General features: G+C 70.6%; 53 protein-coding genes (2 of these 53 cut by a window edge). 30 read left to right on the plus strand and 23 right to left on the minus strand.

All coding sequences use genetic code 11. The features are described from left to right. From BFN33_RS24715 to BFN33_RS24735, 5 genes are all read right to left on the minus strand, one after another. Positions 1-57, minus strand: partial view of a PP2C family protein-serine/threonine phosphatase gene (locus BFN33_RS24715; RefSeq protein WP_069762343.1) — the 5' portion only. It extends 1,188 nt beyond the left edge of the window; only the first 57 of its 1,245 coding nucleotides appear in the window; its start codon is at positions 55-57; the stop codon falls past the left edge of the window. 58 nt (positions 58-115) lie between these two features. Further along, positions 116-2,548, minus strand: coding sequence for a SpoIIE family protein phosphatase (locus BFN33_RS24720; RefSeq protein ID WP_069762344.1), 2,433 nt, complete (start codon positions 2,546-2,548; stop codon positions 116-118). A 99-nt stretch (positions 2,549-2,647) separates the two neighbouring features. Further along, positions 2,648-3,868, minus strand: coding sequence for an ornithine--oxo-acid transaminase (gene rocD / locus BFN33_RS24725; protein WP_069762345.1), 1,221 nt, complete (start codon positions 3,866-3,868; stop codon positions 2,648-2,650). Next, positions 3,865-4,677, minus strand: a complete 813-nt coding sequence (gene ddaH / locus BFN33_RS24730; protein ID WP_069762346.1) for a dimethylargininase — start codon at positions 4,675-4,677, stop codon at positions 3,865-3,867. The genes rocD and ddaH overlap by 4 nt, the downstream gene beginning before the upstream one ends. Before the next feature lie 151 nt (positions 4,678-4,828). After that, positions 4,829-5,317 carry an Lrp/AsnC family transcriptional regulator gene (locus BFN33_RS24735; protein ID WP_069762347.1) on the minus strand — a complete coding sequence of 163 codons (489 nt, stop codon included), beginning with the start codon at positions 5,315-5,317 and terminating at the stop codon, positions 4,829-4,831. 78 nt (positions 5,318-5,395) lie between these two features. Between BFN33_RS24735 and BFN33_RS24740 the strand changes: the two genes are divergently transcribed. Genes BFN33_RS24740 through BFN33_RS24755 form a run of 4 tightly spaced genes read left to right on the plus strand, consistent with a single transcriptional unit; the run spans position 5,396 to position 9,436 of the window. Continuing rightward, positions 5,396-6,145, plus strand: a complete 750-nt coding sequence (locus BFN33_RS24740; protein WP_069762348.1) for a LytTR family DNA-binding domain-containing protein — start codon at positions 5,396-5,398, stop codon at positions 6,143-6,145. Positions 6,146-6,148: 3 nt separating this feature from the next. Further along, the gene (locus BFN33_RS24745; RefSeq protein ID WP_057610623.1) at positions 6,149-6,508 is read left to right on the plus strand and encodes a hypothetical protein; all 360 of its coding nucleotides are present in this window, start codon (positions 6,149-6,151) and stop codon (positions 6,506-6,508) included. Beyond that, the gene (locus BFN33_RS24750; RefSeq protein ID WP_069762349.1) at positions 6,505-8,217 is read left to right on the plus strand and encodes a cation acetate symporter; all 1,713 of its coding nucleotides are present in this window, start codon (positions 6,505-6,507) and stop codon (positions 8,215-8,217) included. Before BFN33_RS24745 ends, BFN33_RS24750 begins: the two co-directional genes overlap by 4 nt. A gap of 13 nt (positions 8,218-8,230) precedes the next feature. Then, positions 8,231-9,436 carry a sensor histidine kinase gene (locus tag BFN33_RS24755; protein ID WP_069762605.1) on the plus strand — a complete coding sequence of 402 codons (1,206 nt, stop codon included), beginning with the start codon at positions 8,231-8,233 and terminating at the stop codon, positions 9,434-9,436. 2 nt (positions 9,437-9,438) lie between these two features. Here BFN33_RS24755 and BFN33_RS52065 read toward each other — a convergent pair whose 3' ends face one another. From BFN33_RS52065 to BFN33_RS24785, 7 genes are all read right to left on the minus strand, one after another. Next, on the minus strand, positions 9,439-9,615 hold the full coding sequence (locus tag BFN33_RS52065; RefSeq protein WP_031053721.1) for a hypothetical protein: 177 nt from the start codon (positions 9,613-9,615) through the stop codon (positions 9,439-9,441). Between the two features lie 13 nt (positions 9,616-9,628). Next, on the minus strand, positions 9,629-11,473 hold the full coding sequence (locus tag BFN33_RS24760; protein ID WP_069762350.1) for a serine/threonine-protein kinase: 1,845 nt from the start codon (positions 11,471-11,473) through the stop codon (positions 9,629-9,631). Between the two features lie 46 nt (positions 11,474-11,519). Then, positions 11,520-12,935 carry a PASTA domain-containing protein gene (locus BFN33_RS24765; protein WP_107488001.1) on the minus strand — a complete coding sequence of 472 codons (1,416 nt, stop codon included), beginning with the start codon at positions 12,933-12,935 and terminating at the stop codon, positions 11,520-11,522. A gap of 86 nt (positions 12,936-13,021) precedes the next feature. Next, positions 13,022-13,972: a cytochrome c oxidase assembly protein gene (locus BFN33_RS24770; RefSeq protein ID WP_069762352.1), complete on the minus strand. Its 951-nt coding sequence runs from the start codon at positions 13,970-13,972 to the stop codon at positions 13,022-13,024. Between the two features lie 103 nt (positions 13,973-14,075). After that, on the minus strand, positions 14,076-15,101 hold the full coding sequence (locus BFN33_RS24775; RefSeq protein WP_062047006.1) for a 6-phosphofructokinase: 1,026 nt from the start codon (positions 15,099-15,101) through the stop codon (positions 14,076-14,078). Between the two features lie 197 nt (positions 15,102-15,298). Continuing rightward, positions 15,299-16,027 carry a type 1 glutamine amidotransferase gene (locus BFN33_RS24780; RefSeq protein ID WP_057610630.1) on the minus strand — a complete coding sequence of 243 codons (729 nt, stop codon included), beginning with the start codon at positions 16,025-16,027 and terminating at the stop codon, positions 15,299-15,301. A 16-nt stretch (positions 16,028-16,043) separates the two neighbouring features. Beyond that, the gene (locus BFN33_RS24785; protein ID WP_069762353.1) at positions 16,044-17,282 is read right to left on the minus strand and encodes a MurT ligase domain-containing protein; all 1,239 of its coding nucleotides are present in this window, start codon (positions 17,280-17,282) and stop codon (positions 16,044-16,046) included. Between the two features lie 112 nt (positions 17,283-17,394). On the opposite strand from BFN33_RS24785, the gene def reads away from it, so the two are divergent. After that, positions 17,395-17,940 carry a peptide deformylase gene (gene def, locus BFN33_RS24790; RefSeq protein ID WP_069762354.1) on the plus strand — a complete coding sequence of 182 codons (546 nt, stop codon included), beginning with the start codon at positions 17,395-17,397 and terminating at the stop codon, positions 17,938-17,940. Positions 17,941-18,005: 65 nt separating this feature from the next. Here def and BFN33_RS24795 read toward each other — a convergent pair whose 3' ends face one another. Next, positions 18,006-18,650, minus strand: coding sequence for a TetR family transcriptional regulator (locus tag BFN33_RS24795; protein WP_069762355.1), 645 nt, complete (start codon positions 18,648-18,650; stop codon positions 18,006-18,008). A gap of 172 nt (positions 18,651-18,822) precedes the next feature. Here BFN33_RS24795 and BFN33_RS24800 point away from each other — a divergent pair, with 172 nt between their 5' ends. Then, positions 18,823-20,049, plus strand: coding sequence for an acyl-CoA dehydrogenase family protein (locus BFN33_RS24800; protein WP_069762356.1), 1,227 nt, complete (start codon positions 18,823-18,825; stop codon positions 20,047-20,049). A 77-nt stretch (positions 20,050-20,126) separates the two neighbouring features. Here BFN33_RS24800 and BFN33_RS24805 read toward each other — a convergent pair whose 3' ends face one another. From BFN33_RS24805 to BFN33_RS24825, 5 genes are all read right to left on the minus strand, one after another. Beyond that, positions 20,127-20,363, minus strand: a complete 237-nt coding sequence (locus tag BFN33_RS24805; protein WP_069762357.1) for a DUF6213 family protein — start codon at positions 20,361-20,363, stop codon at positions 20,127-20,129. A gap of 25 nt (positions 20,364-20,388) precedes the next feature. Then, complete coding sequence (locus BFN33_RS24810) at positions 20,389-21,774, minus strand: NADP-dependent succinic semialdehyde dehydrogenase (protein WP_069762358.1); 1,386 nt, start codon at positions 21,772-21,774, stop codon at positions 20,389-20,391. 71 nt (positions 21,775-21,845) lie between these two features. Then, the gene (locus BFN33_RS24815) at positions 21,846-22,307 is read right to left on the minus strand and encodes an NUDIX domain-containing protein (protein ID WP_069762359.1); all 462 of its coding nucleotides are present in this window, start codon (positions 22,305-22,307) and stop codon (positions 21,846-21,848) included. Continuing rightward, positions 22,304-23,842, minus strand: a complete 1,539-nt coding sequence (locus BFN33_RS24820) for an ATP-dependent DNA ligase (RefSeq protein WP_069762360.1) — start codon at positions 23,840-23,842, stop codon at positions 22,304-22,306. The genes BFN33_RS24815 and BFN33_RS24820 overlap by 4 nt, the downstream gene beginning before the upstream one ends. Positions 23,843-23,882: 40 nt before the next feature. Beyond that, the gene (locus tag BFN33_RS24825; protein WP_069762361.1) at positions 23,883-24,818 is read right to left on the minus strand and encodes an NAD(P)/FAD-dependent oxidoreductase; all 936 of its coding nucleotides are present in this window, start codon (positions 24,816-24,818) and stop codon (positions 23,883-23,885) included. A 64-nt stretch (positions 24,819-24,882) separates the two neighbouring features. Between BFN33_RS24825 and BFN33_RS24830 the strand changes: the two genes are divergently transcribed. The 8 genes from BFN33_RS24830 to BFN33_RS24865 all read left to right on the plus strand — a co-directional run bounded on the left by BFN33_RS24830 (position 24,883) and on the right by BFN33_RS24865 (position 32,857). Continuing rightward, positions 24,883-25,455, plus strand: a complete 573-nt coding sequence (locus BFN33_RS24830) for a helix-turn-helix domain-containing protein (RefSeq protein ID WP_069762362.1) — start codon at positions 24,883-24,885, stop codon at positions 25,453-25,455. Positions 25,456-25,547: 92 nt separating this feature from the next. Next, the gene (locus BFN33_RS24835; protein ID WP_079141004.1) at positions 25,548-27,206 is read left to right on the plus strand and encodes a phospholipid carrier-dependent glycosyltransferase; all 1,659 of its coding nucleotides are present in this window, start codon (positions 25,548-25,550) and stop codon (positions 27,204-27,206) included. A gap of 61 nt (positions 27,207-27,267) precedes the next feature. Further along, complete coding sequence (locus tag BFN33_RS24840; protein WP_069762363.1) at positions 27,268-28,104, plus strand: prephenate dehydratase; 837 nt, start codon at positions 27,268-27,270, stop codon at positions 28,102-28,104. Between the two features lie 163 nt (positions 28,105-28,267). After that, complete coding sequence (locus tag BFN33_RS24845; protein WP_069762364.1) at positions 28,268-29,236, plus strand: NADPH:quinone oxidoreductase family protein; 969 nt, start codon at positions 28,268-28,270, stop codon at positions 29,234-29,236. Further along, positions 29,233-30,414: an acyl-CoA dehydrogenase family protein gene (locus tag BFN33_RS24850; protein WP_069762365.1), complete on the plus strand. Its 1,182-nt coding sequence runs from the start codon at positions 29,233-29,235 to the stop codon at positions 30,412-30,414. Before BFN33_RS24845 ends, BFN33_RS24850 begins: the two co-directional genes overlap by 4 nt. Next, positions 30,411-31,493 carry an acyl-CoA dehydrogenase family protein gene (locus tag BFN33_RS24855; RefSeq protein ID WP_069762366.1) on the plus strand — a complete coding sequence of 361 codons (1,083 nt, stop codon included), beginning with the start codon at positions 30,411-30,413 and terminating at the stop codon, positions 31,491-31,493. The genes BFN33_RS24850 and BFN33_RS24855 overlap by 4 nt, the downstream gene beginning before the upstream one ends. A 180-nt stretch (positions 31,494-31,673) precedes the next feature. After that, positions 31,674-32,531, plus strand: coding sequence for a phosphatidylinositol-specific phospholipase C/glycerophosphodiester phosphodiesterase family protein (locus BFN33_RS24860; protein ID WP_069762367.1), 858 nt, complete (start codon positions 31,674-31,676; stop codon positions 32,529-32,531). A gap of 131 nt (positions 32,532-32,662) precedes the next feature. Then, positions 32,663-32,857, plus strand: a complete 195-nt coding sequence (locus tag BFN33_RS24865; RefSeq protein WP_069762368.1) for a hypothetical protein — start codon at positions 32,663-32,665, stop codon at positions 32,855-32,857. Between the two features lie 2 nt (positions 32,858-32,859). Here BFN33_RS24865 and BFN33_RS24870 read toward each other — a convergent pair whose 3' ends face one another. The 3 genes from BFN33_RS24870 to BFN33_RS24880 all read right to left on the minus strand — a co-directional run bounded on the left by BFN33_RS24870 (position 32,860) and on the right by BFN33_RS24880 (position 35,804). Beyond that, a complete protein-coding gene (locus BFN33_RS24870) occupies positions 32,860-34,098 on the minus strand; it encodes a phosphodiester glycosidase family protein (protein WP_069762369.1) in 1,239 nt (412 codons plus the stop codon). A 76-nt stretch (positions 34,099-34,174) separates the two neighbouring features. Continuing rightward, positions 34,175-34,558: a DUF779 domain-containing protein gene (locus BFN33_RS24875; RefSeq protein WP_176742463.1), complete on the minus strand. Its 384-nt coding sequence runs from the start codon at positions 34,556-34,558 to the stop codon at positions 34,175-34,177. A 79-nt stretch (positions 34,559-34,637) separates the two neighbouring features. Next, positions 34,638-35,804, minus strand: a complete 1,167-nt coding sequence (locus BFN33_RS24880; RefSeq protein WP_069762370.1) for an NUDIX domain-containing protein — start codon at positions 35,802-35,804, stop codon at positions 34,638-34,640. Between the two features lie 177 nt (positions 35,805-35,981). Here BFN33_RS24880 and BFN33_RS24885 point away from each other — a divergent pair, with 177 nt between their 5' ends. The 5 genes from BFN33_RS24885 to BFN33_RS24905 all read left to right on the plus strand — a co-directional run bounded on the left by BFN33_RS24885 (position 35,982) and on the right by BFN33_RS24905 (position 43,287). Beyond that, positions 35,982-37,631, plus strand: coding sequence for a cellulase family glycosylhydrolase (locus tag BFN33_RS24885; protein WP_069762371.1), 1,650 nt, complete (start codon positions 35,982-35,984; stop codon positions 37,629-37,631). A gap of 157 nt (positions 37,632-37,788) precedes the next feature. Next, a complete protein-coding gene (locus tag BFN33_RS24890; RefSeq protein WP_069762372.1) occupies positions 37,789-39,840 on the plus strand; it encodes a discoidin domain-containing protein in 2,052 nt (683 codons plus the stop codon). A 23-nt stretch (positions 39,841-39,863) separates the two neighbouring features. Then, a complete protein-coding gene (locus tag BFN33_RS24895) occupies positions 39,864-40,454 on the plus strand; it encodes a TetR/AcrR family transcriptional regulator (RefSeq protein ID WP_069762373.1) in 591 nt (196 codons plus the stop codon). Positions 40,455-40,508: 54 nt separating this feature from the next. Further along, positions 40,509-40,856 (plus strand): VOC family protein, encoded by a 348-nt coding sequence (locus tag BFN33_RS24900; protein WP_069762608.1) that lies wholly within the window; start codon positions 40,509-40,511, stop codon positions 40,854-40,856. 55 nt (positions 40,857-40,911) lie between these two features. Beyond that, entirely contained in the window at positions 40,912-43,287 is a 2,376-nt protein-coding gene (locus BFN33_RS24905) for an excinuclease ABC subunit UvrA (protein WP_069762374.1), read from the plus strand. A gap of 66 nt (positions 43,288-43,353) precedes the next feature. Here BFN33_RS24905 and BFN33_RS24910 read toward each other — a convergent pair whose 3' ends face one another. Continuing rightward, positions 43,354-44,082, minus strand: a complete 729-nt coding sequence (locus BFN33_RS24910; RefSeq protein ID WP_069762375.1) for a TetR/AcrR family transcriptional regulator — start codon at positions 44,080-44,082, stop codon at positions 43,354-43,356. A gap of 88 nt (positions 44,083-44,170) precedes the next feature. Here BFN33_RS24910 and BFN33_RS24915 point away from each other — a divergent pair, with 88 nt between their 5' ends. The 5 genes from BFN33_RS24915 (at position 44,171) to BFN33_RS24935 (ending at position 49,275) form a co-directional block, all read left to right on the plus strand. Continuing rightward, complete coding sequence (locus tag BFN33_RS24915) at positions 44,171-45,031, plus strand: SDR family oxidoreductase (protein WP_069762376.1); 861 nt, start codon at positions 44,171-44,173, stop codon at positions 45,029-45,031. A gap of 259 nt (positions 45,032-45,290) precedes the next feature. Further along, complete coding sequence (locus BFN33_RS24920) at positions 45,291-46,376, plus strand: S-(hydroxymethyl)mycothiol dehydrogenase (RefSeq protein WP_069762377.1); 1,086 nt, start codon at positions 45,291-45,293, stop codon at positions 46,374-46,376. Between the two features lie 163 nt (positions 46,377-46,539). After that, a complete protein-coding gene (locus BFN33_RS24925; protein WP_059207582.1) occupies positions 46,540-46,902 on the plus strand; it encodes a bifunctional 3-phenylpropionate/cinnamic acid dioxygenase ferredoxin subunit in 363 nt (120 codons plus the stop codon). Next, the gene (locus BFN33_RS24930) at positions 46,899-48,059 is read left to right on the plus strand and encodes an NAD(P)/FAD-dependent oxidoreductase (RefSeq protein WP_176742464.1); all 1,161 of its coding nucleotides are present in this window, start codon (positions 46,899-46,901) and stop codon (positions 48,057-48,059) included. The genes BFN33_RS24925 and BFN33_RS24930 overlap by 4 nt, the downstream gene beginning before the upstream one ends. A gap of 88 nt (positions 48,060-48,147) precedes the next feature. After that, the gene (locus BFN33_RS24935; RefSeq protein ID WP_069762379.1) at positions 48,148-49,275 is read left to right on the plus strand and encodes an aromatic ring-hydroxylating dioxygenase subunit alpha; all 1,128 of its coding nucleotides are present in this window, start codon (positions 48,148-48,150) and stop codon (positions 49,273-49,275) included. On the opposite strand, the gene BFN33_RS24940 is transcribed toward BFN33_RS24935, so the two are convergent. Continuing rightward, a complete protein-coding gene (locus BFN33_RS24940; protein WP_069762380.1) occupies positions 49,263-50,009 on the minus strand; it encodes an IclR family transcriptional regulator in 747 nt (248 codons plus the stop codon). The two genes, BFN33_RS24935 and BFN33_RS24940, sit on opposite strands and share 13 nt — an antisense overlap. Positions 50,010-50,253: 244 nt before the next feature. On the opposite strand from BFN33_RS24940, the gene BFN33_RS24945 reads away from it, so the two are divergent. The 6 genes from BFN33_RS24945 to BFN33_RS24965 form a co-directional block, all read left to right on the plus strand. Continuing rightward, positions 50,254-51,360 (plus strand): LLM class flavin-dependent oxidoreductase, encoded by a 1,107-nt coding sequence (locus BFN33_RS24945; protein ID WP_069762381.1) that lies wholly within the window; start codon positions 50,254-50,256, stop codon positions 51,358-51,360. Positions 51,361-51,473: 113 nt separating this feature from the next. Beyond that, complete coding sequence (locus BFN33_RS53250) at positions 51,474-51,650, plus strand: hypothetical protein (RefSeq protein ID WP_176742465.1); 177 nt, start codon at positions 51,474-51,476, stop codon at positions 51,648-51,650. A gap of 26 nt (positions 51,651-51,676) precedes the next feature. After that, entirely contained in the window at positions 51,677-52,108 is a 432-nt protein-coding gene (locus tag BFN33_RS24950; protein WP_069762382.1) for a tetratricopeptide repeat protein, read from the plus strand. Positions 52,109-52,621: 513 nt separating this feature from the next. Continuing rightward, positions 52,622-54,292 carry a choline dehydrogenase gene (gene betA, locus BFN33_RS24955; RefSeq protein ID WP_069762383.1) on the plus strand — a complete coding sequence of 557 codons (1,671 nt, stop codon included), beginning with the start codon at positions 52,622-52,624 and terminating at the stop codon, positions 54,290-54,292. 196 nt (positions 54,293-54,488) lie between these two features. Continuing rightward, positions 54,489-55,958 carry an aldehyde dehydrogenase family protein gene (locus BFN33_RS24960; protein WP_069762384.1) on the plus strand — a complete coding sequence of 490 codons (1,470 nt, stop codon included), beginning with the start codon at positions 54,489-54,491 and terminating at the stop codon, positions 55,956-55,958. A gap of 20 nt (positions 55,959-55,978) precedes the next feature. Continuing rightward, a protein-coding gene (locus BFN33_RS24965; RefSeq protein WP_069762385.1) for a glycine betaine/L-proline ABC transporter ATP-binding protein crosses the window boundary here: on the plus strand, positions 55,979-56,903 show its 5' portion. 164 nt of this gene lie beyond the right edge of the window; 925 of the gene's 1,089 nt are visible here — the first part of the coding sequence; it begins with the start codon at positions 55,979-55,981; its stop codon lies beyond the right edge, outside the window.

Below are 56,903 nucleotides of genomic sequence, written 5' to 3' on the forward strand. Positions count from 1 at the left end.
CGCCTGGAACACGGCCGAGTAGTCGATGGCGTCGGGGTCGTCGGGGATGTCGCTCATGGCTGCCGCCTCATCGCCTGGATCGCACCATTTTCCCACGGTATGCACGAGTCGGGGGTCAGTCCGGTGGTTCCTCGAGGGACTGCTCTGCCCAGATGATCTTTCCTTCGGGCGCGAACCGGGTGCCCCAGCGCTGGGCGAACTGGGAGACCAGCAACAGCCCCCGGCCGCCCTCGTCCGTGGTGCGCGGGTGGCGCAGATGGGGCGCGGTGTCGCCGCTGTCGAACACCTCGCAGACCAGGGACCGCTCCCGGATCAGCCGGAGCCGGATCGGGCCGACCGCGTGCCGGATGGCGTTGGTGACCAGTTCGCTGACGACGAGTTCCGTGGTGAAGGCGAACTCCTCCAGGCCCCAGTCCGTCAGCTGCCGGGACGCCGTCTTGCGGGCCTCGGCGACCCGGGCCGGGTCGACGGGCACGTCCCAGTCCGCGACCTGGTCGGGCCCCAGCAGCCGGGTGCGCGCCATGAGCAGGGCCACATCGTCGTGCGGCCGGTCGGGGGCCAGCGCGTCGACCACGGCCCGGCAGCGCAGGTCGAGCGTGGGCGCGGGCCTTTCCAGGGCCTGACGCAGCCGGTCCCGGCCCGCGTCCACGGCCCACTCCTCGCCATGGGCGAGCAGCCCGTCGGTGTGCAGTGCGAGCGTGCTGCCCGCCGCCAGGGCCATCTCGACCGACTCGAAGGGGGGACCGCCGACGCCGAGCGACGGCCCCTGCGGAAGGTCCACGAACGCGACCGTGCCGTCGGGAAGGATCACGGCCGGCGCCGGATGTCCGGCGGCGGCCATCGTGCACTGCCCGTCGACCGGGTCGTAGACGACGTACACACATCCGGAGCCCTGGGCGCTGTCGGTGTCCTCCGTCCCCGGGCCCACCCCCTCCTCGCGCGCCGTCCGGGCGACCAGGTCGTCGAGGTGACCCAGCACCTCCTCGGGCGGCAGGTCCAGCGCCGCCAGGGTTCGTACGGCGGTCCGCAGCCGCCCCATCGAGGCGGCGGCGCCGATGCCGTGGCCGGGCACCTCGCCGACCACCAGGGCGACCCGCGCGCCGGAGAGCTGGATGAGGTCGTACCAGTCACCGCCCAGGCCCGTCAGCTCGTCGGCGGGCCGGTAGCAGGCGGTCACCTCCACGGCGTCCTGCTCGGGCAGCCGGTGGGGGAGCAGACTGCGCTGCAGGACCAGCGCGGCCTCGCGCTCGCGGGTGTAGCGCCGGGCGTTGTCCACGCAGACGGCCGCCCGCGAGACGAGATCCTCGGCGAGGTTCAGATCCTCCGCGGCGAAGGGTTCCTGGCGGCGTCGGCGGAAGAAGGTGGTGACGCCCAGGGTGACGCCCCGGGCGCGGATCGGCACCACCAGCACGCTGTGCAGGCCCAGCTCCAGAAAGGTGGCCCGCCGCCCGCCGGGGATGTCGGTGGCCCACTCCGCGGCCAGTGGGTCCAGGCGCTCCTCGCGCCAGGACTCGCCCGAGGCCAGACAGCGCAGCGGGGGCGACCCGGGCCGGTAGGCGGCCACGCCACCGACCTCGACGACGGCCTCCGGAACACCCTCGTTCACCGACTGCTGCCCGGACCGCAGCAGCGGGACGTGCGTGGTGGGTTCCGCTCCCCGCAGCACCGACTCCAGCAGGTCCACGGTGACGTAGTCGGCCAGCGCGGGTACGGCCACGTCGGCCAGCTCCTGCGCGGTGCGCCGGATGTCCAGACTGCGGCCGATGTACTCGCCGGCCCGGTCGAGCAGGGCCAGGCGCTGCCGGGCCCGGTGCCGATCGGTGATGTCGACGACCGTGTAGTAGACGCCGATCGGGTGTCCCCGGTCGTCGTCGATCCGGGTGAACGACATCGTGTGCGCGGTCTCGCGGTGCGGGGCGGAGCGGACCCGGCCGACGTGCTCGTACTCCACGACCGGTTCACCGGTCTCCAGTACGCGCCGCATCTGCGCCTCTATCGCCTCGGAGTCCAGGCCCGGCTGGATCTCCGCGAACCGCAGTCCCAGCCGCTGCTGGGCCGGGGCACTGCCGAACTGTTCCAGCGCCGGGTTGGACCACACACAGCGCAGGTCCGTGTCCACGATCGCGATGCCGATGGGCGAGCGGGTGACCATCTGTTCCAGTACCTGGCGGCTCATGTCCCAGCCGGGGGCCTCCGCCATGTCGGACAGCAGCACCAGCCAGCGTTCCGAGTTGTCGGAGTCGTCGGCCACCGTGATCCGGACCATCACGGGGACCGGTTGGCCGTGTCTGTGCAGGGCGGTCAGCAGCCCCGCCCAGCTGCCGTCGGTCCGGCAGCGCGCGGTGATCTCGGGCAGTCGGCGGGCGTCCTCGGGGGTGAGAAGGGCTGCGACGCTCCGTCCCACGGCTTCGGTGGCGGGGTAGTCCAGCAGGCGCTCGGCGTCCTTGGTCCAGCCGGTCACCGTGCCGTGGGCGTCGAGCAGCAGGGGCGCGGCATCGGCCACGTCGAACCGGTGCCGCGCGGTGTCGTGCTCCTCCTGAGCGCCCACGGCCGACCTCTCTGTCGCTGAGAGTGGTCTATCACCTCTTCGCATCATCTTCACCCGGTACGTCGGGAGTGTGCCCACGGGGAGGGGCGGATCGGTTGGTCAGGGCCTGAGTACCTTTGCCAGTACGCCCAGTGCCGATTCCAGTTCCTCCGCCGTGATCGTCAGTGGCGGTGCCAGCCTGATCGTCGAGCCGTGGGTGTCCTTGACCAGGACGCCCTCGTCCATCAGCAGCTTGCTGACCTCGCGGCCCGTGCCGAGGGACGGGTCGATGTCGACGCCGGCCCACAGACCCCGTGCACGGAAGCCGACGACGCCCTTGCCGACCAGGTCCGCCAGGCCGTCCCGGAGAACCGTCCCCAGTTCGGCCGCCCGGCGCTGGAACTCGCCCGTTTCCAGGAGCTCGATCACCGCCGTGCCCACCGCCGCCGCCAGCGGGTTGCCGCCGAACGTCGAGCCGTGTTCGCCCGGGCGCAGTACGCCGAGGACGTCACGGTGGGCGACCACCGCGGAGACCGGGACGATGCCGCCGCCCAGCGCCTTGCCCAGGAGCAGGACGTCCGGGACGACTCCCTCGTGCTCCACGGCGAGGGTGCGGCCCGTGCGGCCGAGGCCCGACTGGATCTCGTCCGCGATGAAGAGACAGCCCTTGCGGCGGGTCAGCTCCCGGACGCCGGTCAGGTAGCCGTCGTCCGGGATGACCACGCCCGCCTCGCCCTGGATGGGTTCGAGGAGCACCGCGGCCGTGGTCTCGTCGACCGCCGCCTCCAGCGCCGCCAGGTCGTTGTACGGCACGATCCGGAAGCCCGGCGTGAAGGGACCGAAACCCGCCCTGGCCGTCTCGTCCGTGGAGAACGACACGATCGTCGTCGTACGCCCGTGGAAGTTCTCCGCCGCCACCACGATCGTGGCCCGGTCGGCCGGGACGCCCTTGACCTCGTACGCCCATTTGCGGGCCACCTTGATGCCGCTCTCCACCGCCTCCGCGCCGGTGTTCATCGGCAGCACCATGTCCAGGCCCGTCAGCTCGGCCAGGCGCTCCGCGAACTCGGCGAGCCGGTCGTTGTGGAAGGCCCTGGACGTCAGCGTCAGCCGGTCCAGCTGCCGGTGCGCCGCCTCGATCAGCGCCGGGTGGCGGTGGCCGAAGTTGAGGGCGGAGTAGCCGGCCAGCATGTCGAGGTAGTGGCGGCCCTCCACGTCCTGCACCCAGGTGCCCTCGGCACTGGCGACGACCACGGGCAGCGGGTGGTAGTTGTGCGCGAGGACCGGCTCCTCGGCACGGATGAGATCGGCGGAGGAACGCGTGCTTACGGGTGCGGTCATGAGCGGATCTCCTGGGTGCAGCACTTGATGCCGCCGCCGGCCTTGTGGAACTCGGAGAGGTCGACGGGGACGGGGACATAGCCGTGGTCGTCGAGGCGCACGGCGAGGGCCTCGGCCTGCGGGGCGATGAAGACGTGCCGGCCGTCGGACACGGAGTTCAGGCCGAACGCCATCGCGTCGTCCCGGGTCGCCAGCACCGCGTCCGGGTACAGCCGTGCGAGTACCTCGCGGCTGCCCGGCGAAAAGGCCTCCGGGTAGTACACGATGTTGGCGTCGTCGAGAACGAACAGCGCGGTGTCCAGATGGTAGAAGTGCGGGTCCACCAGCGTCAGGCTGATCACCGGGTGGCCGAAGAACTCCTGCACCTCGCGGTGCGCCTCCCGGGTCGTGCGGAACCCGGTTCCGGCCAGCACGTACCGACCCGTCCAGACGAGATCGCCCTCGCCCTCGCAGACGGCGGCGGGACGGTGGACGTCGTAGCCCGCCGTCTGGAACCACAGGTCGTAGTGCGTGGACTCGGCGCGTCGCTGGGGCGCGTGGAAGAGGGAGCCGAAGACGCGGCCGCCGACGACGACCGCCGAGTTCGCGGCGAAGACCATGTCCGGGAGACCGGGGACCGGCTCCACGGCCGCGACGTCGTGACCGTGGGTCTCATAGGCGCGGATCAGCGTCCGCCACTGCTCCTGCGCCAGGTCCACGTCGACATGGGTGTCGGGATGCATCCAGGGATTGATCGCGTACTGCACGGCGAAGTGTCTGGGTTCGCAGACGAGGAAACGCCGTCGGCGCGGCACACGGGAGTCGGGCACAGAGGGGTTCCTCCGCTTCCTGCGGTGTCTACTGAGGGTTGACACCAAGGTAGAAAACGGGCGGCAGGCCCGACAAGCAACAAGAATTGCGCGTCTGTGCAGGAATGCTGCGTGTTCCTCCGGTGAAACGCAGGGTTGGTGCGTTTAACGGCTACGCCTCCGGTGCGGGCTGGCTCGCCCCGGCCTCGGGGCTTTCCGGGAGCAGATGGGACAGCACCATCACGCTGATCGTCTTCCGGATGAACGGCTCCACGCGGATGCGTTCCAGCACCTCCTCGAAGTGCTCCACGTCCCGCGCCCGCACGTGCAGCAGGGCGTCCGCGCCGCCGGTCACCGTCATCGCCGCGGTGATCTCCGGATGGTTGCGGACCACCTCCGCCAGCCGCCGCGGCGGGGCCGCGCCCTCGCAGTACACCTCGACGTACGCCTCGGTACGCCAGCCCAGCGCCGACGGCTGCACCGTGGCGGTGAACCCGGTGATGACCCCGGTCTCGCGCAGCCGGTCCACGCGCCGCTTCACCGCCGTCGAGGACAGCCCGATCGCCGAACCGATCTCCGCGAAGGACGTCCGCGCGTTCGCCATCAGCGCGGTGATGATCTTCCGGTCCAGCTCGTCGAAGGCGACGGTCCTGCTGCTCATGTCGGCACTGTATCCAGCGGGGGCGTCCACACCTCCGCACGTGTCCAGTCGTACGAATTACTCCTACACTCCGGGTTCATGCTGCGCGCCCTGGCTGTCGACGACGAACGCCCCTCGCTGGAGGAACTTCTCTATCTCCTGAGCACCGACCCCCGGATCGGCAGTGTGGAGGGCGCCGGTGACGCCACCGAGGCGCTGCGCCGCATCAACCGCGCTCTGGAGTCGGGACCCGGCGGGCCCGAGGCGATCGACGTCGTCTTCCTCGACATCAACATGCCCGGCCTCGACGGCCTCGACCTCGCCCGGCTGCTGACCGGGTTCGCCACCCCGCCGCTCGTCGTGTTCGTCACCGCCCACGAGGACTTCGCCGTCCAGGCCTTCGACCTCAAGGCCGTCGACTACGTGCTCAAACCGGTGCGCAAGGAACGCCTCGCGGAGGCCGTCCGGCGCGCCGCCGAGCGCCTGGGCAGCGCGCCCCGGATTCCCGTGCACGAACCCGACCCCGACCACATACCCGTCGAACTCGGCGGGGTGACCCGGTTCGTCGCCGTCGACGACATCACCCACGTCGAGGCCCAGGGCGACTACGCCCGCCTCCACACCGACAAGGGCAGCCACCTCGTCCGGATCCCGCTGTCCACCCTGGAGGAACGCTGGCGCTCCCGAGGTTTCGTCCGCATCCACCGCCGCCACCTGGTCGCCCTGCGCCACGTCGGCGAACTCCGCCTGGACGCGGGCACGGTGAGCGTCGTCGTCGGCGGCGAGGAACTCCAGGTCAGCCGTCGCCACGCGCGTGAGCTGCGGGACCTGCTGATGAGGAGGCCGTAGAACATGCCGCAGGACCCCGTCGAGCGGCGCGTCGTCGTCACCGGCCCGCCCCGCCGCAGCCGCCCCGCCTCCGGCTACTACCGGCCGCGCACCGAGATCGACGAACAGACCACCCTCGGCCACACCTACGTCCGCTCCCTGATGCGCACCCAACTGCGCGCCGCCCTCGCGGTGTTCGCCTTCCTCGGACTGCTCATCGGGCCGCTCCCGCTGCTCTTCGCGGCCATGCCGGACGCCCACCGCCTCGAATGGGGCGTCCTCGGCTTCGGTCTCTACGTCCCGATGGTCCTGCTGGCCCGCTGGTACGTACGTCGCGCCGAACGCAACGAACGGGACTTCGTACGGCTGGTCGAGGACCGGTGAACTCCAGCTACTCGGTCATCGCCGTCGCGCTCGTGGTGGTCGCCACCGTGCTCGTCGGCGCGTTCGGCCTGCGCATCTCCCGCACCACGTCCGACTTCTACGTCGCCTCCCGCACCGTCGGCCCCCGCCTGAACGCGGCCGCCATCAGCGGCGAGTACCTCTCCGCCGCGTCCTTCCTTGGCATCGCGGGCCTGGTCCTCGTCCAGGGCCCCGACATGCTCTGGTACCCCGTCGGCTACACGGCCGGCTATCTCGTCCTGCTCCTGTTCGTCGCCGCCCCCCTGCGCCGCTCCGGCGCCTACACCCTGCCCGACTTCGCCGAGGCCCGGCTCGCCTCCCAGGCCGTGCGACGGCTCGCGGGCGCCTTCGTCGTCGGTGTCGGCTGGCTCTATCTGCTGCCCCAACTCCAGGGCGCCGGACTGACGCTGACCGTCCTGACCGGGGCGCCCCAGTGGCTCGGCGGAGTGATCGTCGCGGCCGTCGTGGTCGCCACCGTCGCCGCGGGCGGCATGCGCAGCATCACCTTCGTACAGGCCTTCCAGTACTGGCTCAAGCTCACCGCCCTGCTCGTCCCCGCCCTCTTCCTGATCCTCGCCTGGCAGGGCGACGGCGCCCCCAGTCACGCCTTCGAGGAACCGGCGACCTTCCGTGAACAGCGCCTGGTCCGCGTCGACTCCACCCTCGACCTCAAGCTGGAGAGCCCCCTGACCGTCACGGTCACCGGCACGGTCGACGGCCGCCGCCACGAGGACCAACGGCTCCGACTTCCCGCGGGCACCCACCACATCGATCGGGGCACCGAGCTGACCTTCGCCAAGGGCACCACCGTCCCCGCCGCCGACCGCGGCACCAGCGACGGCATGTCGACCTCCCTCGCCGCGGGCCGCGAGGAACGGCCTCTGTACGCCACGTACGGGCTGATCCTTGCCACCTTCCTCGGCACCATGGGCCTGCCACACGTCGTCGTCCGCTTCTACACCAGCCCGCACGGCGTCGCCGCCCGCCGCACCACGGTCGCCGTCCTCGGCCTGATCGGCTGCTTCTACCTCCTGCCCCCGGTCTACGGCGCCCTCGGCCGCCTGTACGCCCCCGAACTCACCCTCAGCGGAGACGCCGACGCCGCCGTCCTGCTGCTCCCGGAGCGGATGATCGGCGGCCTCGGCGGCGACCTGCTGGGCGCCCTGGTGGCGGGCGGGGCCTTCGCCGCGTTCCTGTCGACGGCCTCCGGACTCACCATGGCCGTGGCGGGCGTGCTCACCCAGGACGTCCTGCCCTCGCGCGGCGTACGGCACTTCCGACTCGGCACGGTTCTCGCGATGTGCGCCCCGCTGGCCGCGAGCGTCCTGGTCGGAGGACTGCCGGTCGCCGACGCGGTCGGGCTCGCCTTCGCCGTCTCCGCGTCCTCCTTCTGCCCGCTGCTCGTGCTCGGCATCTGGTGGCGGCGGCTGACCCCGCCCGGCGCCGCCGCGGGCATGCTGGTCGGCGGCGGCTCCGCGTTCCTCGCCGTGGCCGCGACCATGGCCGGCTTCCCGGCCGGCGGCCCGCAGCACGCCCTGCTCGCCTGGCCCGCCCTCTGGTCGGTACCGCTCGGCTTCCTCACCATGGTGCTGGTGTCCCTGGCCACCGCGGGCCGGGTACCGGCGGGCACGGCGGCGATCCTGGCCCGCTTCCACCTGCCGGAGGAACTGCGGGCGGAGGTAAAGGCATGACGCGGGTGTGGGCATGAGCGGATTCCTGGCCGGACTGTGCGTGGCGATCCTCCCGCTGCTGGCGGCCGGGTTCTGGCTCGGCCGGCGTACGGCCCGACCGCAGACCCTGGGCGGCCTCGGCACCCCCGTCGAACACGCCACCTTCGAGACCCTGCACACCGCCTCCCTGGCGGCGCCCCCGCTGCGGGCGGGACTCACGGAGGAGACCGCCCGCAAGTCCGCCCGCAGACTGCGCTCACTGCTCGGCACGGACGCGCTGTGCCTCACCGACCAGAAACAGGTCCTGGTCTGGGACGGCGTGGGCAGCCACCACCGCACCGAGATCATGGAACGCCTCGCGGGGCCGCTGGAGACCGGCCGCGGCGAGGCCTTCCCGCTCACCTGCGACGCCCCCGACTGCCCGGTCCGCTGGGCGGTCGTCGCCCCGCTCACCGTCGACGACCGCGTCCACGGCGCCCTGGTCGCCTGCGCGCCCCGCGAGTCGGCCGTCCTGGTCCGCGCGGCCGGGGAGGTCGCCCGCTGGGTGAGCGTCCAACTGGAGTTGGCGGACCTGGACCAGTCCCGGACCCGGCTGATCGAGGCCGAGATCAAGGCACTTCGGGCCCAGATCTCCCCGCACTTCATCTTCAACTCGCTCGCGGTGATCGCCAGCTTCGTCCGCACCGACCCGGAGCGCGCCCGCGAACTGCTCCTGGAATTCGCCGACTTCACCCGCTACTCGTTCCGCAGGCACGGCGACTTCACCACCCTGGCCGAGGAACTGCACGCCATCGACCACTACTTGGCACTGGTGCGGGCACGCTTCGGCGACCGCCTCTCCGTCACCCTGCAGATCGCCCCGGAGGTGCTGCCGGTCGCCCTGCCGTTCCTGTGCCTGCAGCCGCTGGTCGAGAACGCCATCAAGCACGGCCTGGAGGGCAAGACCGAGAAGTGCCGGCTCCAGATCACCGCCCAGGACGCCGGCGCCGAGGCCCTGGTGGTGATCGAGGACGACGGCGCCGGAATGGACCCGGTCCTGCTCCGCCGTATCCTCGCGGGCGAGGTCAGCCCCTCCGGCGGCATCGGGCTGTCCAACGTCGACGACCGGCTCCGCCAGGTGTACGGCGACTCCTACGGCCTCGTCATCGAGACCGCCGTCGGCGCGGGCATGAAGATCACCGCCCGGCTGCCCAAGTACCAGCCGGGCGTGCACTCGGCGGGCCGCCTCACGGACGGCTGACGTCAGGTGCTGCGGGTGGCCACCATCCCCAGGGTGATCAGACCCAGCACGACCCAGCCGAACCACAGCCAGCCGTTGCTGCCGAGCGCCACCGTGTAGGCGGTCACCGCGACGAGACCGCCGACGGTGAGCACCCCCATCGTCCGGGTCGAGCCATCCGTGGAACCGGTACCGGGCATCGCAACACCCTCCTCAGGATTCGTCCCCCTCCATGGTGCCCCCGTTCTGCCTGCGGACGGTGCACACGACAAAATGTGTGCCGTTCTTCCAGGGGCCCGCACTGGTCCAGGAGCCCGCCGTGTAGACGGACGGATCGAAGCCGTAGTCGCCCGGCGGCACCTCCCGCGCGCACGCCGTGTCCGACTCGGTGCGCGCCTCGACCAGCGTGACGTCGGGGTCCAGACGGGTGAATCCGAGCACCTGCTCGTCGTGGGGGCCCTCGCAGGAGACCAGCCGAGCGTCCCGGTTGGTGCGCACGTCCAGACAGTCCCGCCGCTGCATGGTCGCCGTGTCCGCGAACCCCGAGCCCAGCCGGCGATGGGTACCGATCGGCCCGTACACCGGCCCGTTCCCGCCCAGCACCAGACACGCGGTGCGCCGACCCGCCGCCTTGAAGCCTCCGTCAGTCGGTACGACGGCCTGACTGCGGACGTCCGCGAGCCGGTCCCGGGTCTCCCGCGTCCGCTCCTCGCACCTCGCCGCCCCGGCCCGCCGCGCCTCGTCGGCCGAGGAGGTCGTCACGAACGCCATCACCTGACCGTCCAGAGCCGTCCCGCAGCTGGGGTCCAGCCGCAGCCGGGGTGTGCCGCGGAAGCGCTCCGAGCCCGGCCAGTCGGCGATGACGCAGTCGCCGTCCCGCAGTGGTCTCGTGAGCCCGACCGTCTCGCCGTACGGCTGCCGGGAGCCCTGTTGTCCGCCCCCGCCGTCCGACGACCGGTCGGCCATGGCGTACCACACACCGCCCAGGGCCAGCAGCAGTCCGAGACCGCAGGCGAGGACGGCCCGCAGGGCGTGCGAGCGCTCCCGCCGTCGGCGGCCGCCCTGCGGCGGGAACGCTTCGGTGTGCGGCCGCTGGCCGTTCGGCGGTGGCCCGGGCGGCGGCGCCTGTACCGCGGCCCAGGGCGGCTGGGAACCGAGATCGGTCTGCGTGCGGACGTACGGCTCGGCCTGCGGCGTGACGATCCGCGACAGCGCGGCCTCCGCTTCCGCGGCCGACCACCGCTGGCCGGGGTCCTTGGCGAGCAGCGCCCGCAGCACGGGACCCAGCGCACCGGCGCGCTCGGCGGGCCGCGGCTCCTCCATGACCACCGCGGTCACCTCGGCGAGATGCGACTCCCGCTCGAAGGCACCCACACCCTCCACGGCGTGGTACAGCGTGCAGCCCAGCGAGAACAGGTCGGCGGCCGGGGTGGGCGCTCCGCCCGTGGCCCGCTCGGGCGCCAGATAGCCCGAGGTGCCCACCAGCACCGACGCCAGCGTGTACCGGGTCTCCCCGGCGTCCGGCTGCACGGAGATGCCGTAGTCGGTGAGCAGGACGCGTCCGTACGGCGATCCCGAGCGGTCCGGCGCCAGCAGGATGTTCGCCGGCTTCACGTCCCGGTGCATCACGCCCCGTTGATGTCCGGCGGTCAGGGCGTCCAGCACGGCGAGGCCGATCCGGGCGCACTCCGCCGGGGCGAGCGGTCCGCGGGAGTCGACCAGGTCACGCAGGTCCACCGCGTTCGCCACGTACTCCATGACGATCCACGGCAGCCCCTCGTGCTCCAGCACGTCGTGCACGGTCACCACGTGCGGATGGCCGCGCAGCCCCGCCGCGTGCCGGGCCTCCGCGCGGGCCCGTGCCACCCGGGCCTCCCGCTCGTGGTCCGCCTCCACCGGGTCACGGAACACGATCTCCTTGAGCGCGACCTCACAGTCGAGTCTCTGGTCGTGGGCGAGCCACACATGGCCCATGCCGCCGCTGCCGAGCGGGTTGAGCAACAGATAGCGGCCGGCGATGACCCGGCCCACTCCCGACATCGGTGATCCTGAAGACATCCGGTGACTCTCCGGTTCTGCGGGTTCCTCGGGTTCCTCGGGGGTGCTACGCGGCGACCGTGGTGCTCGGCCCCTCGGTGACGGGCTCTCCGGTGGCGGGTTCGGTGGTGACGGGCTCGGTGGTCGCGGGTTCGCTCGTGGCGGCTGGCGAGGTGGCCGGCCTGGTGGTCACCGGAGCGCTGCTGGGCGGCTCCCTGGTGGCCGGCGCGCTGGTCGTCGCCGGTGGCGGTGGCGGCGCGCTGCTGGTGACCGGGGCGCCGCTCGCCGGTGCACCCGTCGAGGGCGGCGGGCTCGGCGGACCGCTCGACTTCCCGGGCGACGGCGAGCCGGGAGCCGTACTCGACGACGGCGGGGACGACGACCCTCCGGGCCTGCCGCTCGACGAGGACGGAGGCGGCGAGGAGGACTTGCCGGGCCGGCCGCCGGACGATCCCGGGGATCCCGACTTCGGCGGGGTGCTGGTGGGCGGTGTCCTCAGCCCCGAGGAGGGCGGCGGGGGAGTGGTCGTGGGCCCGCTCTCCTCGCCGGACGTGCTCGAGCCGCCCCCGGCCACGGTCACCATCACGTACTGCCCGAACGGCAGCTCCGCGCCCGCGGGCGGGTCGGTCGCCGTGACCCTCGCGCCGTCGGACGGCACCCCCTGCCCGGCGTACCCGGGCGCGAGCCCGGCGTCGATCAGCTCCCGACTGGCCCGGGCGAAGGTCGTCCCGGCCAGGTCCGGCACCGTGCGCCGCTTCTTCGTGTCGAAGGTGGTGTCCTTCTCGCCGGTGCTGCCGACCGGACGGTCGATGCCGCGGGCGGGTTCCTGGACGTCGACGAGAGCGATCCGTGCCAGTTTCCGTGGAGCGGGCTTCACGGCCAGCACCGACTTCCGCTCGTACCCCGCCCACTTCTTGTTGCCGTCCTCGAACTGGACGGAAATCCGGCCGGTGTCACCCTCGAAGGGCCGCAGTGGATTTCCACACGAGCACTTCACAGCCGGAAGCCCTTGTTCATCGACGAGAATCGAGATTCCCGCCTGGAGCAAGGAGTTGTACGGGACGGCCTTTTCCTTCTTGTAGTCGTGGTTCTTGACGAGAGTGTCGTGACGCAGCAGAACCGGTGTGAGTCGATTCAGATATTCCGGTATCTCGTCCGTACCGATGTTCAGCACACCGGCCCACGCCTGTGCCTTTTTGTGGTTCCTGGGATCCGTGAGAAATCGTTTGAGTTTGGCGACGTCACAGACGGTCGGCTGCTCGCTGCCGCCGTACAGACCGGGCGTGTCCCCCTGCTGGAGACTTGCCTGGACAGGCTGCGACCGCACGGTGGTGGTGTCCCTGCCCAGCCCGCTGTTCTCCTCGAAGAACGGAGCGAGCGAGGGCACACCGGCGGCGACCGCCTTGACCACCGTCAGTGGATTTCCCCTCTCACAGCCGCTCAGCAGCAGTGAGAAAATCGCCAGGACGGCGATCCTGTGCATAAATGCGCGAAGTGTCATTACCGCTCCCCCCGGCGGTTCCCCCAACGCGCTTCATGCTACTGAATGCTTCGGAAAGACGAAGCCTTTCAACGCCCGCGTGCGTTCAATGAGGCCAAATACGCGTTGTACGCTTCGAGATCCTTGTCGCCGTCGCGGTCGGCGGCCCGGTCCGTACGCTTGGCCTGCCGCTGTTCGGAGCCGTACCACTGGAACAGCAGTGCGATCAGCACCAGTACGGAGGGAACCTCGCTGAACGCCCAGGCGATACCGCCGGCGTAGTTCTGGTCGGAGAGCGCGTCGATGCCGAGCGAGGCGGGCGGGTTCTTGAACGTCTCCACCATGGGTTCGGACGCCATCATCAGCGCGATGCCGAAGAACGCGTGGAACGGCATCCCGGCGAACAGCTCCAGCATCCGCATCAGATACCCGGGCCGCTGCGGTCCCGGGTCGACGCCGATGATCGGCCAGAAGAAGACGACACCGACGGCGAGGAAGTGCACCATCATCGCGACGTGTCCGGTCTTCGACCCCATCAGGAAGTCGAAGAGCGGCGTGAAGTACAGCGCGTACAGGCTCGCGATGAACAGCGGAATGGTGAACGCCGGATGCGTGATGATCCGCATGTACCGGCTGTGCAGCAGAGCCAGCAGCAGCTCACGGGGGCCCTTGCGCCCCTTGCCCGCGACCGGCAGCGCCCGCAGGGCCAGGGTCACCGGGGCACCGAGCAGGATGAGGATCGGCGACAGCATGCTGATCACCATGTGCTGCACCATGTGCACGCTGAACATGACCATTCCGTAGTCGTTCAGCCTGGTGCACATCATCAGTGCGATGGTGAGCACACCGACCACGTAGGAAACGGTCCGCGCCGGGGACCACGAGTCGCCCCGCCGCCGCAGCCGCACGACCCCCCACGCATACAGACCGAGCGCGAGGAGACAGGCGACGAGGAAGAAGGGGTCGGCCGACCACTGAAGCCCTCGTCCCAGCGTGAACGGCGCCAGGTCGTGGGTCATGCCGTGCCCGCTGTGGTCCATCGCGGCGGCTCCTGATTCGTGGGGGTTGTGCGAGTCTGTCCGCCCCAGACTAAGACTGCCCCCGGTCCCATCCCGGACCGGGGGCACACAACCGCCGTACGACCTAGAGCACGCACTCCGCCTCGGCGTACCGGTCCTCCGGCACCGTCTTCAGCGTCTCGACCGCCTCCGCGAGCGGCACCATCACGATGTCGGTCCCCCGCAGAGCCGTCATATGACCGAATTCCTCCCGGTGCACGGCCTCCACCGCATGCCATCCGAAGCGCGTGGCGAGGACGCGGTCGTACGCGGTCGGCGTACCACCCCGCTGCACATGCCCCAGAATGACCGGCCGGGCTTCCTTCCCCAGCCGCTCCTCCAGCTCGATCGACAGCTGACGGGCGATCCCGGCGAAGCGCTCGTGCCCGTAGATGTCCTTGGCGCCCTCGTCGAAGGCCATGGAACCGGGCGCCGGCTTGGCCCCCTCCGCGACGACGACGATCGCGAACCGCTTCCCGGCCTCGAACCGCTCCCCGACCCGGCGGGCCAGCTCCTCGATGTCGAAGGGCCGCTCCGGCACGACGATGGCGTGCGCACCGGCCGCCATCCCGGAGTGCAGCGCTATCCAGCCGGTGTGCCGCCCCATGACCTCGACGACGAGCACCCGCTGGTGGGACTCGGCGGTGGTCTTGAGCCGGTCGAGTGCCTCCGTCGCGACCCCTACCGCGGTGTCGAACCCGAAGGTGACGTCCGTGACCGCGATGTCGTTGTCGATGGTCTTGGGCACACCCACGATGGGCAGGCCGGCGTCCGACATCAGCCGGGCGGCCTTGAGCGTGCCCTCACCGCCGATGGGGATGATCGCGTCGAGCCCGAGCTCCTCGACATGCCCCCTGGCCCGCTCCACGCCGTCCCGCAGATGCGAGGGCTGGACCCGGGAGGAGCCGAGGATCGTGCCGCCGCGGGCCAGGATGCCGCCCACCGCGTCGAGATCGAGCTTGAGGTAGTCGCACTCCAGGAGGCCCTTCCAGCCGTCCCGGAAACCGATGACCTCGTCGCCGTGGTCGGCGACGGCACGGTGCACGACGGACCGGATGACGGCGTTCAGGCCGGGGCAGTCGCCGCCGGACGTGAGGACACCAATGCGCATAGCCGGAAAAACCCTCTCACCGAATCAACGTGGGCCGGGTCCGGACCACGTCGTCCGGCTCGAACCCCGCCACCCTAGCGGCACAGGGGGGCGGGGCCGTAGCACGCGTCCGCCTGCTGGACTAGTCCGCTCACCTGTGCGGTCCACGCGTCAGACGGGCCGGTGACAGACGTCTGGCACCTGGGTGAACTTCCTGCTCAGGCGGGCTGCTGAGCAGCCGTGATGCGCTCGTTGCGCAGGGCCTCGTACCAGCGGTCGTCGGTCGGCGGCAGCGCGTTCACGTCGAGCGCGAGCTTCAGCAGCAGGTCGGCGATGAGCGGGTTGCGCGCGAGCACGGGTCCGTGCATGTACGTACCGAAGACGGTGTCGTTGTACGCCCCCTCCGTACCGTCCCCGGTGCCGTTGCCCTTGCCCAGCTTGACGTTGGCGAACGGCCGGGCGGTGGGGCCGAGGTGGGTGACGCCCTGGTGGTTCTCGAAGCCGGTCAGCGGGGGCAGGCCGAGGCGCGGGTCGATGTCGGCGAGCACGTCACCGACGCAGCGCTCGCCCTCGCCGCGCACGGAGACCACGTCGAGCAGGCCGAGGCCGGGCTCGCGCTGTCCGAGGTCGTTGATGAACTCGTGGCCGAGGATCTGGTAGCCGGCGCACACCGAGAAGACGATCGCGCCGTTGCCGACGGCGCGGTGCAGACCGCCGTCCCGGCGCAGCCGCTCGGCCGCGAGCCGCTGGGGCCGGTCCTCGCCGCCGCCGATCAGGTAGATGTCGCCGGAGGTCGGGATCGGCTGGTCGCTGCGCACGTCCAGGCGGGCCACGTCGAGGCCCCGCTGACGGGCCCGGCGTTCGATGACGAGGGCGTTGCCCTGGTCGCCGTAGGTGCTGAGCAGGTCGGGGTAGATCCAGACGATCCGCAGGCTGTTGTCGCTCACAAAAGTCCCCTGTGTCTCAGTTGCCGACGCGGCGGCGCAGGTCCTGGAAGGCGGTGTAGTTCGCGATGACCTCGATACGGCCGTGCGGGCTCATCTGCACGGCCTGGTCGAGGTTGTCGCAGACCTGGAAGTTCTGGTTCGCGACCTCGAGTCGCACCGCGAGGTCCAGCTTCCGGTCGCCGATCACGCAGATCGGGTGGCCGGTGAGCCTGGTGTAGTCGACGTCCCACAGCCAGGAGGTGTCGGTGCCGTCGGCGCCGCGGGCGTTGACGGAAAGGATCACCGGGGTGGGCGGCGGGTCGATCAGGCTGAACGTCTCGAGCCAGCCGGCCGGGTTCTTCGCGAGCAGCAGCCGCAGGTCGCGCTGCTGGAACTGGACGACGTCGTAGCGCCCCGCCACGGCCTGCACCTGGTACATGCGTTCCAGGGCGACCTGCGGCGGCACTCCGAAGACGGCGGCCACGGCGGCGGAGGAGGCCGCGTTGGCCTTGTTGGCGCGGCCGGGCAGCTGGAGGTGGATCGGCCAGGCGGAGCCGTGCGGGTCGAGCACATGGTCGCCGGACAGGGCCCAGCTCGGCGTGGGACGCCGGAACCCGCACTCGCCGCAGAACCAGTCGTCGCCCGGCCGCTGCATCACACCACCGCAGGACGGGCAGGACCAGGCGTCGTCCTTCCACATCTGTCCGGCGGCGACCCAGATGACGTTGGGGGAGGAGGAGGCGGCCCACACGACGAGCGGGTCGTCGGCGTTGGCGACGACGACGGCCTTCGAACCCGCGAGCCCCTCGCGCCAGTTCTCCGCGAGCATGCGGGTCTCGGCGGCGCGGTCGAGCTGGTCGCGGGAGAGGTTCAGCAGGGCGATGCACTTGGGGTCGGTGTCGCGGGCCACGCCCGCGAGGTACTTCTCGTCGACCTCGATGACGCCGTACCGGGCGTCCGAACCGCCCGCGAGGGCCGAGGTGATACCTGCGGGCATGTTGGCGCCGAGGGCGTTGGAGACGACGGGCCCGGCGGCGCCCAGTGCCTCCGCGATCAGCCGGGTGGTGGTGGTCTTTCCGTTGGTCGCCGAGACGAGGACGACGTCCAGGTGCTGGGCGAGCCGGGCAAGGAGGTCGGGATCGAGTTTGAGGGCCACCTTGCCGCCGATGACCGAACCGCTGCCGCGACCCGCGGCCCGGGATGCCGCCGCGACGGCCTTGCCCGCCGTCACGGCCAGCTTGGCCCGCGGCGAGAGCGGGTCCGAGTTGCCTGTCATCAGATCTCGATCCTCCTTGCGTACGCGCCGCGCCTCAGCCTCCGGCCACGTGGTGTGGACCTCAGCCTATCGAGATCCGTAAGCACTCCCGAATCGCCGTACTCTTGCGGCCATGCGAAACGGCTCCATTCCGGGCACGCGGGGGCGCGTCCGCGCGATCACCCTGCTCGACACCCCGGTGTTGCACACACCCTGCGAGGACGTCAAGGACTTCGGTCCCGAACTGGCGAGCCTGGTGGAGGACTTGTTCGCGACGATGTACGCGGCCGAGGGCGTGGGCCTCGCCGCCAACCAGATCGGCGTGCCGTTGCGGGTCTTCGTCTACGACTGCCCGGACGACGAGGAGGTCCGCCACCTCGGACATGTGGTGAACCCACGCCTGGTGGAGGCGGACGGTGTGGTGCTGAGGGGCCCTGAGGGCTGTCTGTCTTTGCCGGGCCTGGAGGCGGCAACGGAACGTCACGACCACGCGGTGGTGGAGGGCTTCACCGTGACCGGAGAGCCGATCACGGTGTACGGGACCGGGTTTTTCGCTCGGTGCCTGCAACACGAGTGCGATCACTTGGAGGGCAGGACCTACGCGGACCGCGTGACGGGTTGGCGCCACCGCAGATTGCTGAGACAAGTGGCCCGGACTTCTTGGCGCAGGGGTAGCTGAACCTGCTCAGGGGCGCGGGGAACTGCGCGACCAGCCCCCACCGGGCCGCGCCCGACATGTGACCGTCAGAACCCAGGGCCCCCCACTTTGTCCCCCACCGCCGCGAGCCGCCCCCACAGCAGGTCGGCCAGACTCCGCACCAACTCCGCCCGCGGACAGGGCCGTTCCCCCAGCCACCAGTCACCGGCCGCGTACATCATCCCGACGATCCCGTGCCCCCACACCCGCGCCAGCAACTCACTGCCGCTCCCGAGATCCAGCCGTTCCCCGATGACCTGCCCCAACTCTTCACCCATCCTGCGCAACAAGGGCGCGGAATGCTTGCCGACATCGAACCCTTGGTCCCCGACCTGGCCCCCGTCGGAGGGGTGCATCAGGAACCGGTACACCTGAGGCCGGGCCTCGATCGCGGCCAGGTACGTGTCCAACGTCGCCTCGACCCGCTGACGCCGTTCCGCCGGAGCGTCCAGCGCGGCCCGGAGCGAGTCCAGCAGCGCGTCCGTGTGCCGCTTGGCGAGGGCGGCGTAGAGTCCCCCCTTGTCACCGAAGTGCCGATACAGAATCGGCTTGGTGATGCCGGCTTCTGCGGCGATCGCGTTCATAGAGGCCTGCGGCCCGTCGCGCAGCACCACTCTGTCCGCGGCCTCCAGCAGTTCGCGCCGGCGGCGGTCGGCGGACCGCTGCTGATCGGTCCGCTGTGTGGTGTCCATGAGCTCTCCCCACCCGTACTGAATCGGTAACGCCTGCGCAAACTAACACTCGCCAGGCGGTTGACATCGAACAGGCTGCTGACTGGTCATCGGGAGTTGACTTTTCCTACCCGTGGGTAACAGACTCGGGTTACCGCAAGTAACACGCACGTGCGTCGCCGCTGGAGGGGACATGGCCGAGTTCACCATGGAGCTCAACGACGAACAGAAGGAGGTCCGGGACTGGCTGCACGGCTTCGCCGCCGACGTCATCCGCCCCGCGGCCGCCGAATGGGACGAGCGTGAGGAGACTCCCTGGCCGGTCATCCAGGAGGCCGCGAAGGTAGGCATCTACTCCCTCGACTTCTACGCCCAGCAGTACTTCGACCCCACCGGGCTCGGTATCCCGATGGCGATGGAGGAGCTGTTCTGGGGCGACGCGGGCATCGCCCTGTCGATCGTAGGCACCGGGCTCGCCGCTGTCGGCGTTCTCGCCAACGGTACCGAGGAACAGATCGGCACCTGGATCCCCCAGATGTACGGCGACGCCAACGATGTCAAGGTCGCCGCGTTCTGCTCGTCGGAGCCGGACGCCGGTTCCGACGTGGCCTCCATGCGCACGCGTGCCGTGTACGACGAGGCCAAGGACGAGTGGGTGCTCAACGGCACCAAGACCTGGGCGACCAACGGCGGTATCGCCAACGTCCATGTCGTCGTCGCGGTCGTCGACCCGGAGCTCGGCTCCAAGGGCCACGCCTCCTTCATCGTGCCGCCGAACACCCCCGGGCTGTCCCAGGGCCAGAAGTTCAAGAAGCACGGCATCCGGGCCTCGCACACCGCCGAGGTCGTGCTGGACAACGTCCGGGTGCCCGGCTCCTGCCTCCTCGGTGGCAAGGAGAAGCTGGACCAGCGCCTCGCGCGGGCCCGGGAGCGGGCGAAGAGCGGCGGGGAGCGGGTGAAGAACGCGGCGATGGCCACGTTCGAGGCGTCGCGGCCCGCCGTGGGCGCCATGGCCGTGGGCACCGCCCGGGCCGCCTACGAAGTCGCCCTCGACTACGCCAAGACGCGTGAGCAGTTCGGGCGGCCGATCATCGACAACCAGGGCGTGGCCTTCCAGCTCGCCGACATGCGCACCTCCATCGACGCGGCCCGTCTCCTCGTGTGGCGCGCTTCCTGGATGGCGATCAACGGAAAGCAGTTCACCGCCGCCGAGGGCTCGATGTCGAAGCTCTTCGCGAGTGAGACGGCGAAGAAGGTCACCGCGCAGGCGGTCCAGATCCTGGGCGGCAACGGCTACACCCGGGAGTACCCCGTGGAGCGCATGCACCGGGACGCCGCGATCTACACCATCTTCGAAGGCACGAGCGAGATCCAGCGACTGGTCATCGCCCGGACCCTGTCCGGCATGACCATCCGCTGACGGAGTCCGGACAGCAGGCCTTCGCCGACTCGCCCGCCGGGTCGGCGAAGCCGCGCACGGCAGCGAACGAGCAGCCCTTACGGCGCACTGCCGCTGCTGTGCGCGATACACGCCACATCGATCCGGTCGGCCAGCTTCGCGAGCTCGATCGTCAGCGCGGCAACCGTGTCCTCGTCCAGCCCGTCGGCCCCGGCCTCGACCAGGTGCAGCCACCGCCCGCCGAGGCTGCGGAGCAACTTGCTCACATCGGCGGCAGCCACCTGCAGGGTCCCGCGGTCATCGACGATCAGAGGGAGAGTCACTTCGCGGTTCACACCCGGGATGTTAGCCGCGCAAGCGTCACGCTCCGTGCCAAACCGTGGTGATGTTGCAGAACTCCCTGATTCCGTGCCCGGACAGCTCACGCCCGTATCCCGACCGCTTGACCCCGCCGAACGGGAACGCCGGATGCGAGGCGGTCATCCCGTTGACGTACACCCCGCCGGCCTCCAGATCCCGTACGAACCGGTCGACCTCGGCCTCGTCCCGCGTCCACACGTTGGAACTCAGTCCGAACAGCGAGTCGTTGGCGATCAGCACTGCCTCGTCGAGGCCGTCCGCGCGGTACAGCGTGGCCACCGGCCCGAACGTCTCCTCGCGGTGGATGCGCATCTCGCGGGTCACGTCGGCGATGACGGTCGGCGGGTAGTACCAGCCGGGCCCGTCCGGCCGCTGCCCGCCGCACAGCACGCTCGCCCCGCTGCGCGTGGCGTCGTCGACCAGTTCCTCCAGGTCGGCCCGGCCCTGCTCGCTGGACAGCGGACCGACCTCGGTGTCCTCCTCCAGCGGGTCGCCGACCTTGAGGGCCTTCATGCCCTCCACGAACCGCTCGGCGAAACGGTCGTAGACGTCGGTGTGCACGATGAACCGCTTGGCGGCGATGCAGGACTGCCCGTTGTTCTGCACCCGCGCGGTCACCGCGATCTCGGCGGCCCGGTCGATGTCCGCGGACGGCATGACGATGTACGGGTCGCTGCCGCCGAGTTCCAGCACCGTCTTCTTCACCATGTCCCCGGCGGTGGACGCCACGGCCCGCCCGGCGGGCTCGCTCCCCGTGAGCGTGGCCGCCTTGACACGTTCGTCGCGCAGGATCTCGTCGATCGCGCCGGACCCGACGAGCAGGGTCTGGAAACAGCCCTCCGGGAAGCCCGCCTGATGGAAGAGGTCCTCCAGGAACAGCGCGGTCTGCGGCACGTTCGAGGCGTGCTTGAGCAGGCCGACGTTGCCCGCCATCAGTGCCGGGGCGGCGAAGCGGATCACCTGCCACAGCGGGAAGTTCCACGGCATCACCGCGAGCACGGGCCCCAGCGGCCGGTAGCGGACCAGGGCGCGGGAGGCGCCGGAGTCCTTGACGTCGTACTCTGCGGGCTCCTCGTCGGCCAGCAGCGACTCCGCGTGCTCGGCGTACCAGCGCATGGCCTTGGCGCACTTGGCGGCCTCCGCGCGGGCCTGCTTGACCGGCTTGCCCATCTCGGTGGTCATGACGCGGGCGATGTCCTGCTGGGCCTCGTCGAGGAGCTCGGCGGCCCGGTCAAGGAGAGGGGCGCGCTCGGCGAAGGACGTCGTGCGGTAGGTGCGGAACGTCGCCTCGGCGAGCTGGAGCCTGCGTTCGATCTCCTCCTCGCCCATGGCCTCGTACGTCTTGAGCGTCTCGCCGTTCGCCGGGTTCACCGTCGCGATGGGCATGACCGACCTCCTGAAGAGCTGACTGTGCTTCGACCTTCCCGCGCGGCGGGGGCGACCGCAACGCGTGGACGTCAGGCCGAGTGCTCAGCCAGCCGGTCGAGAAACGCGGCCTGCGCCTTGACGATCACGGCCCGGGCCCGGTCGAGGCCGAACCACTCCACCCGGTCCAGCTCGGGGAACTCCCGTGTCTTCCCGGACTTCGGTGGCCACTCCATGCTGAACAGGCCCGGGACCACGGTCGCCGGATCGAGGTCCGCCTCGATCGCCCACGCCGTGACGACCTTGCCGTTGGTCTGCCGGACCTCACCCAGCGGTACGGCCTGACCGTCGGGCGGCGGCAGCCCGAGCTCCTCCTGGAACTCGCGGCGGGCCGCGGACCAGGCCGTCTCCGAGTCCATCTCGTACTCGCCCTTCGGGATCGTCCACGCTCCGGCGTCCCGTCGGGCGAAGAACGGGCCACCCATATGGCCCAGCAACACCTCCAGGCCGTCATCGGTATGCCGGAACAACAGCAGGCCGGCACTGGTCCTCACGGCCTCACCTCGGGATGCGCGGCCAGCAGCGTCTCCACGGTGTCGGCCTCCTCGGGCCTCTTGTCCTCGCGGTAGCGGACCACGCGCGCGAAGCGGAGGGTGACTCCGGCCGGGTAGCGGGTCGACCGCTGAAGGCCGTCGTAGGCGATCTCGACGACGAGTTCGGGCCGCACGGTCACCACGTAACCGCTGCTGTCGACGGCCAGCTCCTGGAGCCGCTCGGTCTGCCAGGTGAGCATCGCGTCGGTCATGCCCTTGAAGGTCTTGCCGAGCATGGCGAAGCCGCCGTCCGCCGTACGGGCGCCGAGGTGCAGGTTGGAGAGCTTGCCGGTGCGGCGGCCGTGGCCCCACTCGGCGGCCAGCACCACCAGGTCGAGGGTGTGCACGGGTTTGACCTTCAGCCAGGAGGCGCCGCGCCGGCCCGCGCTGTAGGGGGCGTCGAGGGACTTCACCACGACGCCCTCGTGGCCGCGCTTCAGGGTCTCGGCGAGGAACTCCTCGGCCGCCGGGATCTCCTCCGGTCCGGACACCAGCGTGCGCCGGACCCGCATCGGCTCGGGCACCAGCCGGGCGAGCTCCGCGTGCCGTTCGGCGAAGGGCAGGTCGAGGAGGTCGCGGTCGTCGACCGACAGGGCGTCGAAGAAGACGGGGGAGACGGGGACCGTCTCGGCGGCCGTCGTCACGTCCACGCGGGAGCCGACCCGGCCCGCGGTCTCCTGGAAGGAACGGGGGCGCCCGTGCTCGTCGAAGGCGATCACCTCGCCGTCCAGGATGAACCGCTCGCCCCTCAACTCCAGTGCGGCGGCCGTCAGCTCGGGCAGCCGGTCGGTGATGTCGTCGAGGGTGCGCGTGTACAGCCGTACGGCATCGCCGTCCCGGTGGATCTGGACGCGGATGCCGTCCAGCTTCTCCTCGACCGCGCAGGTACCGAGCTTCTCGACCGCCTCCGCCACCGAGGAGGCGCTGTGCGCCAGCATCGGCAGGACCGGGCGGCCGACGGTGAGGCGGAAGCGGTCCAGGGCGGACGGACCGTCGGTGAGCAGGGCCTCGGCCACCGTCTGGAGGGAGCCCGCGAGCATCACGGCACGGCGTACGTCGGCGGGAGGCGCCTCCGTCGCCAGGGCGAGCCCCTCCGTGGCGACCGCGTCCAGCGCCCCCTGCCGTACCTCTCCGCTGATCAGCCCGAACAGGAACCGTTGTTCGTCCTCGGTGGCCGCGCCCATCAACTCACCCACCAGCCGGGTGCGTTCGGCCTGCGAGCCCGCGCCCGCGACCTTGCCGAGATCGCTGAGCAGGGCGTCCACCTCGCGCACGGTCAGGGTCGGCTCGGCGGCCGGGGCCACCGGGCGGCTCAGCACCTTCCAGCCGACGCCGAGCCGGCCCTGCGGGAGCCGTCCGGCCAGGTACGGGATGACGATCGGGACGTCGTCCGCCTCGGCGTCCCGGAACAGTTCGGCGAGGAGTGCGATCTTCCGGGACCGCGCCGAGGCGGCGGCGACCTCCTGGGACACGTGGGCCAGCCGGGCAAGCAGCATGCAGCCATCCTGCACCGGAGGCGGCGGGTCCACACCCCGACTATGCGCCTACGGCCGCGTCGAGGTCGCTCATCAGCAGCTCCCCGTTGATCGTGGCCGCCGCCCGGTATCCCGCGCTCGCCGCGTTGATCACCTGCTCCGCGAAGCCGGCCGCGTTGCCCACGGCGTACACACCGGGCACGGTCGTCTGCCAGTTCCCGTCGACCACGGGGTAGCTGCCGAACGGCGTCTCCTGGAGCTCGGCTCCGAGCCGCTGCAGCAGGCCGTTCCTCGGGACGGCCCGGGGCGCGGTGAAGACGACCTCGCGTGCGTGCGTCGTGCCGTCCGCCAGTCGTACGGCGGTGAGCCGGTCATCCGTCACGACCAGCTCCGCGACCTCCCCGGGCACCACGCCGACGCCGGCCGCGGCCAGCCTGCGCAGATCGTCGTCCGAGAGCTCGGACTCGGCGACCTTGTGCAGGAAGAGGATCACGTCCTTCGACCACTGGGAGACCATCAGCGCCTGGTGCACGCTGAGCGGGGTCGTGGCGAGGACGCCGAAGGCCTGGTCGCGGACCTCCCAGCCGTGGCAGTACGGGCAGTGCAGGACGTCCTTGCCGAAGCGCGCCGCGACACCGGGCACCTCCGGGAGCTCGTCCTTGAGGCCGGTCGCGACGACGAGGCGACGGGCCCTGAGCACCCGCCCGCTCGCCAGGGTCACGGCGAAGCCCGGGGCGACCTCGACCACGCGGTCCCGGACAAGCTCGACGCCGTACCCCTTGATCTCCTCGCGCCCGAGCGCCAGGAACTCGGCGGGCGGCATGCCGTCCCGGGTGAGAAAGCCCTGCATGTGCGCGGCGGGCGCGTTGCGTGGTTCGCCCGCGTCGACGACCAGGGTGTGACGCCGGGCCCGGCCCAGGACGAGGGCGGCGGACAGGCCCGCCGCGCCGCCACCGATCACGATCACTTCGTATGTCTCGTCGTATGTCTCGCTCATGCCGCCACGGTCGCTCCGCGGGCGCGGGATTGACAAACAACTTTGCCGATTCTGCAATACGGGTATGACTACCGACGACGTTCTCGCCGAAGTGGGTCCCCGGCTCAGGCGGCTGCGGAAGGATCGGGAGGTGACCCTCGCGGCGCTCTCGGAGACGACCGGCATCTCCGTGAGCACGCTCTCCCGGCTGGAGTCCGGCCTGCGCAAGCCCAGCCTGGAGCTGCTGCTGCCGATCGCCCAGGCCCATCAGGTGCCGCTCGACGAACTCGTCGGCGCCCCGCCGGTCGGCGATCCCCGGGTGCGGTCCGCGCCGGTCGAACGACACGGACGCACCTTCTGGCCGCTCACCCGGCAGCCCGGCGGCCTCCAGGCCTTCAAGGTGCTGGTGCCGCGCCGCGAGGAGGAGCCGGAGCTGCGCACCCACGAGGGCTACGAGTGGCTGTACGTCCTGGCGGGGCGGCTGAGGGTGGTGCTGGGCGAGCACGACGTGGTGATGACGGCGGGCGAGGCGGCGGAGTTCGACACCCGGGTGCCGCACTGGTTCGGGTCGACGGGGGAGGGACCGGCCGAGTTCCTCAGCCTGTTCGGGCCGCAGGGGGAGCGGATCCACGTCCGGGCACGCCCCCGGAAGGCATGAGGAACTAAGACAACTGGACGACGGCCCAGGTAAGTTCACCGGATGCACGAGATATCGCCCCGGGCACACTCCGCGGCAGGACTGGCTGTCCGGTGACCGATGTGACCCGTTCCCCCGTCGTCGGCATCCGTCCGACGACAGCGCCCCGCGACTGGCAGGCGCGACTTCGCCGATTCGGGTACGCGGCCCGTCCCGGAACCGACCTCCGCGAGCGTCTCGTCCCCCGCTTTCCGAAGTCGTCGGTGTGGGACTGGCTGGGACCGGTGCTCGTCGCCGTCCTTGCCGGCACGATCCGCTTTTGGCACCTCGGCCGGCCGCGGGCCGTTGTCTTCGACGAGACCTACTACGCCAAGGACGCCTGGTCCCTGCTGCACCTCGGCTACGAGGGCAACTGGCCGGACCGGAAGATCGCCGACCCGCAGATCCTCGCCCACCCCCAGGTCGTCTCGCTCACCGACACGGGGGCGTTCGTCGCGCATCCGCCGACGGGCAAGTGGGTGATCGCCTTCGGCGAGTGGATGTTCGGGCTCACCCCGTTCGGCTGGCGCTTCATGACGGCGGCCCTGGGCACCCTGTCGGTGCTCATGCTGTGCCGCATCGGACGCCGTCTGTTCCGTTCGACACCGCTGGGCTGTCTGGCCGGCGCGCTCCTCGCGGTGGACGGTCTGCATGTGGTGATGAGCCGTACCGCCCTGCTGGACCTCCTCGTCATGTTCTTCGTCCTGGCGGCGTTCGGCTGCCTGCTGGTCGACCGGGACCACGCACGGGCCCGGCTCGCGGCCGCCCTGCCGGTCGGCGAGGACGGCCGCGCGCGCCCGGACGAGCACGCCGCCGACCACACCGGAACCGGACTGCGCCCCTGGCGGCTCGCCGCCGGCGTCCTCCTGGGGCTGGCGGCCTCCACCAAGTGGAACGGCCTGTACGTGCTGGTCTTCTTCGCCCTCCTGACGGTGCTGTGGGATGTCGGCTCCCGCCGCGTCGCCGGGGCGAGTGACCCCTGCCGGGCGGTGCTGCGCAAGGACCTCGGCCCGTCGGTCCTCTCGCTGGTCCCGGTCGCGTTGACCACCTATCTGGCGACCTGGACCGGCTGGTTCCTGTCCGACGACGGTTACGGACGTCACTGGGCCGACGGCCGCGGCGGCACCTGGTCTTGGATCCCCGCCCCGCTCCGCAGCCTGTGGCACTACGAGTACCTGGTGTACGACTTCAACGTGGGGCTGCACACCCCGCACAAATACCAGTCCAGCCCCTGGAGCTGGCTGGTCCAGGGCCGCCCCGTGCTGTTCGACTACCAGTCGCCGAAACCCGGCCAGGACGGCTGCGCCACGTCGGTCGACTGCTCCCGGACCGTCCTCGCCCTCGGCACACCGCTCCTGTGGTGGGCGGCGTGCGGCGCCCTGCTCTACCTGCTCTTCCGCTGGGCGCTGCGCCGCGACTGGCGGGCCGGCGCCGTCCTGTGCGGGGTGGGCGCGGGGTATCTGCCCTGGTTCCTGTACCAGGACCGTACGATCTTCTCCTTCTACGCGGTCGTCTTCGTGCCGTACCTGTGCCTGGCCGTGGCGATGACGGTGGGCGCGATCGTCGGGCCACCGGGGGCGGACCGCAGGCGGCGCGCACAGGGCGCGGTGGCCGCAGGCACCCTCGTCCTGCTCATCGTCTGGAACTTCGTCTACTTCTTCCCGCTCTACACCGGGGAGACGATCCCGTACGCCGACTGGCACTCAAGGATGTGGCTGGACACCTGGATCTGAGACGCAGCCGCCCTGATACGTTACGGAGCTTCTGCCGCCCGACGACAAGAGAACGAACCCCGTGACGACCGTCGCTTACCAAGGTGAACCCGGATCCAACTCGGCGACCGCCGCGCACACCCTGTACCCCGGGTGCGCCGAGCAGCCCTGCACGAGCTTCGAGCAGGCCCTGGACGCGGTGACGCTCGGCACCGCCGACCTCGCCGTGATCCCGGTGGACAACTCCGCGGCCGGCCGGGTGGCCGACGTCCACCATCTGCTGCCCGAGTCGGGGCTGTTCATCATCGCCGAGCACTTCCTCGCCATCCGCTTCGACCTGATGGGGGTGCCGGGGGCGACACCGGATCAGGTGGAGTGCGTGCGCAGCCATGTGCATGCACTCGGGCAGTGCCGCAAGGTGCTGCGGGAGGGTGGCTGGCGCACCCTCGTCACCGACGACACGGCCGGAGCGGCGCGCGAGGTGGCCGAGCTGGGCGACCCGCGGCACGCGGCGCTCGCCCCGCCCGCCGCGGCCGGGCTGTACGGTCTCGACGTGCTGCGCTCCGGGGTCGAGGACGACCCGGACAACACCACCCGGTTCGTCGTCCTGTCCCGGGAGGCCGCCGTGGCCCCGCCCACCGGGGAGCCGACGATGACGAGTCTGTTCTTCTCCGTGCGCAACATCCCCAGCGCGCTCTTCAAGGCGCTCGGCGGGTTCGCCACCAGCGGGGTGAACCTCACGAAGATCGAGAGCTACCAGATCGGCGCGGGTCTGAACGCCAGTCGCTTCTACGCCGAGATCGAGGGCCACCCCGACGAGCAGCACGTCGCCCTCGCCCTGCACGAACTGGGCTTCTTCTCCACCGAGGTACGCATCCTGGGTGTCTACCCGTCCCACCCGCACCGGCTGGATCGCTGAACGGCGTCGCGAGGCAGGACGCGACGGGGGGCACGGGCCACGCGCAATGTGGGTGCCGACACTTTCTCCCCACGGGCTGTTCCCGATCGGCAAGCGACCGCTTAGTATGCGGAGGACCCCGGTCAGACCCCGGCATGACGACGCAGTCCCGTGGAGGCCCCCCATGCAGGCTTGGCAAGTGCACGAGAACGGCGAGCCGAGCGAGGTGATGCGCCTCGCGGACGTGGCGCAGCCCGTTCCCGGTGAGGGCCAGGTCCTGCTGAAGGTGCGCGCCGCGAACATCAACTTCCCGGACGTGCTGATGTGCCGCGGCCACTACCAGGTCCGGCCGCCGCTGCCCTTCACGCCGGGCGTGGAGATCTGCGGCGAGACCGAGGACGGACGGCGGGTGATCGCCAACCCCGCGCTGCCGTACGGCGGATTCGCCGAGTACGCCGTCGCCGACGCCGCCGCTCTGCTGTCCGCGCCGGACTCCCTGGACGACGCCGAGGCCGCCGCCCTGCACATCGGCTACCAGACGGGCTGGTTCGGTCTGCACCGGCGGGCTCACCTGGAGGCCGGCGAGACGCTGCTCGTCCACGCCGCCGCGGGAGGGGTCGGCAGCGCGGCCGTGCAGCTCGGCAAGGCGGCCGGGGCCACCGTCATCGGTGTCGTCGGCGGTGCCGAGAAGGCGGCCGTCGCCCGGGAGCTGGGCTGTGACGTGGTGGTCGACCGGCGGAGCCAGGACGTCGTCTCCGCCGTGAAGGAGGCCACCGGGGGCCGGGGCGCCGATGTGATCTACGACCCCGTGGGCGGAGAGGCCTACACGCAGTCGACCAAGGTCGTCGCCTTCGAAGGGCGGATCGTCGTCGTCGGCTTCGCCGGCGGGACCATCCCGAGTCCCGGTCTCAACCACGCCCTGGTGAAGAACTACGCGATCCTGGGCCTGCACTGGGGCCTGTACAACACCAAGAACCCCAAGCTGGTCCAGCACTGCCACGAGCAGCTCACCGAACTGGCCGCCCGGGGTGCGATCAAGCCGCTGGTCAGCGAGCGGGTGCCGCTCGCCGGAGCCGCGGGCGCCGTGCAGCGCCTCGGCGACGGGGTGACCACCGGTCGGATCGCCGTCGTACCCACGGGAGCACAGGCATGACCGACGCAGCCGAACTGGGGCGCCGCACCGCCGAGTTGCTGGCCGCGCACCCGCCCGCGACCACGGACCGGCTCGACTTCCTCAAGGCCCGCTTCGACGCCGGGCTCGCCTGGGTGCACTACCCCGAGGGCCTCGGCGGCCTGAACGCGCCCCGCTCCCTCCAGGCCGTCGTGGACGCCGAGTTGGAGGCCGCGGGCGCTCCCGACAACGACCCGCGGCGCAACGGCATCGGCCTCGGCATGGCCGCGCCGACGATCCTCAGGTACGGCACCGACGAGCAGAAGCAGCGCTTCCTGCGGCCCCTGTGGGTGGGGGAGGAGATCTGGTGCCAGCTGTTCAGTGAGCCCGGCGCCGGATCCGACCTTGCCGCGCTCGGCACCCGGGCCGTGCGTGAGGGCGACAGCTGGGTGGTCAACGGGCAGAAGGTGTGGACGTCCGGCGCCCACAACTCCCGCTGGGCCATTCTTATCGCCCGCACCGACCCCGACGTGCCCAAGCACGCGGGCATCACCTACTTCCTCTGCGACATGACCGACCCCGGTGTCGAGGTGCGGCCGCTGCGCCAGATCACCGGCGAGGCCGAGTTCAACGAGGTCTTCCTCACCGACGTCCGCATCCCCGACAGCCACCGGCTCGGCGAGGTCGGCGACGGCTGGAAGGTCGCACAGACCACGCTGAACAACGAGCGGGTCGCCATCGGCGGCATGCGGCTGCCCCGCGAGGGCGGCATGATCGGCCCGGTCTCGAAGACCTGGCGCGAGCGCCCCGAACTGCGCACCCAGGACCTGCACCAGCGCCTGCTGAAGCTCTGGGTCGACTCCGAGGTCGCCCGTCTCACCGCGGAGCGCCTGCGCCAGCAACTCGTCGCCGGACAGCCCGGACCCGAGGGCGCCGGGATGAAGCTCGCCTTCGCCCGCCTCAACCAGGAGATCAGCGGCCTGGAGGTCGAACTGCGCGGCGAGGAGGGCCTGTTGTACGACGACTGGACCCTGCGGCGCCCGGAGCTGGTGGACTTCACCGGCCGCGACGCCGGCTACCGCTACCTGCGCTCCAAGGGCAACAGCATCGAGGGCGGGACCAGCGAGGTCCTGCTGAACATCGTCGCCGAGCGCGTCCTGGGCCTGCCGGCCGAGCCGCGCACCGACAAGGACGTCGCCTGGAAGGACCTGTCCCGATGAGCGCACAGCCCGATCTGCTGTACTCGGAGGAGGAAGAGGCGCTGCGGGCCGCCGTACGGGACCTCCTCGCCGACCACTGCGACGCGCCGGGTGTGATCGCCCGCACCGAGTCGGACACCCCGCACGACCTCGCCGCCTGGAAGGCCCTCGCCGACGGCATGGGCCTCGCCGGGCTCCTGGTGCCCGAGGACAAGGGCGGTCAGGGCGCCACGCACCGCGAAGTCGCCGTGGTGCTGGAGGAGTTGGGGCGCGCGGTCGCTCCCGTGCCCTATCTCACCAGTGCGGTCGTCGCCACCGAGGCCCTGCTCGCCTGCGACGCCGACGACCTCCTCGCCGAGCTCGCCTCCGGGCGGAAGACCGGCGCCCTCGCCGTTTCCCTGAGCGTCGCCCCGGGCGGCGCCTACCAGGTCGTACGTCACGAAGAGGGCACCCTGCACGGGGAGTTGTCGGCGATCGCGGACGCCCAGGCGGCCGACGTGCTGCTCGTGCCCGCGGACGACGGCGGGCTGTACGCGGTGGAAGCCACCTCCGCGACGGTCACTCCCCAGGTCTCCTTCGACCTGACCCGACCGCTCGCGACCGTCACCCTCGACGGGGCGCGGGGCCGCCTGCTGGGTGACGCCGAAGTCGCCGTGCACCGCGCGCTCCGGGCCGGCGCCGGACTGCTCGCCTCCGAACAATTCGGGCTCGCCGAATGGACGTTGACCGAGACCGTGCGCTACCTCAAGGAGCGCAAGCAGTTCAACCGGCCTGTCGGCGGGTTCCAGGCGCTCAAGCACCGGCTCGCCCAGCTGTGGCTGGAGGTCGTCAACCTCCGTGCCGCCGCCCGGAACGCGGCCGACGCGCTCGCGACGGGTGAGGACGCCGACGTGGCCGTCGCCGTCGCGCAGGCCTACGCGGCATCCGTCGCCGTGCACGCCGCCGAGGAGGCGCTCCAGCTGCACGCGGGGATCGGCATGACGTGGGAGCACCCGGTGCACCTCTATCTCAAGCGGGCCAAGGCCGACTCGATCGCCTACGGCACGGCGGGCGCGCATTGTGCCCGGTTGGCCGAACTCGTCGAACTCCAGGCACCTTGAGCGTCACTTGGTGAACTCGGTGAAGCCCGCCCCACCTGGGGCGGGCTTTTCCGTGCGCCCGAGCGGAAGGAGTGAACGAGCGGCGGCAGTCCGGCCAACTCCTGGCATGTACAGGTTCATCGAGGGCCGAAGTGCCCGATACTCCCTGTGGTTTCGACCCGCCCCACAGGGAGGCAGAACATGGCCCTCATCACTCGTCGCAGAGCCCTCACCACCCTCGGCGCCGCGGTCGCGGCGACGCTCGCCCCGCCCGTCGGCAGCGCCTGGGCCGACAGCCAGGGACACCGCCCCCGTCCGTTGTGGCGGGCCCACGCCCACAACGACTACGAGCATCCGCGGCCCCTCCTCGACGCCCTCGACCACCGCTTCGGCAGCGTCGAGGCCGACATCTTCCTCGTCGGCGACCAGCTCCTCGTCGGCCACACCGTGGACGACCTCGACCCGACGCGCACCCTCGAGTCCCTCTACCTCGACCCGCTGGCCAGGATCGTCAAGGCCAACCACGATGCGGTGTACCGGGGTTACCGCCGTCCCCTGCAACTGCTCGTCGACATCAAGACCGAAGGGTCCTCGACCTACCTCGAACTCGACCGCCATCTGCGGCGCTACAAGCACCTGTTCACGACCTACGCGCACGGCAAGGTCGTCCCCGGCCCGGTGACCGCGGTGATCTCCGGCGACCGCGCCGCACGTGTGCCGATGGAGGCCCAGAGCGTGCGCCGGGCGTTCTACGACGGCCGGCTCGCCGACCTCGGCACCTCGGCGCCCGCCTCCCTCATCCCGCTGATCAGCGACAACTGGACGCTCAACTTCACCTGGCTCGGCGAGGGCGTCTTCCCCGACGCCGAGCGGCAGAAGCTGCGGAGCATCGTCCAGCAGGCCCACGCGCGCGGGCAGAAGGTGCGGTTCTGGGCCACCCCGGACCTCGCGACCCCCGCCCGCGACGCGCTGTGGGCCGAGCTGCACGCCGCCGGCGTCGACTATCTCAACACCGACGACCTGGCGGGCCTGGAGGCCTTCCTGGACGGCCACCGATAGGCGCCTCGGAACAGGCACGGACACCACCCGTTCGGAGGACGCTTCAGCCGCCCGGACGAACCCTCCGCTACGCCACACTTGCGGCCGAACGCCGTGAATCGGACCTGGCGGCGTGGCGGAGGAGGCTGTCCATGGCGATTTCCATTTCCCTAGTGGTGCTGCTGCTGATCCTGGCGGTGATCTTCCTGCGCAGCGGTGGACTCAAGGTCTCCCACGCGCTGGTGTGCGCGCTGTTCGGCTTCCTGCTCGCCGGCACGAGCATCGCGCCCACCGTCCACAGCGGCCTCACGGCGACGGCCGACATCGTCAGCAGTCTGCGCCCCTGACCTCAGCCCGTGGAGAAGACTCCGATGCCGTTCGGTACGGGCCGCTCGGCGCCGCCGGAGGGGTGGTTGAGGGCGGTGACGGAGCTCGTGCCCGGCATCCGGGCGGCCATGGTCGTGGAACCCCCGCCGTCCAGGCTGAAGGCGTCGACGGAGCCCAGCGTCCGCATGGTGTCCGCCACTTCGGCGATCGTCAGCCCACCGCGATAGTCGGGCGACCCGTCCAGCGCGAGGAGATACAGCCGCCGTCCGCCGTCCGCGACGCCCACGGCCGTGCGCACGGCCGACGTCGTGTCGTCGAGGCCGGGCAGCGGGAGGCCGTCGTCGAGCACCGGGTAGCCGCCGAGCGCGAAGCGGTACGGGAGCTTCGCCGAGGCCGCGACCAGTCGGTGCCGCACCGTCACCGCCGCGCCGACGGACAGCTTCCGCAGGTGCTGTGCGCCCGCCTCCCGGCCCACGAGCACGGTGGTGCCGGCGGCGATCGGTCCGCTGCCCGGGATGTCGGCCGTGGCCACGACCTTCCCGGCGCGGACCGTCACCTCGTAGGTGTCCGTGCTGCACGGGGCGGCCCGGTCGGTGTCCGTCCCGCACGTCGACCGCACCCGGGAGACGCTGCCCCAGTCCGAGGTGAACGCCCCGACCGAGCCCACGGGCAGCGCGTACTGGTTCAGCCCGCCGAGCGGCAGCTTTCCCCCGGGCGTGGTCACCGACCCGTCGAGCGCCAGGTCGTCGAGGCGGGCCTGACCGTCGGTGCCCACGCCGAACACGTCCTTGGTGCTCGCGCCGGACGGCAGCGCGGGCCCGAAGCGCTGGCCTTTCGGCACCGCCGCCTTGAGGGCGCGGCCCTGCGCGATCGCCGGGCCCACACTCGCGCCGGTGGCCTCGACGCCCGGGTGCTGGCCCTCCGTGATGTTGAAGAAGTCGCCGTTCACCCCCGCGAGCGCGCCCTGTGCGCTGGCCAGCCGGGACACCGTGGCCCGCGCCGCCACCGCCCCCGGATACAGCAGCTCCAGTCGCACCCGCGGATCGCTGAGGTCCACGCCGATCACATGGGCATGCGCCACGCCCGCGGCCGCGTCGATGTCGAACTCCTCGTACTGCACGCCGGTCGCGAGCCGTGTCCACCCCGGCGCGGCGCCGGCCGGTGCCGCCCCCACCAGGGCCGCACCGGCCAGCGTGCCGAGTGCCGCGAGAAACGTCAGTACCGATCTGCCTGCTTCGAAACGTCTTCGACGATGCGTCACAGCTCTCCCTGATGTCTCGTCAACTGTTCCCAGGACTCAGGAAGAGTGCATCAGACAGCGATGACACAGGGGACGGCTAGGCGCCGACCACACGCGAACGGATGAGGAAACGTACCCCCTCGGGTGCCTCCAGCGAGAACCCACTGCCCCGGCCCTCGACGACGTCCACGATCAGCCGGGTGTGGCTCCACACCGCGTACTGGCTCCTCGACATCCAGAACGTGACCGGCTCCCCGACCCCCGGCACGTCCAGCTCGGCGAGCAGCACGTCCGAGCCGCCGGTGCGGAACTCGCCCGCCGGATAGCACATCGGCGCGCTGCCGTCACAGCAGCCGCCGGACTGATGGAACATCAGCGGCCCGTGCGCCTCGCGCAACCGGCGCAGCAGCTCGGCGGCCGCGGGCGTGAGCTCGACGCGCGGCACCTCGTCGGACACGGCACGTACGGAATCGTCGTCCATGGTCGTCGAGTGCAGCAGGGTGAACGTTGCGAGGGGGTTGCACGGCTCCAGGGCCAGGGCCAGATCCGCCGGCCAGGCCCTATCCGGCGTACGGCGTGAAGTGGGCCGGAGCGTGGTCGATCGGCAGGTCCGGGCGCCATGCCGTCAGGCCCTGGGCGCTGCACACGAACAGGTTCTCCGGGAGCCGGTCCAGGGCGAACCAGCGCCAGTCGCCGACGCGTTCGTCGGGCTGGTCCGAGGGCTCGCCCCGCCAGGCGGTGACCTGGGCGGCCACGGTCATCCGCACCACGCCCTCCACGTCGTCGAGGAGCGTGCCCAGCAGCCGGACGTCGGCGGGGCCGGCCTCGACGCCGGTCTCCTCGCGGAGTTCGCGCACGACCGTCTCCGCCAGCGACTCCCCGGGCTCCACCGTGCCTCCCGGCAACTCCCAGGTCCCGCGCCGGTGCCGGCCGAGAAGCAGTCCGCGAGGGCCGTACAGGATGGCCCCGGCGCCGATCGCCGCGTGTGGGATCGGCCCCCGGTTGGTGCGCGGACGGGAGGAGACCCGGACCGGCCGGGTCGCCCGGAAGATCCGGTAGGAGGCGTGGTTGCCCTCCTCCGGCGCGTCGAGGACGTCGATCCCCTCGACTCGCAGGCCGTGCTCGCCGAGCAGGTCCGTCCAGAGTTCCGGAGTCAGCACCCACATCCCCACGGCGACCTCCCCACCCCCGGCGAACCGCAGGATCTCGGGCCGGGGCTCGACGGCCGACGAGGGACCCTCTCCCGCGGAGTTGGTGTGCAGCACGGTGAAGCACAGCGTCCCGCCGGGCCGGAGCGCCGTGGCGAGGGCGGGCAGCAGCCGACGGGGGTCGACGTAGGGCACCGCGTTGACGGAGTAGACGACGTCGTACGGCTGTGCCGTGCCGAGGTGCTCGACGGCGTCCGCCCTGATCAGGCGCAGTCCGGGCAGGGAGCCGTAGCGTGCGAGGGCCCGTTCGTGCTGCGTGGGGGAGGAGTCGACGGCGTCCACCGAGGCGCCGTACGCCCGGACGAGATGCGCCGCGTGCCGGGCCGGGCCGCACCCGAGGTCGAGCACGCGCCGCCCCGCGAGCTCACCGAGGATCTCCGCGCCCGGCCCGATGCCCCGCAGGCCCCAGTCGAACCGCTCCAGCTCCGGGAGGACCGTGCCGCGCCGCAGATGGTGGTCGCCGTAGGTGTGCCAGGCCTCGGCGTTGACGGCGTCGGGGCCGACGGGTCGCGTGGTCAACGTGCCTCCCGGATGCGGTGGTCGAGGTGGGGAACCCTATGCGAGCTCGGGGCCACCGAGTTGCCGAGGGGCACCGCCCATTTCCGTCCCTTGTCTTGACGTGTACTTGGCAGAGTGGCTTCTATGGGAGCGCTCCCATGCTTCTTTCCGACCGTCTCACCCATCCCTGGAGCCGCAGTGAGAAGAACAAGAAAGAGCCCCCTGAGCGCGTTACTGGCCGGACTGGCCGCCCTCCTCGGACTGGTGGTGCTCGGCGCCCTGGGGCCGAGCGCGGCCCAGGCCGCCGAGGAGCCCGGCACCCAGGCCACCGGTCTGCACATCAGCAACGGCCGCCTGGTCGAAGGCAACGGCAACGACTTCGTCATGCGGGGCGTCAACCACGCCCACACCTGGTACCCGAACGATCTGGGGTCGCTGGCCGACATCAAGGCGCAGGGCGCCAACACCGTCCGGGTGGTCCTGGCCGACGGCCACCGCTGGACCGCCAACACCGCCTCGGACGTGGCCAATGTGATCGCCCAGTGCAAGGCCAACCGGCTCATCTGTGTCCTGGAGGTGCACGACACCACCGGATACGGCGAGGACAGCGCAGCCGGCACCCTCGACCAGGCCGCCGACTACTGGATCGGCCTGAAGAGCGTCCTGGCCGGCCAGGAGGACTACATCGTCCTCAACATCGGCAACGAGCCCTGGGGCAACACCGACCCCGCCGGCTGGACCGCCCCGACGATCGCCGCGATCCAGAAGCTCCGGAACGCCGGCTTCGAGCACACGATCATGGTGGACGCCCCCAACTGGGGCCAGGACTGGCAGGGCGTCATGCGCGCCAACGCCCAGTCCGTGTACGCCGCCGACACCACCGGCAATCTGATCTTCTCGATCCACATGTACAGCGTCTTCGACACCGCGGCGGAGATCACGGACTATCTCAACGCCTTCGTCAGCGCCAAACTGCCCATCGTGATCGGGGAGTTCGGCGGTCCCGCCGACCAGTGGGGCGATCCGGACGAGGACACCATGATGGCCACCGCCGAGCAGCTCGACATCGGTTACCTGGCCTGGTCCTGGAGCGGCAACACCGACCCGATCCTCGACCTCGTGCTCAACTTCGACCCGACGCAGATGACTTCGTGGGGCAAACGCATCTTCAACGGTGCCAACGGCATCGCGCAGACCGCCAAGGAAGCCACCGTCTTCGGCGGCGGTTCCAGTGACACCCAGGCCCCCACCGCTCCCGGCACCCCGACCGCCTCGGCGGTGACGGCGACCTTCGCGAACCTGTCCTGGACGGCGTCCACTGACAACGTTGGCGTGGCCGGGTACGACGTCGTCCGGGTCGGCGGTGGCGCCGAGACGAAGGTCGCGGCCTCGACGGCGAACTCGGTGACCGTGACGGGTCTGACCGCCAACACCGCCTATTCCTTCGCCGTTTACGCCCGCGACGCGGCCGGGAACAGGTCGGCCCGCTCGGCGACGGTGAGCGTCACCACCGCCGACACGCCCGCCGGGAGCTGCTCCGTCGGTTACCGCGTGGTCGGCGACTGGCAGGGCGGTTTCCAGGGCGAGATCGCCATCCGTAACACCGGCACGTCCGCCGTCAGCGGCTGGAAGCTCGCCTTCGCCTTCGCCAACGGGCAGACGGTGTCCAACATGTGGGGCGGGATCGCCGCGCAGAGCGGTGGCTCCGTGACCGTCACGCCGGCCTCCTACACCAACACGATCCCGGCCGGAGGCTCGGTCACCGTCGGCTTCATCGGCAGCAAGGGCGCCACGAACACTGCCCCCACCGCTTTCACACTCAACGGGGCGGCCTGCGTGAACGGTTGATGTCCTCCAGGCATCAGGTCAACTGTCCCGGACTCTTGACTCGGAACGTGCTCAGTCGCGATCCTCGACGCATATCTTGCGCCGGTCATGACAATCCCAAGGGCAGTCAAAACGCCCTCGGTCGACGGCGCCTCCCGCCGACCGAGGGACGTGGGCCATGGCCGGACGCACCTACCGCCGACGCAAGAACATCACCATCACCTCTCTGCTCCTCCTGGTGCTGGCCACGATCCTGGGGCCCACCCCGAGTTCGGCGGCCACCGACTGGTGGACACCGACGGCCAGACCCACCCCCGACGCCCAGATCAACGTGACGGGAGCGCCCTTCACCGGCACCAACTCCGCCGGTGAGGTCAAGGGGTTCATCGACGCCCACAACCACCTCTTCTCCAACGAGGCCTTCGGCGGCCGGCTGATCTGCGGCAAGGTGTTCTCCGAGGCCGGGGTCGCCGACGCGCTCAAGGACTGTCCCGAGCACTACCCCGACGGCAGCCTCGCGCTCTTCGACTACATCACCCATGGCGGCGACGGCAAGCACGACCCGACCGGCTGGCCGACCTTCAAGGACTGGCCGGCGTACGACTCCATGACCCACCAGGCCGACTACTACGCCTGGGTGGAGCGTGCCTGGCGCGGCGGTCAGCGGGTGCTCGTGAACGACCTCGTCACCAACGGCATGATCTGCTCCGTCTACCCGTTCAAGGACCGCAGTTGTGACGAGATGACCTCGATCCGGCTGCAGGCCAGGATGACGTACGACCTCCAGGCCTTCATCGACAAGATGTACGGCGGCACCGGCAAGGGCTGGTTCCGGATCGTCACCGACAGCGCGCAGGCCCGACAGGTCATCGAGCAGGGCAAGCTGGCGGTCGTCCTCGGTGTGGAGACCTCCGAGCCGTTCGGCTGCAAGCAGATCCTCGACATCGGGCAGTGCAGCAAGGCCGACATCGACAAGGGGCTCGACGAGCTGTACGGGCTCGGCGTGCGCTCCATGTTCCTGTGCCACAAGTTCGACAACGCCCTGTGCGGGGTCCGCTTCGACGAGGGTGGACTCGGAACCGCCATCAACGTCGGGCAGTTCCTGTCCACCGGCACCTTCTGGAAGACCGAGACCTGCAAGGGACCGCAGCACGACAACCCCATCGGCACGGCCACCTCCGCGGCGGAGGACGACCTGCCGGCCGGCACCGAGGTCCCGGAGTACGACAAGGCCGCGCAGTGCAACGTCCGCGGCCTCACCGATCTCGGTGAGTACGCCGTGCGCGGCATGATGAAACGCAAGATGATGCTCGAGGTCGACCACATGAGCGTCAAGGCCACCGGTCAGGTCCTCGACATCTTCGAGGCCGCGAACTACCCCGGCGTGCTGTCCTCGCACAGCTGGATGGACCTCAACTGGACCGAGCGGGTTTACTCGCTCGGCGGCTTCGTCGCCCAGTACATGCACGGCTCCGAGGGGTTCGCCGCGGAGGCGAAGCGCACCGACGCGCTGCGCGAGAAGTACGACGTGGGCTACGGCTACGGCACCGACTTCAACGGCATCGGCGACCACCCCGCACCGCGCGGAGCGGACGCCGCGAACAAGGTGACGTACCCCTTCAAGAGCGTCGACGGCGGCTCGGTCATCGACAAGCAGACCTCCGGGCAGCGCACCTTCGACCTCAACACCGACGGGGCCGCCCATGTCGGAATGATCCCGGACTGGATCGAGGACATCCGGCTCGTCGGCGGCCAGGGTGTGGTGGACGACCTCTTCCGGGGCGCCGAGTCCTACCTCGACACCTGGGGCGCCGCCGAGCAGCACCAGGCGTCCGTCGACCTCGCCAACGGGAAGACGGCCACGGCCAGTTCGTCCGAGTCCAACCCGTTCACCAGCTATCAGCCGGGGCGGGCCGTGGATGGTGACGACTCCAGCCGCTGGGCGAGCGACTGGAGCGACGACCAGTGGTGGCAGGTCGACCTGGGCTCCACGAACCGGGTCTCCAAGGTCACGCTCGACTGGGAGCGGGCGTACGGGAAGTCGTACCGGATCGAGCTGTCGACCGACGGGGCGAACTGGCAGACCGTCTGGTCGACCACCTCGGGGGATGGTGGCCTGGACACCGCCAAGTTCACCGGAACTCCGGCCCGTTACGTGCGCGTCCATGGCCTCGGCCGCGGCACCGACTGGGGATACTCGCTCAACGAGGTCGGCGTCCACAGCGGCTGACTCTTCGACAGCGGGGGATACGAATGGCACGCATGCCGTCGGCGGAGCGGCGCAGACAGCTGACGGAAGCGGCCATCAGGGCGATGGCCCGGGACGGCGTCGCGAAGACGACGACCCGGTCCATCGCCGCCGAGGCCGGGGTGTCCCTCAGCGTCTTCCACTACTGCTTCGACTCCAAGCAGGCCCTGATCGAGGCGGTCATCACGACCCTCACCGACCACTCCGTCACCGTGGTCAAGGAGGCGCTGCGCCCCCGGGACTCCCTGGAGGAGACCGTCGCCGCCGGGTTCCGGGCGTACTGGGACCATGTCCGCGCCCACCCCGAGGCGCACATGCTCACCTATGAGCTCACCCAGTACGCCCTGCGCGAGCCGGGATTCGAGCACCTGGCCAGGCGCCAGTACGAGCTGTACGGCGAGGCCTACGCCGAGCTCATCGAGCAGCTGCGCACCGGCATGGACCTGGAGCTGGGGGTGCCCGTCTCCGTGCTGGCCCGCTATCTCGCCGCCATGACCGACGGGCTCACCCTGAACTACCTCGTCCTCGGTGACGCGGCCGCCTGGGCGGACATCCTCGACACGGTCACGGCGCACATCGCGGGTCTGGTGCGCTGAGACCGGTCAGGATCCGAGAAGCGCGGGCCGCGGGCCGTGGCTAGCGTGACGGCCATGGACATCACGATTCGGGCGAGCTTCCTCCCGCACGACGACCCGGAGGCCTCCCTGGCCTTCTACCGGGACGCGCTGGGCTTCGAGGTCCGCGCCGACGTCGGCCGCGACAGGACGCGCCGGATCATGGTCGGCCCCGTCGGGCAGCCCGGGACCTCGGTCGTGCTGCACCCGGCGCACGACGACCCCGAGCTCCTGCTCGCCACCCCCGACCTCGACTCCGTCTTCGAACGGCTCCAGGCTCGCGCCGAGGTGATCCAGGAGCCGATCGAGCAGCCGTACGGCATTCGGGACTGTGCCTTCCTCGACCCCGCGGGCAACATGATCCGCGTCCAGGAGCTGCCCTGAGGCGTGCGCGTCGTCGTAGTGTTCGAAGCTGTCGAAAAACGGGAGGAACAACACCATGAGCAAGGCCACCGAGGGCGACCGGCACGCCGCTGACAGCCATGACCTGATCCGCGTGCACGGGGCGCGCGAGAACAACCTCAAGGACGTCAGCATCGAGATCCCGAAGCGCCGGCTCACGGTCTTCACCGGAGTCTCCGGCTCCGGCAAGAGCTCCCTGGTGTTCGACACCATCGCCGCCGAGTCGCAGCGGATGATCAACGAGACCTACAGCGCCTTCGTGCAGGGCTTCATGCCGACGCTGGCGCGGCCCGAGGTCGACGTCCTCGACGGCCTGACCACCGCCATCACCGTCGACCAGCAGCGCCTCGGCGGCGACCCGCGCTCCACCGTGGGCACCGTCACCGACACCAACGCGATGCTGCGGATCCTGTTCAGCAGACTCGGGACCCCGCACATCGGCTCGCCCAAGGCGTTCTCCTTCAACGTCGCCTCGATCAGCGGGGCGGGCGCGGTGACCATGGAGCGCGGCGGTCAGACCGTGAAGGAGCGCCGCAGTTTCAGCATCGTCGGCGGCATGTGCCCGCGCTGCGAGGGCCGGGGCACGGTCAACGACATCGACCTGACCCAGCTCTACGACGACTCCAAGTCGCTGAGCGAGGGCGCGATGACCGTTCCCGGCTACAAGGCCGGCGGCTGGAACTACCGCCTCTACAGCGAGTCCGGCTTCTTCGACGCGGACAAGCCGATCCGGAGGTTCACCAAGCGCGAGCTCCAGGACTTCCTGTACCGCGAGCCGGTCCGGATGAAGATCGCGGGCATCAACATGACCTACGAGGGTCTCGTCCCGCGGATCCAGAAGTCGATGCTCGCCAAGGACCGCGAGTCGATGCAGCCGCACATCCGCGAGTTCGTGGACCGTGCGATCACCTTCACGGTCTGTCCCGAGTGCGAGGGCACCCGGCTCAGCGAGGGCGCCCGGTCCTCGAAGATCAAGGGGATCAGCATCGCCGACGCCTGCGCGATGCAGATCAGCGACCTCGCCGAGTGGGTGCGGGCCCTGGACGAGCCGTCGGTCGGGCCACTGCTGACGGCGCTGGGGGAGACCCTCGACTCGTTCGTGGAGATCGGGCTCGGCTATCTCTCCCTCGACCGGTCCTCGGGCACGCTGTCCGGCGGCGAGGCGCAGCGCACCAAGATGATCCGGCATCTCGGGTCCTCGCTCACCGATGTCACCTACGTCTTCGACGAGCCGACCATCGGGCTGCACCCGCATGACATCCAGCGCATGAACAACCTGCTGCTGCGCCTTCGCGACAAGGGCAACACAGTGCTGGTCGTGGAGCACAAGCCGGAGACCATCGCGATCGCCGACCACGTCGTCGACCTCGGCCCCGGCGCCGGTACGGCGGGCGGCTCGGTCTGCTTCGAGGGCAGCGTCGAGGGGCTGCGGACCAGCGACACCGTCACCGGGCGCCACTTCGACGACCGGGCCGGTCTCAAGGACACGGTCCGCAAGGCGACCGGCGCGCTGGAGATCCGCGGTGCGAGCACGCACAACCTCCAGGGCGTCGACGTCGACATCCCGCTCGGGGTGCTGACCGTGATCACCGGGGTCGCGGGGTCCGGCAAGAGCTCGCTGGTGCACGGGTCGATTCCGGTCACGGAGGAGGTCGTGTCCGTGGACCAGGGTGCGATCCGTGGCTCGCGGCGCAGCAACCCGGCGACGTACACCGGACTCCTCGAACCGATCCGCAAGGCGTTCGCGAAGGCCAACGGCGTGAAGCCGGCGCTGTTCAGCGCCAACTCCGAGGGGGCGTGCCCGACCTGCAACGGGGCCGGGGTCGTCTACACCGACCTCGCGATGATGGCCGGGGTCGCCACCACCTGCGAGGAGTGCGAGGGGAAGCGGTTCCAGGCGTCGGTCCTCGAGTACCACCTCGGCGGGCGGGACATCAGCGAGGTGCTCGCGATGCCGGTCACGGAGGCCGAGGAGTTCTTCGGGGCAGGTGAGGCGCGCACGCCGGCCGCGCACAGGATCCTGGAGCGCCTCTCCGACGTCGGGCTCGGCTATCTCACCCTCGGTCAGCCGCTCACCACGTTGTCCGGCGGTGAGCGGCAGCGGCTGAAGCTGGCGACCCACATGGGGGAGAAGGGCGGGGTGTACATCCTCGACGAGCCGACCACCGGCCTTCACCTCGCCGACGTCGAGCAGTTGCTCGGCCTGCTCGACCGGCTCGTCGACTCCGGCAAGTCCGTCATCGTCGTCGAGCACCACCAGGCGGTCATGGCCCACGCCGACTGGATCATCGACCTGGGCCCGGGCGCGGGGCACGACGGCGGGCGGATCGTGTTCGAGGGGACGCCGGGGGAGCTGATCGCCGCGGGGTCGACGATCACGGCGGAGCATCTGGCGGCCTACGTGGGTAAGTGACGGGGGCCACGGCGAACCCGGGGTGGTCAACGAGGCCTGACCTGCATGAGGGCCCCTGACCTGCGATCAGGCGTGTGGAGCGCCACCGTCCGCGGCCAGTCGGGTGAGCCACTCGCGCAGCAGGTGCTGCTCGGCGTCGCTCAGGACATCGGCGTCGTCGGGGAGAGCGGCGCGCAGTGCGCGGGCCGCCGCGGCGGGGCCGGTCTCCGCCGCGGGCATCGTCGGTTCGGCGCGGGTGACGGCGGCGATCATGGCCTCGCGGAGGACGGTCAACAGCGCCCGAGTGCGGTGTTCCGCCGGGGTGGAGTGCCAGGTGGTGACGGCGCCTCGGCCGGTGGCCTGGATGATCTGGGCGGCCAGCTCCTCGTCGACCCGCAGCCACCCCCCGGCCGCCAGCCGGCGCACCCGGCCGTAGAGGATCTCCAGGCCCGCGCGGTGTGCCATGTCCGCCCCCCGGCCGGTGGCCCCGACCATCACCGCGAACAGCTCGGGGCGGGAGATCCCGAACTCCACCACCATGTCCCAGCCGCGGCGCAGGTCCTCCACCGCGTCCTGCGGCTCGGGATCGAGCAGCGCGCGCTTGCTCTGTAGGAACTGCGCGTAGCCGTGCTCCGCGACGGCCTCGAGAAGCCCTTCCTTGTCGCCGAAGAGGCGGTAGATCGCCGGCGGCTGCATTCCGGCCGCGGCGGCGACCGCGCGGGTGCTCACCGCGTCCGCACCGCCGCTCTCCAGTAGCTCGACGGCCGCCTCGACGATGCGGCGACGGGGGCTGTCGGTGGTGTCGCGGGTAACCATGTGACCGATGATATCGAGGATTTGTTTCCATCGATATTCCAGTGTTAGCGTCAAAGTGATTCCACTGGAAACAGCGTCGGGAGACCTCATGATCATCGTGACCGGAGCCACTGGAAAGCTCGGCCGTCGCACCGTCGAACGCCTCCTGGAGCGGGTTCCCGCCGACCGCGTCGGCGTCAGTGTCCGCGATCCCCGCAAGGCCCGGGACTTCGCCGACCGCGGCGTCCGGGTCCGGCCGGGCAGTTTCGACGATCCCGCCTCGCTCGTGCATGCCTTCGAGGGGGCCGAGCAGCTGCTGCTGGTCTCCCTCGACCGCGTGGGCGAGGAGTGCGTCACCGGCCACCGCACCGCCATCGACGCCGCCGTGAAGGCCGGTGTCGGCCGCATCCTCTACACCAGTCAGATGGGTGCCGCCCACGACTCCCGCTTCCAGGCCTGCCGCGACCACGCCCGGACGGAGGATCTGCTGCGCGCCACCGGCCTGCCCTGGACCGCGCTGCGCAACGGCTTCTACGCGGCCAGCGCCCTGCAGTTCCTGGAGGCCGCCCGCCACACCGGCGACATCGCCCTCCCCGCCGACGGCCCCGTCGCCTGGACCGGACACGACGACCTCGCCGACGCCACCGCCGCGATCCTCGCCGAGCAGGGCCGCTTCGAAGGGCCCACCCCGCCGCTCACCGGCGCGGCGGCTCTCGACTTCGGCGCCGTCGCCGAGATCGCGTCCCGGGTCACCGGACGGCCCTTCACTCGCACCGTCGTCCCCGACGGCGTCTTCCGTGAGCAGGCCCTGGCGCACGGCGCCCCGGCCCCGATCGCCGACCTGATGCTGAGCATCTTCGCGGCGGCGCGCCATGGCGAGTTCACCACCGTCGACTCGACGCTCGCCGAGCTGCTCGGACGCGAGCCCGTCCCCTTCGGGGCCCTCCTGGAGCGGGCCTGGGCCGAATAGACCCGGTGCCGGGCGCGGAAGGCGTGGGTCCGCACGGACGCGCCCGGCGCATCGGACCGCAGGCCTTCTCGACTCGCGCGATTCGGTGCAACCGGCCTGCGCCGTGGCCGGACGACGTCCATGGTGACCGCTGCCCCTCACGGCGATCCGGCCGCAGTCGACCCCTTGACCCATGGCTCACCCCTCCCCGATGCTCAGTTGCGCATGGTGATGCGCGTATCGGATGAAGCAACCCACACATCTGTCGGAGGAGTGACCCATGGCTCATGAGGTTCGTGCTGTCGTCGCCCGGGCGAAAGGCGCCCCGGTCACTGTCGAGACGATCGTGGTTCCCGATCCGGGGCCCGGCGAGGCGCTGGTGAAGGTCGAGGCGTGCGGCGTCTGCCACACCGACCTCCACTACCGGGAGGGCGGGATCGGCGACGACTTCCCCTTCCTTCTCGGGCACGAGGCGGCCGGCCGCGTCGAAGCTGTCGGTGAGGGCGTCACCGGCGTCGAACCGGGCGACTTCGTCATCCTCAACTGGCGTGCGGTGTGCGGTACGTGCCGGGCCTGCGCCAAGGGCAGGCCCTGGTACTGCTTCGCCACCCACAACGCGACGCAGCGGATGACGCTGCTCGACGGCACTCCCCTCGCGGCCGCCCTGGGCATCGGCGCGTTCGCAGAGAAGACCCTGGTCGCCGCGGGGCAGTGCACCAAGGTGAACCCGGCGGCCCCGGCGGCCGCCGCGGGACTCCTCGGCTGCGGTGTCATGGCGGGCTTCGGCGCGGCCGTGAACACCGGCGCCGTCGGCCGTGGGGACTCCGTCGCCGTCATCGGCTGTGGAGGTGTCGGCATGGCCGCGGTCGTGGGGGCGCGGCTCGCCGGCGCGACCAAGGTCATCGCCGTCGACGTCGACCCGGGCAAGCTGGAGCGGGCCATGCGGATGGGCGCCACCCATACCGTCGACGGCTCCACGGCGGACGTCGTGGCGGCGGTGCGCGAACTGACCGGCGGCTTCGGCGCCGACGTGGTCGTGGAGGCGGTCGGCCGCCCCGAGACGTACGAACAGGCCTTCTACGCCCGCGACCTCGCCGGCACCGTCGTCTTGGTCGGTGTGCCGACCCCGGAGATGAAGCTGGAGCTGCCGCTGCTCGACGTCTTCGGGCGCGGCGGCGCACTGAAGTCCAGCTGGTACGGCGACTGTCTGCCCTCCCGTGACTTCCCCGCTCTCATCGACCTCTACCTGGGGGGACGCTTCGACCTGGACGCCTTCGTCTCCGAGACCATCGGCCTCGGGGACGTGGAGAAGGCGTTCGAGAAGATGCACCGCGGTGAGGTGCTGCGGTCCGTGGTGCTGCTGTGAGAGACAGACGCCATTCGTTCCCTATGGCGCACGGCGTTGCGCATGCAGCAACGTGGAACAAAGGGTGTGTCCGACCTCTGGATGCCTTGACAAGGGTTTGTGGGCGCCCTCAAACTGACGTTGCGTTCAACGCAATCCGTTTCGCTATACGCACCGAGGTGTCATGATGATTCCCGCGTGCCGTCTCGTGGATCTTCCTCGAGGCGAGGCCTACCGGCTCGACATCGATCCGCCGGTCTCGGTGTTCCACACCGACGACGGCGAGGTCTTCGCCATCGACGACACCTGCACCCATCAGGACGCCTCGCTCGCCGACGGCTGGCTGGAGGGCTGCGAGGTCGAATGCCCGCTGCACGCCTCGAAGTTCGACCTGCGGACCGGCGCCGTCGACGCCCCGCCGGCCAAGCGCCCGGTCCGCACCCACGAGGTCCACGTCGAGGACGGCATGATCTACGTCCAGCTCTCCCTGGACGCGCCCAACCTGCCGCCCTGCGTCGCGGCCCGGCTCGCCGGCGGACCCGCGTGAGGACGGTCGCCGTGGTCGGCGCCTCGCTCGCCGGTCTGTCGGCGGCGCGCTCGCTGCGGAAACAGGGCTACGACGGGCGGCTCGTCGTCATCGGCGACGAACTCCACCGCCCGTACGACAGGCCCCCCTTGTCCAAGGAGTTCCTGGCCGGTTCCCTCGCCGAGGCCGATCTCGCGCTGGAGCCGGACACCGAGGACCTGCGGGCCCAGTGGCTGCTCGGCGTCCGCGCCGTCGCTCTCGACGGCCCGCAGCGCGCCGTACGGCTCGCCGACGGCAGCGAGGTACGGGCGGACGGCGTCGTCATCGCGACCGGCGCCGCCGCCCGGACCCTGCCCGGCACGGACGGTCTGGCCGGGGTGCACACCCTGCGCACCCTGGACGACGCCCGCGCCCTGCGCGACGAACTCACCCTCGGGGGACGGCTGGTGGTGATCGGCGGCGGCTTCATCGGCGCCGAGGTCGCCTCCACCGCGTACGCCCTTGGGCTCGACGTGACCGTGGTGGAAGCTGCCCCGACCCCGCTGGCCGGACCGCTCGGCGAGACCATGGGCACCATCGTCTCCGCCCTCCACGCGGACCACGGCGTACGGCTGTTGTGCGGGGTGGGTGTCAAGGGTCTGAGCGGCGAGCGCCGCGTCGACTCCGTCCTGCTGGAGGACGGCCGCAGCGTCCCCGCCGACATCGTGGTGGTGGGAGTCGGTGCCCGCCCGTGCGTCGAATGGCTCGCGGGCTCGGGCATCGAGCTCGACGACGGCGTCAAGTGCGGTGCCGACGGCCGCACCGGCCTGGCCGGTGTCGTCGCGGTCGGTGACTGTGCCTCCTGGTACGACCCGCGCGCGGGCCTGCACCGCCGGGTCGAGCACTGGACCGGCGCCCGGGAGCGGCCCGACGCCGCCGTGGCCGCACTGCTGGCGGGCGGCGCGGTGGAACCGAGCACGCCGAGGCCGCCGTACTTCTGGTCGGACCAGTACGGCGTGAAGATCCAGTTCGCCGGTCACGCCGCCGGTGCCGACAGCGTGACGATCGAGGAAGGCGCCCGGGACGACCGCAATGTCCTGGCCGTCTACCGGCGTTCCGGGCATCCGGTCGCCGTGCTCGGGATGAATCAGCCGCGGCTGTTCATGCGCTGGCGCAAGCAGCTCGCCGCCGCGGCCTGACAGCACCGCCGCTGTCGCCCCGTTCAGAACGCCGTCCGCTCGTCCCGGCGTGCATCACCGGTCCACGACGTTCCCCGAGGAGTGCACTGTGACCTCGACCAGCCTGCCGGACAGTCTGATCGCCACCCTCCCCGGCGCCTCCTACACGGATCCCGGGATCTTCGCCCAGGAGCAGGAGCGCATCTTCGAATCGATGTGGTTCTGCGCCGTCCGCGCCCTCGACCTGCCCAGACCCGGTGCCTTCAAGACGGTCGAGGTGGGCCGCGAGAGCATCCTCGTCACGCGGGCACGGGACAACTCGATCCGGGCCTACTTCAACGTCTGCCGGCATCGGGGCGCCAAGCTGTGCACCGAGGAGTCCGGTGAGGTCAAGCGAGCCTTCCAATGCCCGTACCACGCCTGGACGTACGACCTGACGGGCAAGCTCGTCGCGGCGCCGAACCTGACGAAGATGCCGGACGTGGGCCGTACCGAGTACGGCCTGGCGAGCGTGGCGGTGCGCGAGTGGCTGGGCTATGTGTGGGTGTGCCTCGCGGAGGACCCGCCGCCCTTCGACGAGGTCGTCCAGGACGTGATCGCGCGCCTGGGCGACACCGAGTCGATCGAGCACTACGACATCGGGGGGCTGGAGGTCGGCAGGCGGATCGTCTATGACGTGAAGGCGAACTGGAAACTCATCGTCGAGAACTTCATGGAGTGCTACCACTGCGCGACGATCCACCCCGAACTGACCGAGGTGCTACCGGAGTTCGCCGACGGATACGCGGCCCAGTACTACGTGGGCCACGGCGCGGAGTTCGGCGAGGACGTCAGGGGCTTCACCGTCGACGGCTCGGAGGGGCTGGACCGGATTCCCGGAGTCTCCGAGGATCAGGACCGCCGCTACTACGCGATCACCGTGCGGCCGCAGGTGTTCATCAACCTCGTGCCCGACCATGTGATCTTCCACCGGATGTACCCGGTGGCCGCCGACCGCACGATCGTCGAGTGCGACTGGCTGTATCTGCCGCATGTCGTGGAGAGCGGCAAGGACGTCAGCAGGTCGGTGGAGCTCTTCGACCGGGTCAACCGCCAGGACTTCGACGCGTGCGAGCGCACTCAGCCTGGGATGAGCTCACGGCTGTACGCCAAGGGTGGCGTCCTGGTGCCCAGCGAGCACCACATCGGCGAGTTCCACGACTGGGTCCAGGCCCGGCTGGGGGCTCAGCCCAGGTAACCCATGCGGTGGCTGATCTCCTCGGCACCCTTGACCAGCACCGGAGCCAGCTCGTGGAGACGCTCCTCGGAGAACCGGTACGCGGGCCCCGAGGCGCTGAGCGCCGCGATGACCTCGCCGTCCCGGTCGCGGACCGGCGCGGCCATGGCGTGCAGGCCGAGCTCCAACTCCTCCAGGGCCCAGGCGTAACCGCGCTCCCGGGCCTCGGCGAGGTTCTTCTCGAGCTTCGTCTTCGCGGTGATGGTGCGCGGAGTGACCTTCTTCAGGCCGGTCTCGGTCAGCAGCGCGGCGCGCTCCTTGGCGGGCAGGTGGGCCAGCAGGATCTTGCCGCTCGACGTGGCGTGCAGCGGGGTCAGCTGGCCGACCCAGTTCTGCGCGGTGACGGCACCCGGGCCGCGTACCTGGTAGAGGTTGACCGCGTAACGCTCCTGCATGACGGCGAGGTTCACGGTCTCGCCGATCTCCTCGGCCAGGTCCTCGCAGACCGGGCGGCTCTGCTGGGTGATGTCGATGCGTCCGGTGACCGCGCCGGCCAGGCGCACGATGCCGAAACCGAGACGGTACTTGCCGCGCTCGCCCGCCTGTTCCACCAGGCCGCGCGCTTCCAGGGCGCCCAGGAGCCGGAACGCAGTGGACTTGTGAACGTCGATCTCGGCGGCCACCTCGCTGACGCCGGCCTCGCCGCGCTGAGCGAGGATCTCCATCACGTGGATGGCCCGGTCGACCGACTGCACCCCGCCGTTCGACGACCCTGTCGTTTCGTTATCCGAGTTGTAGTTGCTCACAACGCAACTATACGGGGGGTCCCGAACGGCGTGTTCACCTTCGGGACGCTGACCTGGTCCTTTTGCCTGGTAGTGAGTGTGCACGTGTTGTGTGGTTGATCCGGGCGTTCCGTGATGGGTCCGGAATAGCCGGGTGGGGGGCTGTGTTGCAGGGGTGTAGTTGAAGCATCAACCACCAGGAAGGGTGAGCGCGATGCAGTTCGGCATCTTCACCGTCGGTGACGTGGCCACCGATCCGCACACCGGTCGTACGCCGACCGAGCGCGAGCGGATCAAGGCGATGACCGCGATCGCGCAGAAGGCCGAGGAGGTCGGACTCGACGTGTTCGCGACCGGTGAGCACCACAACCGGCCGTTCGTGCCCTCGTCGCCGACGACCCTGCTGGGCTGGATCGCCGCGCGCACCGAGCGGATCATCCTGTCCACGTCCACCACGCTGATCACCACCAACGACCCGGTGAAGATCGCCGAGGACTACGCGATGCTCCAGCACCTGGCCGACGGGCGCGTCGACCTGATGATGGGCCGCGGCAACACCGGCCCGGTCTACCCGTGGTTCGGCAAGGACATCCGCGACGGCATCGGCCTCGCCGTCGAGAACTACGCCTTGCTGCGCAGGCTGTGGCGCGAGGACGTCGTCGACTGGGAGGGGAAGTTCCGTACTCCGCTCCAGGGCTTCACCTCCACGCCGCGGCCGCTGGACGGTGTACCGCCGTTCGTCTGGCACGGCTCCATCCGCTCCCCGGAGATAGCCGAGCAGGCCGCGTACTACGGCGACGGCTTCTTCCACAACAACATCTTCTGGCCGAAGGAGCACACCGGGAAACTGATCGACCTCTACCGGCAGCGGTACGCCCACTACGGCCACGGCGCGCCCGAGCAGGCGATCGTCGGACTCGGCGGACACGTCTACATGCGCCGCAACTCCCAGGACGCCGTCCGGGAGTTCCGCCCGGTCTTCGACCACTCACCGGTGATGGGCGGCGGCGTCTCGATGGAGGAGTACATGGAGCAGACCCCGCTGACCGTCGGCACGCCCGAGCAGGTCATCGAGAAGACGCTCTCCTTCCGCGAGTACGCCGGCGACTACCAGCGCCAGCTGTTCATGGTGGACGGCGGCGGCATCCCGCTGAAGACGGCACTGGAGCAGATCGACATGCTCGGCTCGGAGGTGGTACCGGTGCTGCGCAAGGAGTTCGCGGCGGTGCGGCCGGCCGGGGTGCCCGACGCCCCCACCCACGCCTCCCTGCTCGCCGCCCGCGAGAGCGGGAGCGCGCAGACCGCCGAGCAGGTGGTCTGAGACCGTACGAAAGGATCCGGCGATGAAGGCCCTGAAGCCGCCGGCCGTCTCGGCGGGCCTGAGGCGGCCCTCCGTGGGCGGGCGCCGTACCCGCCGCGGGTACGGCGCGTCCGATGGCTGGGGCCACGGCGGGTGACGAGGGGACCGACGGTCTCGTCGCCCGCATCACCCGGGCCGGCGGCGAGGCGGCCGGGCTGAGGAGCGGGTGCCGAGCCTTGGCCGAGCTCACCGATCCCGTCGAGACCATCGTGCCGTTCGAACGGAAGCCGGCCGCACTCCGGTCCGCGTGAGGACGCGTCCGGAAGAGGGAGGAATCATGACCGACAACGTCAACGCGTACCCGGCCACCGGCGGGGTGGCGCCCGACCGCTGGGCCAGTGCGCTGCACCTCTTCGACAACGGCGCCGGAGTGCCGCACGAGGAGACCACCGTCGAGCGCTGGGAGCGGGCCGGGCTGCTGTTCGAGGCGCGGGACTACAGCGGTGCCGCCAAGCTCCTCGCCGCCGTCGTCGAGGAGGCGCCGGAACAGACCGGCCCCCGGCTGCTGCTGGCCCGCGCCTACTACCACTCCGCACAACTGAAGCGTGCCGAGGACCAGTTGCGCGTGATCGTCGAGCGCGATCCGGTGGAGCACTACGCCCACCTGATGCTGGGCCGCACCCTGCAACGTCAGGGTCGCCAGGACGAGGCGGAGCCCTGGCTGCGGATGGCGGGCGCCTTCGCGGGCGAGTTCCCGGACGACGAGTGAGCGGTGCGCCCCTCTGCGTGAGGCTGCAGGCGGGCGTGCCCGGGACGTGGAGGCGTCCCAGTGCGCTGAGGGCCAGGTGTTCGTGGAGGACGGTGCGCCCGTCTGTGTGAGGCTGCAGGCGGGGGTGCCCGGGACGTGGAGGCGTCCCAGTGCGCTGAGGGCCAGGTGTTCGTGGAGGACGGTGCGCCCGTCTGCGTGAGGCTGCAGGCGGGCGTGCCCGGACGCGGAGGCGTCCCAGCGCGCTGAGGGCCAGGTGATCGCGGAGGACATGGGCGCCCGGCGGGCTGCCGGTGTGCGTCCGGACGCCGGGGCCCGTGGCGTCGAACGCCGCGATGGTCAGGACCCGCTCCCGACCTCCCGCGAGCCCGGTCGGGTCCGGGACTTCGCCACGGCCGGAGCCGTCGAGCAGCGGCATATATGTCGTGGAAGTTGCGTGGCGCGCAACCTGGTGCGTATGACGCTACTCGTACTACCATGCCGCGCATATCTACGGCGCGAGCGAGACGAGGCATCATGGCTCCTCAGCAGTACGACTTCGTCATCGTCGGCGGTGGATCGGCCGGCAGCGCACTGGCCAACCGGCTCTCCGCCGACTCGGGCAACCGGGTGCTGGTCCTGGAGGCCGGCCGGCCCGACTACCCGTGGGACGTCTTCATCCACATGCCCGCGGCGCTGACCTATCCGATCGGCAGCCGCTTCTACGACTGGAAGTACGAGTCCGAACCCGAGCCGCACATGGGCGGCCGGCGCGTCTACCACGCCCGCGGCAAGGTACTGGGCGGCTCCAGCAGCATCAACGGCATGATCTTCCAGCGCGGAAACCCCCTGGACTACGAGCGCTGGGCCGCCGATTCCGGCATGGAGAGCTGGGACTACGCGCACTGTCTGCCGTACTTCAAGCGCATGGAGAACTGTCTCGCGGCCGACCCCGACGACGAGTTCCGCGGCCACGACGGCCCGCTCGTCCTGGAACGCGGCCCGGCCACCAACCCGCTGTTCACCGCCTTCCAGAAGGCCACCGAGGAGGCCGGGTACGCGCCCACCGACGACGTCAACGGCTACCGGCAGGAGGGCTTCGCCAAGTTCGACCGCAACGTCCACCGCGGGCGTCGCCTGTCGGCCTCGAAGGCCTATCTGAAGCCCGTCCGCAAACGCCCCAACCTCACGGTCACGACCCGCGCCCTCGTCACCCGTGTCCTGTTCGAGGGCAAGCGGGCGGTCGGCGTCGAGTACCGGCGCGGCAAGGGCGCGCCGCAGCAGGTGCGCGCCAAGGAGGTCATCCTCTGCGGTGGCGCGATCAACTCCCCGCAGCTGCTCCAGCTGTCCGGCGTGGGCAACGCCGGGGAACTGAGCGCGCTCGGCATCGACGTCGTCCACGACCTGCCGGGCGTCGGCGAGAACATGCAGGACCACCTGGAGGTGTACATCCAGTACGCCTGCAAGCAGCCCGTCTCCATGCAGCCGTACCTCGCGAAATGGCGTGCCCCCTTCATCGGCCTGCAGTGGCTCTTCCGCAAGGGCCCCGCCGCGACCAACCACTTCGAGGCCGGCGGCTTCGCCCGCAGCAACGAGGACGTGGACTATCCCAACCTGATGTTCCACTTCCTGCCCATCGCGGTCCGCTACGACGGCTCCGTGCCCGCCGGCGGACACGGTTACCAGGTGCACGTGGGGCCCATGTACTCCGACGCCCTCGGTTCGGTGAAGATCAAGAGCAGGGACCCGCAGGAGCATCCGGCGCTGCGCTTCAACTACCTGTCCACCGAGCAGGACCGCCGTGAGTGGGTCGAGGCGATCCGCGTCGCGCGCAGGCTGCTCAACCAGCCCGCCCTCGCCCCCTACAACGGCGGGGAGATCTCGCCCGGACCGTCCGTCGAGAGCGACGAGGAGATCCTCGCCTGGGTCGCCAAGGACGGCGAGACGGCCCTGCACCCCTCCTGCACCTGCAAGATGGGCACCGACGAGATGGCCGTCGTGGACCCCGCCAGCATGCGCGTGCACGGGGTCGAGGGGCTGCGTGTCGTCGACGCGTCGGTGATGCCCTATGTCACCAACGGAAACATCTACGCGCCGGTGATGATGATCGCGGAGAAGGCGGCCGACCTCATCCTCGGCAAGGAGCCGCTCCCGCCCTCCAAGGCCGCGTACTACCGGCACCGGGACGCTCGGACCCAGGCGGGGTAACGCAGTTTTTTCACGGGGCCGCTTGCATCGGAAACCCACCCCGCCGGCCCGGGATCACGTGCCCGGCGCGGCTGCCCGATTGTCGAAACCGTCATCCTCCAACCCCTTGACGTGGGTTCATGCATTCTCCAGAGTGTTCCACCACAAGCAATTCGGTGCGCGATGCGCAACGAGAATCGCTCGAAGGGCTCCCCAGGTGGCAGACCTGTATGTGGACGGGAAGTGGCGGGAGCCGGTGGCCGGAGGCCATCGGGAGATCCGATGTCCCGCCGACGGCTCGCTTTCCGCGACCGTGTCGGAAGGGACCCGCCCCGACACCGAGGCGGCGATCGCCGCCGCCCGCCGGGCCTTCGACGAGGGGCCCTGGCCACGCACCCCCGAGCGTGAGCGGGGCGCCCTGCTGCTGCGCACCGCCGACCTGCTCGAGCGGGATGCCAAGGACTTCGCCCGCGCGGAATCGCTGGACACCGGCAAGCGGCTGGTGGAGAGCGAGTACGACATCGCCGACGTCGTCTCCTGTCTTCGCTACTACGGCGGGCTCGGCGGCACCGACGCCGGCCGCGTGATCGACACCGGACGGGACGACGCCGTCAGCCGCGTGGTCTACGAGCCGATCGGTGTGTGCGGTCTGATCACACCGTGGAACTACCCACTTCTGCAAGCGAGTTGGAAAGTCGCTCCGGCCCTGCTGGCCGGAAACACCATTGTCCTCAAGCCCAGTGAGCTCACCCCTTCCACCGCGATCCTGCTGATGAGGGCGCTGGAGGAGGCCGGGTTGCCCGCGGGTGCGGCCAACCTCGTCCTCGGTACCGGGCCCGAGGTCGGCGCGCCGCTCTCCGAGGATCCCCGTGTCGACATGGTCTCCTTCACCGGGGGCGTGGAGACCGGCAAACGGATCATGGCGACGGCCGCGGCGACCGTGAAGAAGGTCGCGCTGGAACTCGGCGGCAAGAACCCCAATGTCGTCTTCGCCGACGCCGACTTCGAGACGGCCGTGGACTTCGCGCTCACGGCCGTCTTCCTGCATTCGGGGCAGGTCTGCTCGGCCGGTGCCCGGCTGATCGTCGAGGACTCCCTGCACGACCGCTTCGTCGACGAGGTGGTCCGCCGGGCCCGGCAGATCCGTCTCGGGGGGCCCTTCGACCCCGAGGCCGAGACCGGGGCGCTGATCTCGGCGCAGCACCTGGAGAAGGTCGGGGCGTACGTCGCCGCCGGGCTCGCCGAAGGTGCCGTCCTGCGCTGCGGCGGCGAGCGCCCCGACGACCCGGCCCTCGGGAACGGGCACTACTACCCGCCCACCGTGCTCGACGAGTGCCGGCAGGACATGCGGGTGGTGCACGAGGAGTCCTTCGGGCCGGTGCTGACCGTGGAGCGCTTCTCCGATGAGGACGACGCCGTCCGCATCGCCAACGACACGGAGTACGGACTCGCCGGTGCCGTCTGGACACAGGACGCCGGGAAGGCCCAGCGGGTCGCCCGCCGGCTGCGGCACGGCACCGTGTGGATCAACGACTACCACCCCTATGTGCCACAGGCCGAGTGGGGTGGCTTCGGGCACTCCGGTGTGGGCCGGGAACTGGGACCGACCGGCCTTGCCGAGTACCGCGAGCCCAAGCACATCTGGCAGAACATCCAACCCCGGCCGCAGCACTGGTTCCGCGGCTGAACGCCGAGAAGAGGTCGACCATGACCCCAACCCAGACCGAGGTGCCGCCGCGCCGCGGCACCCCCGAGGACGCGGCGCCCACGCCCGTCATATCCGTACGCGGGCTGTGGAAGGTGTTCGGGCCGAAGGCACACCAGGTACCGGACTCCGAGGAGCTGCGCGGGCTCACCCGCCGCGAACTCATGGACCGCACCGGCTGCACCGCCGCCGTGCGGGACGTGAACTTCGAGGTCGCGCCCGGCGAGGTCTTCGTCGTCATGGGACTGTCCGGCTCCGGCAAGTCCACCCTGGTGCGCTGTCTGACCCGGCTGATCGAGCCCACCGCGGGCGAGATCGTCTTCGAGGGCGAGGACATCCGGGACGCCGACGAGCGGCGGCTGCGTGAACTGCGGCGCAGCAAGTTCTCCATGGTCTTCCAGCACTTCGGTCTGCTGCCCCACCGCCGCGTCGTCGACAACGTGGCGTTCGGGCTCGAGATCCGCGGCATGGGCCGGGCCGAGCGCACCAGGAGGGCGCTGGAGGTGGTCGAACTCGTGGGCCTGTCGGGGTACGAGAAATCCTATCCCGACCAGCTCTCCGGCGGCATGCAGCAACGCGTCGGCCTGGCAAGGGCGTTGGCCGGGGATCCGGACGTCCTCCTCTTCGACGAGCCGTTCTCGGCGCTCGACCCGCTGATCCGCCGTGACATGCAGAGCGAGGTCATCCGGCTGCACCACGAGGTCGGCAAGACGATGGTGTTCATCACCCACGACCTCTCCGAGGCGCTGAAGCTCGGCGACCGGATCCTCATCATGCGCGACGGCAAGATGGTCCAGTGCGGCACCGGCGACGAACTCGTGGGAGCCCCCGCCGACGACTACGTACGCGACTTCGTGAAGGACGTGGCGCGTGGCGATGTGCTGACCCTGCGCTGGATCATGCGTCCGGCGACACCGGAGGACCCTC

This window comes from Streptomyces sp. LUP47B (assembly GCF_001746295.1).
In the GTDB taxonomy this organism is placed as follows: Bacteria; Actinomycetota; Actinomycetes; order Streptomycetales; family Streptomycetaceae; genus Streptomyces.

What these genes read in the sequence shown, in the direction of transcription:
- BFN33_RS24925 (WP_059207582.1), top strand. Translation starts at nt 46,540, where the DNA reads ATGATGATTCCCGCGTGCCGTCTCGTGGATCTTCCTCGAGGCGAGGCC.
- BFN33_RS24855 (WP_069762366.1), top strand. Translation starts at nt 30,411, where the DNA reads ATGAGCGCACAGCCCGATCTGCTGTACTCGGAGGAGGAAGAGGCGCTG.
- BFN33_RS24910 (WP_069762375.1), bottom strand. Translation starts at nt 44,082, where the DNA reads ATGGTTACCCGCGACACCACCGACAGCCCCCGTCGCCGCATCGTCGAG.
- BFN33_RS24775 (WP_062047006.1), bottom strand. Translation starts at nt 15,101, where the DNA reads ATGCGCATTGGTGTCCTCACGTCCGGCGGCGACTGCCCCGGCCTGAAC.
- BFN33_RS24830 (WP_069762362.1), top strand. Translation starts at nt 24,883, where the DNA reads ATGACTACCGACGACGTTCTCGCCGAAGTGGGTCCCCGGCTCAGGCGG.
- BFN33_RS24755 (WP_069762605.1), top strand. Translation starts at nt 8,231, where the DNA reads ATGAGCGGATTCCTGGCCGGACTGTGCGTGGCGATCCTCCCGCTGCTG.
- BFN33_RS24865 (WP_069762368.1), top strand. Translation starts at nt 32,663, where the DNA reads ATGGCGATTTCCATTTCCCTAGTGGTGCTGCTGCTGATCCTGGCGGTG.
- BFN33_RS24795 (WP_069762355.1), bottom strand. Translation starts at nt 18,650, where the DNA reads ATGGACACCACACAGCGGACCGATCAGCAGCGGTCCGCCGACCGCCGC.
- BFN33_RS24890 (WP_069762372.1), top strand. Translation starts at nt 37,789, where the DNA reads ATGGCCGGACGCACCTACCGCCGACGCAAGAACATCACCATCACCTCT.
- BFN33_RS24850 (WP_069762365.1), top strand. Translation starts at nt 29,233, where the DNA reads ATGACCGACGCAGCCGAACTGGGGCGCCGCACCGCCGAGTTGCTGGCC.
- BFN33_RS24770 (WP_069762352.1), bottom strand. Translation starts at nt 13,972, where the DNA reads ATGGACCACAGCGGGCACGGCATGACCCACGACCTGGCGCCGTTCACG.
- BFN33_RS24950 (WP_069762382.1), top strand. Translation starts at nt 51,677, where the DNA reads ATGACCGACAACGTCAACGCGTACCCGGCCACCGGCGGGGTGGCGCCC.
- rocD (WP_069762345.1), bottom strand. Translation starts at nt 3,868, where the DNA reads ATGACCGCACCCGTAAGCACGCGTTCCTCCGCCGATCTCATCCGTGCC.
- BFN33_RS24820 (WP_069762360.1), bottom strand. Translation starts at nt 23,842, where the DNA reads ATGCTGCTTGCCCGGCTGGCCCACGTGTCCCAGGAGGTCGCCGCCGCC.
- BFN33_RS24875 (WP_176742463.1), bottom strand. Translation starts at nt 34,558, where the DNA reads ATGGACGACGATTCCGTACGTGCCGTGTCCGACGAGGTGCCGCGCGTC.
- BFN33_RS52065 (WP_031053721.1), bottom strand. Translation starts at nt 9,615, where the DNA reads ATGCCCGGTACCGGTTCCACGGATGGCTCGACCCGGACGATGGGGGTG.
- betA (WP_069762383.1), top strand. Translation starts at nt 52,622, where the DNA reads ATGGCTCCTCAGCAGTACGACTTCGTCATCGTCGGCGGTGGATCGGCC.
- BFN33_RS24905 (WP_069762374.1), top strand. Translation starts at nt 40,912, where the DNA reads ATGAGCAAGGCCACCGAGGGCGACCGGCACGCCGCTGACAGCCATGAC.
- BFN33_RS53250 (WP_176742465.1), top strand. Translation starts at nt 51,474, where the DNA reads ATGGCTGGGGCCACGGCGGGTGACGAGGGGACCGACGGTCTCGTCGCC.
- BFN33_RS24810 (WP_069762358.1), bottom strand. Translation starts at nt 21,774, where the DNA reads ATGCCCATCGCGACGGTGAACCCGGCGAACGGCGAGACGCTCAAGACG.
- BFN33_RS24735 (WP_069762347.1), bottom strand. Translation starts at nt 5,317, where the DNA reads ATGAGCAGCAGGACCGTCGCCTTCGACGAGCTGGACCGGAAGATCATC.
- BFN33_RS24785 (WP_069762353.1), bottom strand. Translation starts at nt 17,282, where the DNA reads ATGACAGGCAACTCGGACCCGCTCTCGCCGCGGGCCAAGCTGGCCGTG.
- BFN33_RS24740 (WP_069762348.1), top strand. Translation starts at nt 5,396, where the DNA reads ATGCTGCGCGCCCTGGCTGTCGACGACGAACGCCCCTCGCTGGAGGAA.
- BFN33_RS24900 (WP_069762608.1), top strand. Translation starts at nt 40,509, where the DNA reads ATGGACATCACGATTCGGGCGAGCTTCCTCCCGCACGACGACCCGGAG.
- BFN33_RS24915 (WP_069762376.1), top strand. Translation starts at nt 44,171, where the DNA reads ATGATCATCGTGACCGGAGCCACTGGAAAGCTCGGCCGTCGCACCGTC.
- def (WP_069762354.1), top strand. Translation starts at nt 17,395, where the DNA reads ATGCGAAACGGCTCCATTCCGGGCACGCGGGGGCGCGTCCGCGCGATC.
- BFN33_RS24800 (WP_069762356.1), top strand. Translation starts at nt 18,823, where the DNA reads ATGGCCGAGTTCACCATGGAGCTCAACGACGAACAGAAGGAGGTCCGG.
- BFN33_RS24920 (WP_069762377.1), top strand. Translation starts at nt 45,291, where the DNA reads ATGGCTCATGAGGTTCGTGCTGTCGTCGCCCGGGCGAAAGGCGCCCCG.
- BFN33_RS24860 (WP_069762367.1), top strand. Translation starts at nt 31,674, where the DNA reads ATGGCCCTCATCACTCGTCGCAGAGCCCTCACCACCCTCGGCGCCGCG.
- BFN33_RS24945 (WP_069762381.1), top strand. Translation starts at nt 50,254, where the DNA reads ATGCAGTTCGGCATCTTCACCGTCGGTGACGTGGCCACCGATCCGCAC.
- BFN33_RS24825 (WP_069762361.1), bottom strand. Translation starts at nt 24,818, where the DNA reads ATGAGCGAGACATACGACGAGACATACGAAGTGATCGTGATCGGTGGC.
- BFN33_RS24895 (WP_069762373.1), top strand. Translation starts at nt 39,864, where the DNA reads ATGGCACGCATGCCGTCGGCGGAGCGGCGCAGACAGCTGACGGAAGCG.
- BFN33_RS24765 (WP_107488001.1), bottom strand. Translation starts at nt 12,935, where the DNA reads ATGCACAGGATCGCCGTCCTGGCGATTTTCTCACTGCTGCTGAGCGGC.
- BFN33_RS24760 (WP_069762350.1), bottom strand. Translation starts at nt 11,473, where the DNA reads ATGTCTTCAGGATCACCGATGTCGGGAGTGGGCCGGGTCATCGCCGGC.
- BFN33_RS24745 (WP_057610623.1), top strand. Translation starts at nt 6,149, where the DNA reads ATGCCGCAGGACCCCGTCGAGCGGCGCGTCGTCGTCACCGGCCCGCCC.
- BFN33_RS24845 (WP_069762364.1), top strand. Translation starts at nt 28,268, where the DNA reads ATGCAGGCTTGGCAAGTGCACGAGAACGGCGAGCCGAGCGAGGTGATG.